The organism is Geodermatophilus sp. SYSU D01045 (assembly GCF_054050295.1).
The window spans coordinates 56,798-114,167 of record NZ_JBJGZB010000007.1 but is presented as its reverse complement, the minus strand read 5'-3'; the positions used below and the strand labels follow the sequence as shown (position 1 = coordinate 114,167).

The window sequence follows — 57,370 nt, the reverse complement described above, 5'->3', positions numbered from 1 at the left end:
ACCAACGTGGTCGGCCACGGTCTCGGGCCCGACGGTGAGTGGGTCATCACCACCGCCGCCGGCGAGCGGCGCCTGCCCAGCTACGGCCGTGGTGTCGACCAGCAGGACGAGGACGTCCTGATCGGTTCGACCGAGGGATCGTCGGCGACCGGCGCGTCCGCCGCGGTCTCCTCCCGTGACGCCCTGCGCCAGACGGCGGCCGACATCATGACGTTGGTCCGCTCGGTGGGCGGCACGGACGTCGACGGTGACGGGACGGCGGACCTCTCCGGCCGGGACGTGACGTACTTCGGCCAGAGCTTCGGCGGCATCTACGGCACCATGCTCACCGGGGCCGACCCGGCGGTGACCCGCTCGGTGCTCAACGTGCCCGGCGGACCGATCACCGAGATCTCGCGGCTCTCCCCGTCGTTCCGGGGCCTGACCGCGCAGGCGCTGGGTGCGGTCGGACTGCTCAACGGCGGCGTCGGCGGCTTCACCGAGCAGATGCCGCTGCGCGGCGAGGGCCCCGTGACCCTGACCGTGCAGGGTGCGGCGGCCATCCAGGAGTACCTGGCCCGGTCCACGTGGCTCGCCCGTCCGGGCAGCCCGGAGACCTTCGCGCCGCTCATCGACCCGCAGCGGGTGCTGGTCCAGGTCGCCTTCGGTGACCGGACGGTGCCCAACCCGACGTCGTACACGCTCGTCGACGCCGGGCACCTGTGGTCGCGGACCAGCCTCTACCGCAACGACCGGACGACCAACGCGGCGAACAACCCGCACTCGTTCCTGTTGCAGCCGAGCATCCCGGCGGCACTGCAGGGGCAGACGCAGGTAGCGGCCTTCCTGGGCCGGGGTGAGGTCGTCGATCCCGACGCTGCGGGCGACGTGTGGGAGGTCCCGGTCGCCGACCCGAGGGTCCTGCTCCCGCTCAACTCCTGACGGTCGGCTGACACACGAGGGGCCCGGGACGCCGTCGCGTCCCGGGCCCCTCTGCGTGCGCGGTGGATCAGGCGGCCGCGGCGGCCATCGCGGCCTGCTCGCGGAGCAGCGCCCGCCGGACCCGCGGCTTGCCGGTCGTCATCTTCCACAGCTTGCCGAGCTGCGAGGGCAGGTTGCGGGCGGTGGTGTTCTGCAGCCAGCCGTTCGGCAGCGACAGCCGGATGATCTTGTGCCAGGCCGAGCCGACCTGCTGCGGCAGCGGCGCGGTGTGGTAGTTGAGGCCGTAGCGGTCGAACAGGTCGCGGATCTTCGGGGCGATCTCGGCGTACCGGTTGCTCGGCAGGTCCGGGAACAGGTGGTGCTCGATCTGGTGGGACAGGTTCCCGGTCAGGATGTGCATCGCCTTGGAGCCGGAGATGTTGGCCGAGCCGAGCATCTGGCGCAGGTACCACTCGCCGCGGGTCTCGCCGTCGATCGACTTCTTCTCGAAGGTCTCGACGCCCTCGGGGAAGTGACCGCAGAGGATGACCGAGTTCGACCACAGGTTCCGCACGATGTTGGCGGTGAAGTTGGCCGCCAGCGTGGCGACGAAGTTCGGGCCCGACAGCAGCGGGTGGATCAGGTAGTCCTTGCGGACCTGCCGGCCGATCTTGACCAGCACCTGCTTGGCGCGCCGGCGGAAGTCCGGGTCGCCGGTCTGCTTCTTGGCGATGACCGCGCCGAGCTCGAGGTCGTAGGCGGCGATCCCGTACTCGAAGAAGCAGGCGTTGACGAAGCTCCACAGCGGCTGGCCGAGGTACATCGGCACCCACGGCTGGTCCTCGTCGACGCGCATGATGCCGTAGCCGAGGTCGTTGTCCTTGCCGATCACGTTCGTGTACGTGTGGTGCAGCTCGTTGTGCGAGTGCTTCCACTGCTCGGCCGGGCTGGCCATGTCCCACTCCCACGTCGTGGAGTGGATCTTCGGGTCGCGCATCCAGTCCCACTGCCCGTGGAGGATGTTGTGCCCGATCTCCATGTTCTCGAGGATCTTGGCGATCGACAGGCCGATGGTCCCGGCGATCCAGGCCGGCGGGAAGCCCGAGGCCAGCAGGACGGCGCGGCTGCCCAGCTCGATCTTGCGGTGCACGTCGATGACCTTGCGGATGTAGCGCGCGTCGGACTCGCCGCGGCTGTCCATCACGCCCTGGCGGATCTCGTCGAGCTCCTTGCCGATGAGCTCGATGTCCTCGGGGGTGAGGTGCTCGATGGGGTTGTCGGACTTCTTCTGCAGGACGGTCATGTGGTGCGGCTCCTCGGTCGGGAGGCGGTCAGTGGTCGATGTCGCAGGCGCCGGCGGCGGCGCTGATGCAGGTCTGGACGAGGACGCCGTCGCCGGGGGCGGCGGTGGTGACCTCGCCGGTGCGCAGGTCGCGGACGGCGCCCTCGCGCAGCGGGAGGACGCAGCCGTAGCAGATGCCCATGCGGCAGCCGCTGGGCATGAGGACGCCGGCCTCCTCGGCGGCGTCGAGGATCGGGGTGGCGCCGTCGGCCTCGAGCGACGTCCCGTTCCTCGTGAAGGTGACCGTGCCGCCCTCGCCGGTGACGAGCACCTTCGGGCGGAACCGCTCGGTGTAGAGCCGGTCGGCGATGCCGGCGGCGGCCCAGTGCTCCTCGAGCGCCTCGAGCATGCCGACCGGGCCGCAGGCCCAGGTGGCGCGCTCGGCGAGGTCGGGGACCAGGGCGGCGAGCGCGGCGGCGTCGAGCATCCCGGCGGTGTCGGTGTGCTGCTCGACCAGCCGGAGGCGGCCGTCGGCGGCCAGCTGCCGCAGCTCGGCGCCGAAGACGACGTCGTCGCGCGTGGGCGCGGAGTGCACCAGGACGACGTCGGTGAGCTCGGGGTGGTTGCGCAGGATCCCCATCACCGGGGTGATGCCGGAGCCGGCGGTGACGAACAGCGCCTTGGCCGGCCGCTGCTCGGGCAGGCAGAAGTCCCCGGTGGCCTGGTCGAGCTGCACGATCGTGCCCGGCCGGGTGCTGCGGACCAGGTGGTTGCTGACCCTGCCGCCGGGGATGGCCTTCACCGTGACGGTGAAGCAGCCGTCGGTGCGGCCGAGGTCGGAGGTGATCGAGTAGGCCCGCCACATCCGGACGCCGTCGACGTCGATGCCGATGCGCACGTACTGGCCGGGCCGGTGCGCCTGCCAGTCGGCGCCGGGCCGGATGACCACGGTGGCCGCGTCGCGGGTCTCGGGCACGACCGCCTCGATCCGTCCGCGCAGGTCGGCGCCGGCGCGCAGCGGGTCGACCAGGTCGAGGTAGTCGGCGGGCAGCAGCGGGGTGGTGACGAGCTCGGCGAGGCGCAGGGCGCGGTCGCGCAGCGCCTTCAGGGCCGGCCGGGCCGGGGAAGGGCGCGGAACGGTCGCGGTCATGTCCCTACAGTTCCCTGCGGAGCGCGTAATCACCTGTGCCCTCGACGTGAACGTGGGCGCGGATACTGTCCTCGGCGAACAAGTGAGGTCACGAGGAGGTCACGTGACGGTGCAGGAGACCTTCGCGGCCGACGTCGCGGCGGCGATGCGCACGGAGCTGCCGTCGGTCGCCGAGCGGACGGTCGCGGCGATCGTCGTCGAGGTGCCCAGCTACGCCGAGGCCTTCCGCGGGCCCATGGGCCGCAAGATCGAGAACGCCGTCCAGCTCGCCCTCGGCGGCTTCCTGGAGCTCGCGACCGGCGGGGCGGACGCCAGCCGGCCGGTGGACCCCGCGATCGAGAGCGCCTACGCACTCGGGCGCGGGGAGGCGCGCACCGGCCGGTCGATGGACGCCCTGCTGTCGGCCTACCGGGTCGGCGCCCGGGTGGCCTGGCGGCACCTGAGCGAGACGGCGGTGGCGGCCGGCATGCCCGCCGCGGCGCTGGCCCGCTTCGCCGAGCTGGTGTTCGCCTACATCGACCAGCTCTCGGCGGCGAGCGCCTCCGGGCACGCCGACCAGCTCGCGGCCAGCGGCCGGGTGCGGCGGCGGCACCTGGAGCGGCTGGCCGAGCTGCTGGTCACCGGCGCGCCCCCGTACGAGCTGATCACCGCAGCCGAGCGGGCGGACTGGACGCCGCCGCGCACGCTGACCGCCGTCCTGCTGTCCGAGGCCGGCGCCCGCGAGGCGACGGCGGTGCTCGACGCGCGCACGCTGCAGGCCGGCGAGGACCTGCCCGGGGCGGAGCCCTCGACCGAGCGGGCGGTGCTGCTGGTGCCCGACGCCGAGGGGTTCGCCCGCGCGGCGCTGCTGAAGGTGCTCTCCGGCCGCGACGCCGTCGTCGGGCCGGCGCGGCCGTGGCAGGAGGCGCGCTCGTCGTACTCGCGGGCGCTGCGGGCGCTGCAGGTGGGCCTGTCCCCGGACGGCGACGCGCCCGTGGACACCGAGCAGCGGCTGGCCGACCTGGTCCTGCGCGCCGACGGCGAGGCGCTGGCCGACCTGCGCGCGCAGGTGCTCGCCCCGCTCGACGGCCTCGGCCCCGGCCCGCGGGAGAAGCTGGTGGAGACGCTGCGCTCGTGGCTGCTGCACCACGGCCGGCGCGAGCAGGTGGCCGCGGAGCTGTTCGTCCACCCGCAGACGGTGCGCTACCGGATGGGGCAGCTGCGGGAGCTGTTCGGCAGGCACCTCGACGACCCGCAGACGGTCCTCGAGCTCACCCTCGCCCTCGGCTGCCGCTGAGTCGCCCGGGGGAACTCGTACGTCGTCCCCAGGGGGCTCCCAGGCGGGGGGCCGAGTCTCGGGGGCACGGCGGCACCCCCGCTGCCGGGACCCCGAGGAGGCCACCGTGGACCGCAGCACCGAGACCGTCGGCCGGCACGCCTGGGTGCGCACCCCGCGCCGCCCGCTGCCGCCGGAGCTGACCGCCGACGTCGCCGTCGAGGTGGCCGCCGCCGCGCTCGCCGAGGCGCCCGGCGCGACCATCGAGTGGCTGGAGGTCGACGCCGCGGGCCTGTTCGCGGCGCACCTGCGCGGCGCCGACGGCCGGACGCTGGTCGTCCACCTCGACGCCGGCCTGCGGGTGGTCGGCCGGCTCGCCGGGGTCAGCTGACCCGGAGGACGGCGACCAGGAAGTCCGACTGCGCGGTGAACGGGTGCAGGTGCCAGCTCGACAGGAGCAGGTCCGGCTCCAGCCCGGCGGCGCGGGCGTCGGCGAGGAACGCGTCGAAGGCGTAGTCCCGCCCGGCGCCGAAGCCGACGACGGCGCGCCCGCCGTCGGCCAGGTGCGCCCGGAACCGCCGCAGCACCTCGGTCCGGGTGGACGGCGCGAGGAACGTGACCACGTTGCCCGCGCACACGATCGCGTCGAACCGGTCGGGCAGGTCGAGCGTGGCCAGGTCGCCGACCAGCCAGCGCGCGCCCGGGTGGTCCTCCTCCGCCGCGGCGATCAGCACCGGGTCGACGTCGACCCCGACGACGTCGTGCCCGGCCGCGGCGAGGTGGCCGCCGACCCGGCCCGGGCCGCAGCCGGCGTCCAGGACCCGCGACCGCCGCGGCAGCATCGCGTCGACCAGCCGCGCCTCGCCGACGATGTCCATCCCACCGGCGGCCAGGTCCTTGAACCGCTTGACGTAGGCCGCCGAGTGCCCGGGGTCGGCCTCGGTCATCCGCAGCCAGAGGTTCTCGCTCACGGCTCCATCGTCGTGGGCCGCCAGTCCGGCGGGTCGCCCGGGTGCAGTGCGGGGTCGTCGGCGGTCAGGGTCCGCACCGGGCCGGGCGGGGTCAGCGGCCCCTCGAAGCGCACCGTCACCCGGCCCAGCCCGCGGCCCCACACCCAGCCCGGGCCGTGGTCGTCGTGCACGACGTCCTGCCCGGGCCACCACCGCCGGTCGGCCGGGCCGGCGGTCCGGGCGGCCTCCCGGAGGACGGCGTCGGCCTCCGACTCGTCGGGCGCGCCGGGGTCGTCGTCGGCGAACAGGTCGCCCTGGGCGTACTGGGACAGGCCCGAGACGCCGACGCCGATCAGCCGCAGGCCCCCGCCGGTGCCGGCCTCGACGAGCAGCCGCCGGGCGATCGAGGCCACCTGGCGGGCGTCGTCGGTGGGTTGCGGCAGCGTCTGCGAGCGGGTGAGCGTGGTGAAGTCGTAGCGGCGCAGCTTGAGCGTCACGGTGCGCCCGGACAGTGCCGAGGACCGCAGCCGCGCGCCCACCCGGGTGGCCATCGAGTCGATCAGCCGGTTCAGCTCGGCGAGGTCGGTGAGGTCCCGCTCGAAGGTCTCCTCGTGCGACACCGACTTGGCCTCGCGCTCGGCGACCACCGGCCGGTCGTCCTCGGCCCGCGCCAGCCGGTACAGCCCGCTGCCGTGCGCCTTCCCGGCCAGCGCGACGAGGTCGGGCAGGGACTTGGCGGCCAGCTGCGCCACCGTCGCGACGCCGACCTGCCGCAGCCGCTCCGCCGTCGCCGGGCCCACGCCGCCGAGCCGGGTGACCGGCAGCGGGTGCAGCACGTCCAGCTCCGTGCCGGGCGCGACGACGACGAGGCCGTCGGGCTTGTCCAGGTCGGAGCCGATCTTGGCCACGAGCTTGGAGCTGCCGACGCCCACCGAGCCGGTCACCCCGCCGGTGGCCTCGGCGATGCGGGCCTTGAGCCCGCGGGCGAGCGCGGTGACGCCCTCGACGGACAGGTCGTGCCCGGGGCCGGCGGCGAGGTCGACGTAGGCCTCGTCGATCGACACCGGCTCGACCAGCGGCGACAGCTCGCGCAGCAGCTCCATGACGACGTCGGAGGTCCGCCGGTAGGCGGCGAACCGGCCGCCGAGGAACGCCGTCCCGGGCGGGCAGCGGCGCCGCGCCTCCGCCGTCGACATCGCCGAGCGGGCGCCGTACGCGCGGGCCTCGTAGGACGCCGTCGCGACGACGCCGCGCCCGCCGGTGCCGCCGACGACCACCGGCCGGCCTCGCAGCGAGGGCTTGTCGCGCTGCTCGACGGCGGCGAAGAACGCGTCCAGGTCCAGGTGCAGGACGCTCGCCTCCTGCCGCACGCCCCCATCGTCCTACGCCGGGACGACAGACCCTGGACGCCGGTCCGGAGCCGCCGGACCCTGGCCGGCAGGCACCCGTCAGGAGGCCGCCATGACCGCTCCCGAGACCCCGACGACGACGCGGGCACGAGCCGGCGGACCGCGGCACGGCGCGCTGGTCGCCTACCGGCTGGCGCTGGCCCTGCTGCTGCTCGCCGTCGTCGTGCAGTTCTTCCTCGCCGGGCTCGGCACCTTCGGCGGGAGCTTCGACGCCCACGTGACCAACGGCTTCACCGTGATCCCCGCGCTGTCCGCCGTCGTGCTCGTCTTGGCGCTGGTCGCCCGCGCGGGCACCCGCGACGTCGTCCTCGCCCTGGTGCTGGCCCTGCTCACCTTCGTCGGCCAGAGCCTGCTGAGGGCACTGGCCGACGAGGGGGCCGTCTGGGGTGGCCTGCACGCCGTGAGCGGGCTGGCGGTCCTCGGGATCGCCGGCTTCCTCCACACCTCGGCGGCCCGCCGGCTCTCCTCCGGCCCGGGTGCGTAGCGCGGCTCGGGCGCCGGCCACCGCCTCGACGGTCGGGCCGAGCAGCGGCCGGAACCGCCGCCCGAGCACGGTCCGCCACAGGGCGCCGAGCGGACCCCGGAAGGTGACCGCGTGCTCCGGGCGCGCACCGGCCAGGCTGCGGGTCAGCATCATCGCCCCACCGGGCAGCGGCACGTCGACGACGATCCGCCGCCGCGGCTCCACCTCCCGGACGACGAACCGCGAGCGCCGGCCGTCGAGGCCGGTGAGCACCGCGCGGGTGCCCGGCCCGAACGGCCCGTCGAGCGCGGCGCCGCGCAGCCCGCGGTCCCACTCCCCCCACGTCCCGGGATCGGTCCAGCGGCGCCAGACGGCGTCCGGGTCGCTCGTCGTGGTGTCCGCGGCGAAGCCGCCGGGGACGTCCCGCACCTGTGCCATCGGTCCTCCCTCCCCCTCTCCTTCCGCGGTGGGGGACGGGCGGATGCGCCGCTCAGCCCAGCGCCAGCACCAGGCAGACGGCGGCCAGCGCGAGCGCCACGGGCGTCATCACCAGCCGCTCGGGCCGGCTCCGGGAGATCGCGTTGAGGACCACGCCCAGCCCGAAGTACCCGGTCAGGACCCACATGCCGACCTCGACGAGCCCGCGGGGCAGCAGGTCGACGGCCCCGGCCGCCTGCAGCACCAGCAGCGCCACGGCGGCGTAGACCCCGATCGACACCACGCTGCCCACCCGCAGCCGCGGCGGCAGGACGACGTGCTGCCCGCCCCACGCGAACCGCCCCAGCGGCGCGCCGCCGGCCAGCGCGAGCTGGAAGACGGCGAGGGCGGCGAGCAGGGCGGTACCGACGGCCGCGACCATGATCACGGGGTCGCAGGCTAGCGGCCGGACGGCGTGCCTCAGCCCTCCGTGAGCGCGGCCGGCGGCAGCCAGTCCGCGTCGAGCAGCTCGGCGATCTCCTGCAGCGAGGAGGTGTCCGCGCCCGCCGTCGACCCGCTGACCGCCAGCCGCTCCACCATCACCCGGGCCACCTGCTCCTCGACCGTGCCCTCCGCGAAGGCCACCCGCCACGGGGAGACCTGCCCGTCGCGGTGGGTGCGGCCGGTGACCTGACGGGCCTGGATGCCGGAGAAGCGCGGCTGGTGGAACAGCCCCACCCGCGGCGTCGTCGAGGCGGTCGTCCCGCCGGGCAGCAGCTCGCCGGCGTGGAGGCTGATCGAGGCGGTCACGGTGAACACGCAGACCGGGGCCTCGCCGGTCTGGAAGCGCAGCCGCTCGGCCTCGACGTCGAACCGGTCGCGCCCGTAGATCGACGCCACCGCGATGCCGGAGTCCAGCAGCGCCTCGCGGATCGGGTCGGCCGCGGTCTCCACGAACTCCACCGACACCGCGACCTGCCGCTCGGCCTCGACCTGGGCGCGCACCCAGTCGACGGTCGCCTGCGCGCGGATCAGCCCCGCCTTCTGCCGGAACCGCAGCAGCGCGGCGCGGCCGCGGGCGCTCTGCCGGGCCCGGCGCGCCAGCTGCATCTCGGCGCGGAACTCCTGCCACTCCGATTCGTAGGCGGCCTGCTCGGCGGGGGTGAGCGCCACCGGTGTCCCGGTCACCGACACCGGTCCCCACGGCGCCGGGCGGTGCAGCGTGGCCGGCGGGTCGGCGTCGGCCAGCCAGCCCTGGAGCCGGGCGAGGTCGGCGCGGCGGGCGTCGGCGTCCTCGGTCCACGCCCAGCCGTAGCGGCCGCGTTCCACGTGGAACCCGTGCTCGGCGAGCTTCGCCGGCAGGTCCGCCCAGGCGCGCAGCGGCTCACCGTGCACCTGGGCGAACTGCGGCGCCAGGTAGGGCAGCTCCAGCGGGGTGTGCGCCGGGGTGGCGGTGGCGGCGACGACGAACGGGGCGTCCTTCGCGCGGGCGCCGCCGGAGACCGCCTTCCAGTGCTTCCACCGCTGCGTCGTCGTGTGCCGGACCATGTGCGCCTCGTCGGCGATCACGACGTCGAACGACGTCTTCGACACCTTGGCCAGCCGGTCCCAGGTGGTGACGCACCAGCGCAGGCCGCCGTCGCCGAAGCCGGCGATCGAGCGGGTCCAGTGCGGGATGGTGATGGCCGCCGGGCGGTCGGCGACGACGAGCACCCGCTCCCCGCCGCGCAGCTCGCAGATCTCCCGGGCGGCCATGACCGCCGTGCCGGTCTTGCCGACGCCGGGGTCGTCGCCGAGCAGGAACACCCGGTGCCCGGCCGCGGCGGAGGTGACGACGGCCTCGGCACCGGTGCACTGCTCGTCGCGGGGGATCATCGGCCGGCCCTCGGGCAGCGGCCGCGGCGTCTCGTTGAGCTCGTCCTCGAGGAAGCGCTCGAGGGTGTACGGCGGCGGGTCGTAGGGCGCCAGCGCCGGCGGCAGTTGCGCGCCGACCCACACGTGCGCCTGCAGCCCGGCGTGCCAGGCGGCGCCGGGGGCCGGGGCGCGGAACGGGACGGCGAGCACCCACACCCGCTCGCCGGCGCCGGCGGTGGGCAGGTCGGGCACCGCCGGCCGGCGGGCCGTCGACCGCCGCTTCCTCGTCCGGCGCTCGGTGGTCGTGGCGGCGCGGCGCCGTCCGGGCATGCTGGGACCTCCCCCGTCGTCCCCGGCACGGTAGGTCGCCGTCGCCCGCGGATCTGGTGGAATCGCCGGATGGGGCCGCAGTCTGACGAGGGGTTGGCGGCGCGCACCGTCGGCGAGGCCGGCCCGCGGGTGGTGTTCGTCCACGGGCTGTTCGGCCAGGGCAAGAACTGGACGACGGCGGCCAAGGGGCTGGCCGACCGCCACCGGGTGACGCTGCTCGACCTGCCCAACCACGGGCACTCGCCGTGGACCGACCGCGTCGACTACGTGGACATGGCCGGGCTGGTGGCCGCGGAGCTGGAGTCGTTCGGCGAGCCGGTGACGCTGGTCGGGCACTCGATGGGCGGCAAGGTGGCGATGCAGCTGGCGCTGCGCCGGCCGGAGCTGCTGCGTGCGCTGGTCGTCGTCGACATCGCGCCGGTCGAGTACCCGGTGTCCGGCGGCCGCACCGACGACCCCGACGAGGAGGCCTCCCCGTTCGGCGCGTTCATCGCCGCGATGCGGGCGGTGGACCTCGGCGCGCTGCGCACCCGGGAGGACGCCGACCGGGCGCTGCGCGAGGCGGTGCCCAGCACGATGGTGCGGTCGTTCCTGCTGCAGAGCCTGGTCCGCGAGGGTGTGGGCTCGGGCCGGTGGCGGTGGCGGCTGAACCTGGAGACCCTCGAGCGCGACCTCGGCGAGCTGCGCGGCTTCCCCGATCCGCCGCCCGGCGCCACCTTCGACGGCCCGGTGCTCTGGATCGCCGGCGCGAACAGCCACTACGTGCTGCCGGAGGACCGGCCGCGCATGGAGGAGCTGTTCCCCCGCACACGGCTGGTCAAGGTGAAGAACGCCGGCCACTGGGTGCACTCCGAGCAGCCCGAGGTCTTCCTCGAGACGCTCCGCCGCTTCCTGGACGCCGTCGAGGGCTGAGGGGCGTCCCTCGGGAGCGCCCCTGCGGGGTGGTCGCCGGCACCTGCGGGGAAGACGTCGTCAGCGGCCCGTCCGGGGCGACGACTCCCCCGCAGTCGCGCGTGAGCCCGTCGCCGCCGTCGAGAGGGTGGGGATCATCGGGATCGCGCTCCTCGCGGGGATCGCGGCGAGCGCCTGAGCCGTCCCGTCGTGCCCGCCGGCGACTGGAGGCCGTCACCGGCCGCTGCGAGGCTGGGGGGATGACCGGGGGGCGGGCGTGACGGAGGAGCAGGTCCGCGCGCTGGCCCTGGCGCTGCCGGAGGTCACCGAGGCCGACCACCACGGCCGACCGTCGTTCCGGCTGGGGACCGCCGTGCTCGCCACGCTGTGGGCACCGGGCATCCTCAACGTCATGCTCGGGGAGTCGGAGGCGCGCGCGGCCGAGGGCGGCGCGGTCTCGCTGCTGTGGTGGGGGAAGCGGCTCTCGGGCGTGCGGGTCGACCTCGCCGCGGCCGACCCGGACGTCGTCGCCGACCTGCTCGACGATGCCTGGACCCGCCGGGCCCCCGCCCGGCTGCGGAGGCGGCACCCGTGACCTACCCGCGGCCGGTCCCGGTCATCGGCGACGCCACCTCGGCGGCCCAGCGGGCCGGCGACCCCGCCGGCTGGGCCATGCCCGACGACGCCGGGGGTCTCTACGCCGTCGTCGCCGCCCGCCGCGACGTCCGCCGCTACCGCCCCGACCCGGTGCCCGACGACGTCCTGCGCCGGGTGCTGGCCGCGGGGCACGCGGCGCCGTCGGTCGGGCACAGCCAGCCGTGGCGGTTCGTCGTCGTCCGGGACGCAGGCGTCCGGGACCGCGCCGCCGTCCTCACCGACCGCGAACGGCTGCGCCAGGCCGCGCAGATGGAGCCCGACGCCGCCCGCCGGCTGCTCGACCTGCAGCTCGAGGGCGTACGCGAGGCGCCGCTGGGGATCGTCGTCTGCTGCGACCGGCGCACGCCCGCGGCCGGCGTGCTGGGCCGCGCGACCTTCCCCGACGCCGACCTGTGGAGCTGCGCCGCTGCGATCCAGAACCTGTGGCTGGCCGCCCGCGCCGAGGGCCTGGGCATGGGCTGGGTGACGCTGTTCCGTCCCGAGGAGCTGGCCGGGCTGGTCGGCCTGCCCGACGGCGTGGCCACCCTCGGCTGGCTGTGCCTGGGCTGGCCCGACGAGCGCCCGCCTGCCCCCGGGCTGGAGCGGGCCGGCTGGTCGCGGCGGCTGCCGCTGGACGCCGTCGTCCTGGAGGACCGCTGGCCCGCCGACGACGGCGGCCCCACCGCTCCGCCGTCGCACCTGCGCGCGCCCGGGCGCGAGGACGTGGTCGGCGCCCGCGACGAGGCCGACCGCCTGCTCACTCCCCCGGGCTCGCTCGGCGTGCTCGACCGTGCGGTGGACCGCGTGGTGGCGCTCGGCCGCGGCGACGTCACCGGCGGCGCGCTCGTGCTGGCCGCCGCCGACCACCCGGTCGCCGCGCTCGGCGTCTCGGCCTACGGCGGGCACGTCACCCGCGACGTCGTCCGCGCCGCGCTGGCCGGCACCTCGGTCGGCGCCACCGCCGCGGCCGCGGCCGGGCTGACGACGGTCGTCGTCGACGCCGGGGTGGACGGCGACCCGCTGCCGGGCGCGGTGGACGCCCGCCCGGCCGGCCCGCGCGGCGACCTGGCCGCGGCCCCCGCCCTGACCGCCGCCGACGTCGAGCGGCTGCTGGCCGCCGGGCGGGACCTGGGCGCCCGCGACGGCCTGCTCGCGCTCGGCGAGGTGGGCGTGGGCAACACGACCGTCGCCGCCGCCCTGGCCGCCGGGCTGCTCGGCGCCGACCCCGCCGACGTCACCGGGCTGGGGTCCGGCGCCGACAGCGAGGTCCTCGAGCGCAAGCGCGCCGTGGTGGCCGCGGCAGTGGCCCGGGCCGGGAGCGGTCTGGATCCCGTGCGGGCGCTGGCCGAGCTGGGCGGGCCGGAGCTCACCGTGCTGGCCGGGGCGGTCCTCGGCGCCGCGGCGGCGCGCACCCCTGTCGTCCTGGACGGGTTCGCGGTCTCGGTGGCCGCACTGGCCGCCGTGCTGCTCGAACCCGGCGCGCAGGCCTGCCTGCTCGCCGGGCAGCGCAGCCGCGAGCGCGGGCACGAGCTGGTGCTGCACGCCCTCGGCCTGGAGCCGCTGCTGGACCTGCGGCTGCGCGCCGGGGAGGGCGCCGGCGCCTCGCTGGCCGCCGGCCTGCTGCTCGACGGCCTCCGGGTGCGGCGGACGACCGCCCGGGTGGGGTGACGCCGGGTCGCCAGCCGGGCCCCGGTCGGGCCAGGATCGGCGGCGTGACCGATCCCCGCGCCGGCCAGCCGGCCGCTCCGTCCGACCTGGTCGACGTCGCCTCGCTGGTGACCGCCTACTACACGCTGGTGCCCGACCCGGCCGATCCGGCGCAGCGGGTCTCGTTCGGGACCTCGGGGCACCGCGGGTCGGCGTTCGACACCGCGTTCAACGAGGCGCACATCCTGGCCACCACCCAGGCGATCTGCGAGTACCGGGCGGCGCAGGGCTTCGACGGGCCGCTGTTCCTCGGCCGCGACACCCACGCGCTGTCCGAGCCGGCGTGGGCCAGCGCGCTGGAGGTGCTCGTCGCCAACGACGTCACCGTGCTCGTCGACGCCGCCGGGCGGTACACGCCCACCCCGGCGGTGAGCCACGCGATCCTCGGCGCCAACCGGGGGAAGAGCAGCGGCCTGGCCGACGGCATCGTCGTCACCCCGTCGCACAACCCGCCCCGCGACGGCGGCTTCAAGTACAACCCGCCCTCGGGCGGCCCCGCCGACACCGACGCCACGAAGGTCATCGCCGACCGCGCCAACGAGCTGCTGGCCGCCGGGCTCGACGGCGTGCGGCGGGTGCCGTTCGCCCGGGCGCACGCGGCGGCGCAGCGGTACGACTACGTCGCCACCTACGTCGACGACCTGCCCGCGGTGCTCGACCTCGACGCCGTCCGCTCGGCCGGTGTCCGGATCGGCGCCGACCCGCTCGGCGGGGCGAGCGTCGACTACTGGGCGGCGATCGCCGAGCGGCACCGGCTCGACCTCACCGTGGTCAACCCGCTGGTCGACCCCACGTGGCGGTTCATGACGCTCGACTGGGACGGCAAGATCCGGATGGACTGCTCGTCGCCGTCGGCGATGGCCTCGCTCATCGGCAAGCGCGCCGACTACGCGATCGCCACCGGCAACGACGCCGACGCCGACCGGCACGGGATCGTCACCCCCGACGCCGGGCTGATGAACCCCAACCACTTCCTCGCCGTCGCGATCTCCTACCTGTTCGCGCACCGCCCGGAGTGGGGCGGGGACGTCGCCGTCGGCAAGACGCTGGTGTCGTCGTCGCTGATCGACCGCGTCGTCGGCGGGGTGGGGCGGCGGCTGGTCGAGGTGCCGGTCGGGTTCAAGTGGTTCGTGCCCGGCCTGCTCGACGGGTCGGTCGGGTTCGGCGGCGAGGAGTCCGCGGGGGCGTCGTTCCTGCGCCGCGACGGCGGGGTGTGGACCACGGACAAGGACGGCATCCTGCTCGCGCTGCTGGCCGGCGAGATCCAGGCGGTGACGGGCAGCTCGCCGTCGCAGCTGCACGCGGAGCTGACCGGGCGGTACGGCGAATCGGCCTACGCGCGGGTGGACGCCCCGGCCACCCGCGAGCAGAAGGCCGCCCTGGGGAAGCTGTCGCCGGAGGACGTCACCGCCACCGAGCTCGCCGGCGAGCCGATCACGGCCAAGCTCACGCGCGCGCCCGGCAACGACGCCGCGATCGGCGGGCTGAAGGTCGTCACCGAGAACGCCTGGTTCGCCGCCCGCCCGTCGGGGACCGAGGACGTCTACAAGGTCTACGCCGAGTCGTTCAAGGGCCCCGACCACCTCGCGCAGGTGCAGGAGGAGGCCCGCGCCGTCGTCGGTGCCGCCCTCGGCGCCTGACCCGAGCCCTGACCCCGGGCGGCGGGAATGGCCGTTCCTGCCGCCCGGGTCGCGGTCAGGGCCGCCAGGACGCGCCGGACAGCGGCGTCCAGGGCACGGAGGTCGGCCGCGCTGAGGCGGATGACCCGCCAGCCGGCCGCCCTCAGCCGTGCACGTCGCTCGTCGTCGCGGACGATCTGGACGCCGCCGACGTGGTGCTCCCCCTCGTACTCGACCGCGAGCCGCGCCTCGGGGAAGGCGAGGTCGACCCGGGCGATGAAAGCGGCCGGCGTGCCGGACCTCGACCTGCGGTTCGGGGCACGAGGCCGGCCCGTCACGAGCGCCACCCGCACGCGGGACTCCGGACCCGACTCGGCCCGCGGGTCGACCGGGGACACCGCCCGGCGCACCCGGGTCACACTCCACCGTCCCGAGCCGGCGCGCACGGTGGCCGACAGGTCCTCGCGGGAGACGGAGTCCGCCCTGACCATCGCGTCCGGGCCGGCGACCGCGGTCCCCAGCGGTTCCGACGCGGCGACGTCCCAGCACGTGGGCAGGGCAGTGCTGAGCGGGACACCGTCGCGCGCCTCGACCCCTCCCGGATCGACCGCGCTCCGGTGCACCCGCACCCCTCGGGGACCCTTCCACTCGAGGCCGGCGGGCCGCAGCACGGTGACGGGGTCGTCCGGCCCGGGCCACGGAGGCCGTGCCACCCCGCTGCCGAGCTGCCGCCCAGGACCGCGCCGGGAGGCAGCAGCAGAGCCACCGCCTCACAGCGCAGCCGGTGGTCGAACAGCAGCGCGGGATCGGCGTGGACGCCCTGGACGACGCGGCGGAACGACCGCAGGTGCCGCGACGTCAGGTCACCGGTGGACACGGCGTGACTCCCGACGAAGACGCCGGTGACGAACCGAGCAGGACCGGGCACCGGGAGAGGGTGGCCTGCGCGGCCCACATCCCGCCGTCGTCGTCCACAGGCGCGGTAGGAATGGCCATTTCTGCCACGGTCGGGTGTGGACACGGGGTCGGACCCCCGTCCCGGGAGGGCGGCGACCGCAGACTGGGCGCATGAGCGGTCAGCCGTACGAGCAGGAGTGGGACGTCGTCCCGCCCGGGTCCGTCCCCCCTCCCCCGCCGCCCGCGTACGGCAACCAGCCCACGTACGGCGCCCAGCACGTCCACGGCGTCCGGTACGGCCCCGTGCCGCCCTACGCGCAGGTCCCGCCCCACCCCCAGCCGGGTCCGTACGGTCCCGGCTGGGTGGCGGTGCCGCTCGCGCCTCCGGCGTGGCCGCACGGTCCCGGGCGGCCGGGGACGGCGACCACCGCGGCCGTGCTCGGTTTCGTCACCGGCGGCCTGACCGCGCTGGTGTCGCTGGCCTTCCTCGTCGCGGTGCTCACCGGCGCCGAGGACGACCCGATCACCGTCACGCTGCTGCTCGGCCTCCCCTGCGCGGCCGGGCTGGTCACCGGGGCGGCGCGGCTGCTGGGCCGGCACTCCCCGACGGTCCTGTTCGCCTCAGCGCTCGCCTCGGTCGTCGTCCTCTTCCTCGCCCTCGTCGTCGGCGCCGCGACGCAGGACGCCGACGACGTGGCCGGCTTCACCGCGTTCCTCGTGCTCGCGCTGCCGCTGCCGGTGCTCACCGCGGTGTTCGCCCGGCTGCCGCGCACGGTGGGCTGGGCCGGCCCGCGCGCCTGAGGGAGCTCAGCGGCGGCGGGCCTTGTCGGCGTACATCGCCGCGTCGGCCTCCCGGACCACGGCCTCCTGCGCGTCCTCGGGGTCCACTCCGCCGTCGACCGAGCCGATGCCGATGCTCAGGCCCACCCGCACGGTGGTCGAGCCGATGCTCAGCGAGCCGGGGAACGCCTCCCGCAGCCGTGTGGCCAGCACCTCGGCGTCCGCCCGCTCGGTGTTCTCGCAGACGACGGCGAACTCGTCGCCGCCCAGCCGGGCGGCGGTGTCGCTGGCCCGCAGCACCGACGCCAGGTGGCCGGCCACGGCCACGAGGACGGCGTCACCGACGGGGTGACCGAACTGGTCGTTGACCGCCTTGAACCCGTCGAGGTCGAGCACCAGCACGCAGGTCGGCGTGTGCTCGCGGTGGCCGCGTTCGAGCGCGTGCCGCAGCCGGTCGTGGAACAGCAGCCGGTTGGGCAGCCCGGTGAGCGGGTCGTGCGCCGACAGGTGCAGCAGCCGGGCCTCCATCGCCTTGCGCTCGGTGACGTCCTCGACCACCAGGACCAGGTGGGGCGGGGTGACGTCCGGGGTGCCGTCGACCCAGGACGACGTCACCTGGACCGGCACGACCTCCCCGTCGGACCGCACCATCCGGCACTCGTGCCGGGCCCGGCCGCGGCTCTCCCGCAGGCCGGTGAGGACGGCCTCCGCGCCGGCCACGTCCTCGGGGTGGGTGACGGCGGACAGCGTCGTGCCGCGCAACGACCCGGGGTCGCGGCCGAGCAGCTCGCCGAGCGCGGCGTTCGCCTCGATCAGCACGCCCTCCGGGGTGCTCAGCGCCACGCCCATCGGCGAGTTGGTGAACGCGCTGCCCAGATCGGGGGGCGGCAGGGTGCCCGTGGCACGCCCTCCGTCCACGGCGCCTCCTCCCGCACCTCGGCTCGGTGTACCGACCCCAGTCATTACCTCCTCCGTTCCACGTGGAACCCCCTCACGAGGCAGGATGGTCGGGTTCCCCCGTCCGGGCGAGCAGACAGGAGGGCAGCGGTGCCGTCGGACTTCGACCTGGTGCTGCCGACGGCGGTGGACGTCCGCGAGGTCGGCATGCGGGACGGGCTGCAGCTGGAGGCCCCCGTCCCGCTCGAGGGCAAGCTCGCGATGCTCGAGGCGCTGGTGGCCACCGGCGTGCGCCGCATCGAGGTGACGTCGTTCGTCTCGCCGAAGGCCGTCCCGGCGCTGGCCGACGCCGACCGGGTGGCCGCCGAGCTGTCCCGGTGGCCGGGTGTGCACTGGTCGGCGCTGGTCGCCAACCCCCGCGGCGCGGTGCGCGCGGTCGACGCCGGCATCGCCGACCTCGAGCTGGTCGTGTCCGCCTCCGACGGGCACAGCCGGGCCAACGCCGGCCGCTCCACCGCCGAGGCCCTGACCGGCGTCGGCGAGGTGGCCGCGCTGGCGCACGGCGCCGGCGGCTCGCTGGAGGTCGTCGTCGCCACCGCCTGGGACTGCCCGTTCGACGGGCGCACCCCGATCGCCCGCACCGTCGACGTCTGCCGCGCCGCGGTCACCGCCGGCGCCGACGCCCTGTGCCTGGGCGACACGATCGGGACGACGACGCCGGCGCGGGTGGTCAGCCTGCTGCACGCCGTCCGGCGCGCCTGCCCCGGCACCCCGGTCGCGGTCCACTTCCACGACACCCGCGGCACCGGCCAGGCCAACGCGCTGGCCGCCGTCCAGGCCGGGGTGACCCAGCTCGACGCCTCCGTCGGCGGGCTCGGCGGCTGCCCGTTCGCGCCCGGCGCGAGCGGCAACATCGCCACCGAGGAGCTCGTCCACTGGCTGGAGGAGTCCGACGTGCGCACCGGCATCGACCTGGACGCGCTGCTGGCCGCCGCGCGGGTCACCGAGTCCGCTGTCGGCCACGAGCTGCCCAGCTCCCTGTACCGCGCCGGCGGTCGCTCGGTCCCCCGGGCGGCGGCCGGGACGACGGCGTGAGCGGTCCGGCGGAGGTCGTCGACCCGCGGGTCATGCGGGACGTGCTCGGCCACTTCGCCTCCGGCGTCACCGTGGTCACCGCGGACACCGACGACGGCCCGATCGGCTTCACCTGCCAGTCGTTCAGCTCGCTGTCGCTGGACCCGCCGCTGGTGGCGCTCGCGCCGGCGCGCACGTCGAGCACCTGGCCGCGGCTGCGGGCCATCGGCCGGTTCTGCGTCAACGTCCTCGCCGAGGACCAGTCCGGGCTGTCGGCGGCGTTCGCGCGCTCGGGCGTCGACAAGTTCGCCGGCGTCCCGTGGCGGCCGAGCCGGCGCGGCTCCCCGGTGCTCGACGGCGTCGTCGCGTGGATCGACTGCACGCTGTGGGCGGAGTACGACGGCGGCGACCACACGATCGTCGCGGCCCGCGTGCTGGACCTCGGCGCCGACCCCGGCCGCCGTCCGTTGCTGTTCCACCGCGGCCGCTACGGGTTCGTGGAGGTCGACGGCGCCTGACGGGCCGGGACGGTCAGCCGAAGCGGACGGCGATCAGCGCGACGTCGTCGCGGCCGTCGAGGGTGCCGCTGACCGCAGCGTCGCACAGGTCGCGGGGCGAGGCGTCGACCGGGGTGGCCGACAGCCGCTCCACCAGCGCGGCGATGCCCTGGTCGAGGTCCGAGCCGGGGGTCTCCACCAGCCCGTCGGTGTAGGCGAGCACCGTGGAGCCCGGCGGCAGCCGCAGCGTCCGCGTCCGCCGCGTGGCGGTGGCGTCGACGCCGACCAGCAGGCCGGTGACGCCGTCGACCGGCTGCACGGAGCCGTCGGGTGAGCGCAGCAGCAGCGGCGGGTGGCCGGCGTTGGCCAGCTGCGCGGTCCAGGCGCCGCCGGGCCCGTCCGGCGGGAGGGCGCGCAGGTAGGCCATCGTCGCCAGCGAGGCGACCCGCAGGCCCTGCACCAGCCGGTCGACGCGGGTGAGCACCGTGCTCGGGTACGGGTCGGGGGCGTCCCAGAGGCAGGCGCGGATCAGCCCGCGCAGGTGGCCCATCGCGGCCGCCGCGGCGACGTCGTGGCCGACGACGTCGCCGACGACCATCCCGACCGACCCGTCGGGCAGCTGCAGCAGGTCGTAGAAGTCCCCGCCGACGTCGGCCGCGGTCGAGGCGCTGACGTAGTGCGCGGCCGCCTCGAGGCCGGCGATCTCCGGCAGGTCCGGCAGCAGGGACCGCTGGAGGGTGTCGGCGACGGCGTGCTCCTGCTGGTAGAGCCGCACGTTGTCCATGACCAGGGCCGCCCGGCGGGCGAGGTCCTCGACCAGCCCGACGTCGTGGGGGGTGAACGGGCGCTCCGGCGAGGTGCGCACCAGCGTGATCGCCCCACGGGTGCGGCGGCGGGCCACCATGGGCGCGCTCAACGCCGACGCCGCGCCCAGCCGCTGGGCGATCTCCTGGGCCACCGGGGAGGCGGTCTCCCCGTCCAGCCGCTCGGGCAGCCGCTCGACCAGCACCGCGCGCGAGGTGGCGATGCTGCGCTGGCTCGGCGAGTCCGGGGGCAGCCGCAGGGCGTGCCCGGCGTCGAACCGGCGAAGGTCGGTGCGCTGGTGCTCGCGGTCGCGGGAGACCAGCTCCCGGACCTCCCCGGACTCGTCGACGAGCGTGATGACCGCCCAGTCGGCCAGCTGCGGCACGCACAGGGTGGCCAGCCGGTCGAGCACGTCGGCGACGTCGAGGGTGGCGATCAGCGTGCTGGTCGCCTCGGCCATGAGCGCGAGCCGCGCCTGGGCGCTCTCGGCGTCCTCCTGTGCCCGCTCGGCGTCCGCCCGTGCCTGCTCGGCCACCGCGCGGGCGAGCTCGGCCTCCTGCCGGGCGGCCTGCTCGGCGGCGAAGGCGGCCTCCCGCTCGGCCTCGACCCGCACCCGCTCGGTGACGTCGGTCTGGACGCCGACGAAGCTGACCAGCTCGCCGTCGCCGTCGAACACCGGGCTGATCGCGAGCTGGTTCCAGAAGGCGGTGCCGTCGCGGCGGTGGTTGAGCAGCGTGACGGTGGTCGCCTCCCGCGCCTGCAGGGCCGCGCGGATCTGCTCGATGGTGCCCCGGTCCGTGCTGGGGCCCTGCAGGAAGCGGCAGTTGCGCCCCACCGACTCCTCGTAGGAGTACCCGGTGATCCGGGAGAACGACGGGTTGACCCAGACCAGCGGGTTGTCCGGCTGGCGGGGGTCGGTGATCGTGAACGCGATGTCGGTGGCCACCACGGCCCGCTCGCGCAGCGCCTGCAGCTCGGCGTCGGCGTCCTCGCCGCCCGCGTTCTCGACCTCCAGCAGCACCACCAGCGACAGCTGCTGCGTGCTGTCCGGCTGCGACAGCGGGAAGCCGGTCACCCAGAGCAGCCGGTCGGCGTCCCCGTCGTCCTCCCGGGCGCGGCCGGCGTCGGTGCTGCGGCCCGGCGAGAGCCGCACCGCCTCGCCGGTGACGGGCGCGCCCTGGGCCACCAGCGACAGCGGGCCGCTCGTCCGGGCCAGCGGGGCGCCGCCGAGGTCGGTGAGGCCGGCCGACGCGCCCCAGGTGTCGACGTCGACCGGCAGGCGGACGTTGCCGGCCATCTCGACCGCGGCGGTGTTCGCGTAGGTGACCGCGCCCGACTCCTGGTCGATGAGCAGGACCGCGACCGGGACGTCGGCCAGGACCGCGGGCAGGGCCGTGGAGGCGGAGCGGTCCCCGCGGTGCTCGGAGACGACGGCGGTGGCGGCGCTGACGATGCCGGCCTGCCGGTCCGAGGCGCCGTCCGCGGCGGGTGCCGTGGCCTCGGCCATGGCGGCGCGGGTGCGCGGGGGGATGCCGTCGCCGGGCGGGGAGTCGGTGGGCCCGCCGACACCGGGGAGCAGCCCGGGCGGCGGCCCCAGCTCCTCCCGCGGTCGGTTGCCGTCCGGTCGCACGCAACGAATCTACCGGCTGTCCCAGGCCGACCGCCTCCGACCGCCAGGTGACCTGCCCGGACAGGTGTGCGCGGCGCCCCGCCGGGCACCTTCCCGGGAGACCACTCGGGAGGGAGACGTCATGGGACTGCTCGACCGGCTCCTCGGCCGGCGCCGTGCGCCGGAACCCTCGGCCTACGGCGGCTACGACGGCTACGCCCCGCCGCCCGCACCGCCGCCCGCTCCCCCGGCCTCCGGGGACCGGCAGCTGACCGACCAGCAGGCCATCCAGCGCTACCGCTACCTGCTGAAGACCGCGCCGCCGGACCAGATCGAGCAGGCGCACGCGGAGGCCTTCGCCCAGCTCACCCCGGAGCAGCGGCAGGAGGTGCTGACCCAGCTCGCGGCCGGGGTGCCGGCGTCCGAACGCCCGCGCAGCGACGACGCCCAGACGCTGGCCCGGGTCGCCACCCGCGCCGAGCTGCGCCAGCCCGGGTTCCTCGAGCGGACCTTCGGCGGCTACGGCGGCGGTCCCGGCTACGGGCCCGGCTACGGGCCCGGCTACGGCGCCGGTTACGGGGGCGGGTACGGCTACGGGGGCGGCTACGGGCCCCGGATGGGCGGCTTCGCCGGCTCCATCGGCGGCAGCATGCTCGGCACCATCGGCGGCCTGGTCATCGGGACGGCGGTCGCCGACGCACTGTTCGACACCGGACTGGGCGACTCCGGGCTGTTCGGCGGCGGCGACGAGGAGGCCTACGCCGAGGGCTACCAGGACGGCGCCGGGGCCGGCGACGGCGGCGGGGGCGACCACGCGGCCTCCGACGGTGACTACGGCGGGGACCCGGGCGCCGACTTCGCGGGCGGGGCCGACAACGGCTTCGGCGGCGGTGACTACGGCGGCGGCGGGGACTTTGGGGGCGGGGACTTCGGCGGCGGGGACTTCGGCGGCGACTTCGGGGGCGGCGACTTCTGACCGCTCAGGCCCGGCCGGGGCCGTCCTCGGGGACGGTCCCGGCCGCCTCCTCCCCCGACGACCCCGCCGCCACCTCGGCCTGGTGGCGCAGCCACAGCAGGCCGAGCACCGGCAGCACCAGCGGCACGAACCCGTAGCCGCGGCCGAACGCCGACCACACGGTCTCGTCCGGGAAGGCCGCCCGGTCCACCAGCGACAGCACGCCCACCACCAGCACGCCGGCCAGCTCCACCGAGCAGGCGACGACGGCGGTCCGCCGGCCCGCCCGCCCGCCGCGGGCCAGCCCGACCGTGGCGATCGCGTAGACCACCGCGGCCAGGGCCGACAGCAGGTAGGCCACCGGCGCCTCGTCGAAGCGGGTGGCCAGCTGCACGCCGGCGCGCGCCCCCGCGGCCAGCGCGAAGACGGCGTAGACGGCCACCAGCACCCGGCCCGGCCCGGCGGCGGTCCCGCCCGGCGCGGTGCCGCGCGCGTCCCGCTCAGGCACCGGGGGCCTCCCAGAGCTGCACCAGCCGCCACACCATGACGGCGGTGACCAGCGACGCCACGGCCAGCACCGTCCCCGCCCAGCGGCTGGGCTCGGTGCGCGACCACAGCACCCCGGCCACCGGCAGCAGGACGACGCCGGCCAGGTAGCCGACGAACGTCGCCGTCTCCGGGGGCCGCTGCCCGCCCGCCAGCGCCGCCGCCGCCACCACCGCCTGGACGACGAGCAGCACCTCGAGCACCGCGGCGCCGGCCAGGTGCAGCAGGCCGATCCGCCGGCGCGCGAGGGTGGAGGCCAGGCCGGCGAGCGCGACCAGCACGGCCACCGCCGTGGCCGACCAGACGAGGAGGGCGTTCATCGCCTCCCATGATCGCGCGCCTCGCGGGGGAGCCGGGAGCGGGCGCGGGGTAGGCATGGACCATGACCGTCCGCGACCTGGTGGTGGACCTGTGCACCGAGCACCTGGACGCCGTCACCGGCGACCCGGTGCCGCTGCAGGCGCTGGTCGGCCTCCTCGCCGCGTGCGGGGTGGCCGAACCGAGCGCGCGGGTCGCCGCGGCGGCGCTGCGCCGCGCCGGCTGGCTGGCCGCGTCCCGGCGCGGGCGGGAGACGCTGCTGGCCCCGACCGCGGTGCTGCGCGCGGCGGTGGCCGCCCGCGACGACCGGGTCCAGCGGCGGCTGGGCCCGTGGGACGGCGAGTGGCGGATGGTCGTCTACGGCGTCCCGGAGACCGACCGCGCGGCCCGCGAGCGGGTGCGGCGCGCCCTCGCCCGCGCCGGCTTCGGCCCGCTGGCGCCGGCCACCTGGGTGTCCCCGCACGCCGTCGCGCTGGAGGAGGTGCGCGCCGAGCTGGCCGGCGAGCGCACCTCCCGGCTGGACCTGCTCGCCGCGCACGTGGCCGACCCGCGGCTGTCCGACGCCGACCTGGCCGCCCGGTGCTGGGACCTCACCCGGCTCGGTACCGCCTGGACCCGGGTGCTCGACCGGCTGCGCGCGGTCGCCGGTGAGGTGCCCCAGGGCGCGGCCGCGCTCGGCCGGCACCTGCGGCTGCGGGCGGACATGCGGGCGGTGCTCACCGGCGACCCGCTGCTGCCCCCGGCGCTGCAGCCGGAGGCGTGGCCGGCGCGCGAGGTCCGCGACACGTGGACCGACGTCGGTGCCCGGCTGGCCGCCGCCGCCCGCGCCCACGTCGCCGAGGTGCTGGGGGCCGTCGCCCCCCGGGCAGCCTGAGGAGCCCTCGTCGCGGAGATGGCTCCTCAGCGGTGGACGCCGGACATGTCCGGGTAGCGGTCGCCGACCGCGGCGCCGACCGGGGCGGCCTCGTCGAGCCGGCGCAGGTCGTCGTCGGTGAGCCCGACGTCGGCGGCCGCGGCGTTCTCCTCGAGGTAGCGCACCCGCTTGGTCCCGGGGATCGGCACCACGCCCGGGTTGCCCCCGCGGTCGCTCTGCGCCATCACCCAGGCCAGCGCGAGCTGCGACGGCGTCACGCCCTTCTCGTCGGCGATCTCCCGCACCCGGTCGACCAGGCGCAGGTTCTGCTGGAACGCCTCGCCCTGGAACCGCGGGTTGTCCCGGCGGAAGTCGTCGGGCGCGAGGTCGTCGACGCTGCGGATCTGCCCGGAGAGGAAGCCGCGGCCGATCGGGGAGTAGGCGACGAACCCGATGCCGAGCTCGGCGCAGGTGGCCAGGACGCCGTTCTCCTCGGGGTCGCGGCTCCACAGCGAGTACTCGGTCTGCACGGCGGTGACCGGCTGGACGGCGTGCGCCCGGCGGATGGTCTCCGGCGCGGCCTCGGAGATGCCGACGTGGCGCACCTTGCCCGCCTCGACCAGCTCCGCCAGCGCGCCCCAGGTGTCCTCGACCGGGACGGTGGTGTCCACCCGGTGCTGGTAGTAGAGGTCGACGACGTCGACGCCGAGCCGCTCGAGCGAGGCGTCGCAGGCCCGCCGCACGTAGTCCGGCCGGCCGTTGATCCCGCGGAACGAGCCGTCCTCGCCGCGCTCGTTGCCGAACTTGGTCGCGAGCACCACCTCGTCGCGGCGCCCGGCGATGGCCTTCCCGACCAGCCGCTCGTTGGTGAACGGGCCGTACATGTCCGCGGTGTCGAGGAAGGTGACGCCGAGGTCGAGGGCCCGCTGGATCGTGCGCTCGGCCTCGGCCTGGTCGCCGGTGCCGTAGAACTCGCTCATCCCCATGCAGCCCAGCCCCATGGCGGGGACGGACAGGGAGCCGAGGGTGCGTGTCTGCATGGGCCGCTCCTGCCCGCCCGGGAACGGGGACAACCGGCCGTGAGCGGACCCCGCCGTTCCGCTGCTCCACGGGCTGTGGCAGGTTAGGCCGTCCTCAGTTAGGGCAGCCTGACCTACTTCCGAGCAGGAGAACGATGCGCACCGCGATCCGGCCGATGGCGGCCACCTCCCTGTCCCTGGCCACGGTCCTCGCGCTCGGCGCGTGCTCGTCCGACGAGCCGGTGGCCGAGGCCGCGACCGACGCCGGGACCGTCACGTGGACGTGGGACCGGAACACCGCCGCCGAGGACCAGGAGCCGGAGTACGAGGAGACGACGGTCGAGGTCCCGGTGGACCCGGAGCGGATCGTCGTCCTCGACATGGCCAGCCTCGACACCATCGGCGCGCTGGGCGGCGAGGTCGCCGGCGCCCCGCTGGAGTCGGTGCCCGACTACCTCCAGCAGTACCTGGCCGACGACGCGTTCGACGCGGGCACGCTGTTCGAGGCGGACCTGGTCGAGATCGAGTCGCAGCAGCCCGACCTCATCGTCATCGGCGGCCGCTCCGCGGCGCTGTACGAGGACCTCAGCGAGATCGCGCCGACGGTCGACCTGAGCCTGCGCGGCACCTACACCGAGACCCTCGAGCGCAACGCCACCTTCCTCGGCGAGGTGCTCGGCGCGGAGGACGAGGCGGCCGCGGCCGTCGCCGACCTCGAGGCGGGCATCGAGGAGGCGCGGGCCGCCACCGCCGACGCGGGCACCGGCCTCGGTCTCATGGTCTCCGGCGGCGAGCTCAGCGCGATGGCCCCGGCCGGCGACGGCGCGGACGCCCGCGGTGCGCGCGGCGGGCTCATCTACGACGCGTTCGGCGTGCAGCCCGTCGTCGACGACGTCCAGGCCGCCACGCACGGCGAGCCGGTGTCCTTCGAGTTCCTGCTGGAGACCGACCCCGACCACCTGTGGGTCGTCGACCGCGACGCCGCCACCGGCGAGGAGGGCGCGCAGGCGGCCGCGGCGGTGCTCGACAACGACATCGTGGCGCAGACGACCGCCGCGCAGCAGGACCAGATCCACTACCTCGACCCGGTCGCCTGGTACGTCGTCTTCGGTGGCATCGACACCACCCGGATCATGATCGACGACGTCCTGCAGATCGCCGGCTGAGTCCCGCACCTCCTCCGTGACGGCACTCGACACGGGTCCCGCGAGCACCCCCGCCCCGGCGCGCACCCGGCGCACCGGCGTGGGGGTGCTCGTCGGCGTGCTGCTCGCGGTCCTCGCGGTCGCGAGCCTGTTCACCGGCGTCTCCGACGTCTCCCCGGTGTCGGTGCTCACCGGCGGGTCCGACGGCACCGCGGCCTTCCTGCTCGGGGCCAGCCGGATCCCGCGCACCGTGGCCCTGGTCCTCGCCGGGGCCTCGCTGGGCATCGCCGGGCTGATCATGCAGATGCTCGTGCGGAACAGGTTCGTGGAGCCGAGCACCACCGGCGTCACCGAGTTCGCGACGCTCGGCATGCTCGTGACGACGGTGTTCCTGCCGGGGCTGGCCGTCGTCGGCAAGACGGTCGTCGCCGCGGTGTTCGGCCTCGTCGGGACCTGGGTGTTCCTGCGGGTGGTGCGGGCGGTGCCGGTCCGCCAGCTCGTCCTCGTCCCGCTGGTCGGCATCATGCTCGGCGGCGTCGTCGGCGCGGTGACGACGTTCGTCGCCTACCGCCTGGACCTGCTGCAGTCCCTCGGGCAGTGGGCGCAGGGCAGCTTCGCCGGCGTCGTGCAGGGCCGGTACGAGCTCGTGTGGATCGCCGGCGCGATGGTCGTCGTCGCCTGGCTGGCCGCCGACCGGTTCAGCGTCATCGGCCTCGGCGAGGAGTTCGCGACCAACCTGGGCCTCGACTACCGCCGCGTGGTCGCCGTGGGCATGGTCGTCGTCGCGGTCATCACCGCGGCCGTGCTCGTCACGGCGGGGCTGGTCCCGTTCCTCGGCCTCGTCGTCCCGAACGTCGTCAGCCTGCTGATCGGCGACAACGTGCGCCGGGCGATCCCGTGGGTCGCCGCGCTCGGGGCCCTGTTCGTCGTCGCCTGCGACGTCCTCGCGCGGGTCGTGCGCTTCCCCTACGAGATCCCGCTGTCGGTCGTCGTCGGCGTCGTCGGGGCGGTGCTGTTCCTCTGGCTGCTGCTGCGGAGGGGGAGCCGTGCTCACTGACCCCGCGCCGACGGCGGTCCGCCCCCGCGTGGCGGTGCGGGTGCGCCGGACCGGGCCCGCGGCCCGCCTGGCCGCGCTCGGCGCCGTCGTCCTCGCCCTGACCGCCGTCTACCTGTTCACCGACGTCCCCGGCTCGCTGGCCTACGCGCTGGAGAAGCGCGGCCTGACGGTGGCCGCGATGGTCGTCGTCGCGGCGGCGGTCGGGGTCTCGACGGTCGTCTTCCACACGATCACCCAGAACCGCGTCCTCACCCCGTCGATCATGGGGTTCGACGCGTTCTACGTCCTGGTCTCGACCGTCGTCGTCTTCGCCGCCGGGTCCGCGGCGTTCCTGGCGGCCGACCCGCTCGTCCTGTGGGCGGTGCAGGTGGCGGTCATGGTCGCGTTCAGCGTCGTGCTGTTCACCTGGCTGTTCGGCGGGAAGCGGCGGTCGATCCACCTGATGCTGCTGGTCGGCATCGTGCTGGGCACGTTCTTCCGCGCCTTCACCGAGTGGATGCAGCGGATGCTCGACCCGCTGGACTTCCAGGTGCTCTCCGACGCGTTCTTCGCCTCCCTGACCCGGCCCGACGAGACGCTGCTCGCGCTCACCGCGGGCCTCGTCGTCCTCGGCTGCGGGGTGGTCGTGCCGCTGCTGCGCACCCTGGACGTGCTGACCCTCGGCGAGCCGGCCGCGGTGGGCCTGGGCGTCGACCACCGGCGCGTGGTGATGACGCTGTTCCTGGTCGTCTCGGTGATGGTCGCGGCGTCGACGGCGCTCGTCGGGCCGATCCTGTTCTTCGGCCTGGTCGTCGCCAACCTCGCCTACTCGTGGGCGGGCTCGTTCCGCCACGTGTGGACGGTGCCCACGGCGGTGCTGCTCGGCGTCGTCTGCCTGCTCGGCGGCCAGCTGGTCCTGGAGCGGGTGCTCGGCTTCGGCGGCACCCTCTCCACGGTCATCGACTTCGCCGGCGGGCTGTTCTTCCTGTACCTCGTCCTGCGGAAGGGGGCGCGGTGATCGCGCTCGAGGGCGTCACCAAGCGCTACGGCGGCCAGACGGTGGTCGACGACGTCACGATCCGCCTCGGCGGCGAGGGGGTGACGGCGCTCATCGGCCCGAACGGCACGGGCAAGTCGACGCTGTTCGGCCTGATCGGCCGCCTGGTCCGGCCCGACGCCGGGCGGGTCACGGTGGACGGCCGGGACGTCGCGACGACGCCGTCGCAGGAGCTGGCCCGGCGCCTGGCCGTGCTGCGCCAGGACAACCACGTCGCCGCGCGGCTGACCGTCTCCGACCTCGTGGGGTTCGGGCGCTTCCCGCACTCGCGGGGCCGGCTCACCGTCGCCGACCGCGAGCACGTCGACCGGGCGATCGCCTACCTGGAGCTGGACCCCCACCGGGACCGCTTCCTCGACGAGCTGTCGGGCGGTCAGCGCCAGCGCGCGTTCATCGCGATGGTCCTCGCCCAGGACACCGAGTACGTGCTGCTCGACGAGCCGCTCAACAACCTCGACCTGCGGCACATGGGCGAGATCATGCGGCTGGTCCGGACGATGGCCGACGAGCTCGGGAAGCGGGTCGTCACCGTGCTGCACGACGTCAACTCGGCGGCGGCCCACGCCGACCGCATCGTGGCGATGCGGGACGGCGCCGTCGTCGCGGACGCCCCCGCACGCGACGTCATGCGTCCCGAGGTGCTGGCGGCGATCTACGACACGGCCGTCGACGTCCGCGAGATCGACGGCCGCCCGGTCGCCCTGTACTACGGCTGAGCGCGCGCGGTGTCGACCTGCTGTCGTCTCCCCGCGCGGGAGGGGACAGCAGGTCGACACCCGGCTACGCCCAGCGGGCGAGGGCGGTGCTGGTCCCCGGGTCGACCACGGTGAACCCCGCGTCGACCACCTCGACGTCGGCGTGCGGGCGCAGCGCCCGCCACCGCGCGACGCCGGGGTGCTCGACCACCACGGCGAAGCCGGCGGCCGCCCAGGCGGCGAACCGCCCGTCGGGCATGCGCACCGCCGACAACTGCGCCGCGTGACCGCAGGCCGCCGCCGCCTTGCCCAGCGGCAGGAACGGCTCCGGGCAGACCGAGACGACGAGCGGGCCGCCCGGCACCGGGTCGACCACCGGCCGGGCGCCGGGGTCGTCGAGCTCGCTGCCGGTCAGCTGCAGCTTCGCGACCTCCGGGGGGATGGCGTCGGTCGGACCCGGCACCAGCGCGCGGACCTCGGCCCCGGCCACCGCGGCGGTCACCCCCGGGAGCCCCGCGACCCGCTCCCACGCGACCCCCCGCGCCCGCCGGCAGTGCTTGCGGATCGCCCCGTCGGTCCACCGGCGGACCAGCGGCTCCCACTCCCCGCCGGGCAGCGTCCGGTCGTCGGCGAGCAGCCGCACGACCGCCACCGCCGCGGCCTCGCAGACCGCCGTCCGGCCCGGCGGCCCGACCCGCTCCACGCGCGCCACCAGCTGCATCGCCCAGGGGGCCTCGCCCGGCGGGTCGTCGTACACGCCCCCACCCTGACGGACGGGCGCGGCTCCCCCGGTACCCGGAACCCGGCGACACGCCCGGCCGCCGCCGCGGCGTGACCGGCGTCGCAGCGGCTCGTTCGGGCAGGGCACACGTCAGCCCTCAACGAGGAGAGCCCATGACCCGGTCCACCCGTCGCGTGCTCGGAGGAGGGAGCCTGGCCGCGCTGCTCGCGGGCGCGCTGCTGGCCTCCCCCGCCCAGGCGGCTCCCGAGCCGCTCGCGCCCGTCCAGGACTTCCTGGCCGACCAGCTGGCCGGCCTGGCCGCCGCCGTCCCGACCACCGTCCTGGTGCACGGGGAGGACGCGGAGGCCGCCCGGGACGCCGTCGCCGCCACCGGGATGCGGACCGTCACCGAGTTCGAGCGGATCGGCGTCGTCGTCGCCCGCGGCACCGCCGCCCAGGTGCAGGCCGCGCGCGGCGAGCCCGGCGTCACCTACCTCGAGGGCAACACCCCGATCGAGTTCGCGCAGGAGACCTCCAACACCGCGACCGGCGGCGCGCGGGCCGTGCAGACGCTGACCGGGCCCGACGGCTCCCCGCTCGACGGCAGCGGCGTCTCGGTCGCCGTCATCGACTCCGGCGTCGACCCGACCCACCCCTACCTGCGCGACCCCGACGGCGGCAGCGCCGTGGTGGCCAACCTCAAGAGCCTGTGCCTGCTGGAGACCACGACGACGCCGGACTGCGTCGTCCGGGTGCCGACCGTGGTCGACACCGACACGCTGGCGGTCGGCGGCCACGGCACGCACGTCAGCGGGATCGTGGCCGGCCGGCCGACGACGCTCTCCGACGGCGGCCGGCTGCAGGGCGCGGCCCCCGGCGCGAGCCTGGTCTCCGTCTCCACCGGCGCGGTGCTGCTGATCGTCGGCGCCGACGCGGCGCTGAACTGGGTCCTGGAGAACCACGAGCAGCCGTGCGGGGCCGGCGTCCCCGCCGACGTCTGCCCGCCGATCAAGGTCACCAACAACTCCTACGGCCCCTCCGGCGGCGGCGAGTTCGACCCGGAGAGCGCCACCGTGAAGCTGCAGCGCGCCCTGGCGGAGGAGGGGGTGGTCACCGTGTGGGCGGCCGGCAACGACGGCGGCGACGGCTCGACGTCGCTCACCAACCCGCCCGGCCAGGACCCGACCGGCGGGATCATCAGCGTCGCGTCCTACTCCGACCAGGACACCGGCACCCGCGACGGCACGATCAGCGAGTTCTCCTCGCGCGGCGCCGCGGCCGACCCCTCCACCTGGCCGGACGTCTCCGCGCCGGGCGAGGCCATCACGTCGTCGTGCCGGCTGTACCTGCCGATCTGCGCCACCGGCCTCGACCCGCGCAACGGCCCCGGCCTGCTCGACCTCGGCACCTTCAACACGATCAGCGGGACCTCGATGGCCGCACCGCACGTCGCGGGCATCGTCGCCCAGCTGTTCGAGGCCGACCCGACGGCGACCCCGGCCGAGGTCGAGGAGGCGATCACCGCGACGGCGTACCGCTACGCCGACGGCGCCGCCTACACCCCCGTCGGCGGCCGGACGACGTCGTTCGACAAGGGCACCGGCCTGGTCGACGTCCCCGCCGCGGTGGCCGCCCTGCTCGCCTGAGGAAGGACCCCCTCGCCCCCCACCCCTCGCACGCCCGGGGCGGGCCCCCGCGAGGGGGCCACCGGCACACGGCCCGGTTCCACGTGGAACCGGGCCGTGTGACGTGTCTGTGAACTCCGCCGACCACGTCGCGGTGATCGACGGGCTGGGGTTGGATCGAACCCATGTGCGGCCTCTCCGGCGAGATCAGGTTCGACGGCTCCCTGGCCGACACCACCGCGGTGGCGCGGATGGTCGAGGCGCTGGTCCCCCGCGGGCCGGACGGCCAGGGTCAGTGGAGCGCCGGCCGGGTGGCGTTCGGCCACCGCCGGCTGTCGGTCATCGACCTCTCCCCCAGCGGCTCCCAGCCGATGGTGGACAGCGAGCTGGGCCTCGAGGCGGTCTTCAACGGCTGCATCTACGACTACAAGGAGCTGCGCGCCGAGCTCGAGGGCCACGGCTACCGCTTCTTCTCCACCAGCGACACCGAGGTCCTGCTCAAGGGCTACCACCACTGGGGCCTGGACTTCGTCGACCACCTGCACGGCATGTTCGTCGTGGTCATCCACGAGCGGGACACCGGCCGCGTCGTCATGGCCCGCGACCGGCTGGGCATCAAGCCGCTGTACCTCGCCGAGACGCCGGGCCGGCTGCGGTTCGCCTCCTCCCTGCCGGCCCTGCTGCGCGCCGGCGACGTCGACACCTCCATCGACCCGGTCGCGCTGCACCACTACCTGACCTGGCACGCCGTCGTCCCGGCGCCGCGCACCCTGCTCAACGGGGTGCGCAAGCTGCCGCCGGCCACCGTCCGCGTCGTCGAGGCCGACGGCACCAGCCGCGAGCACCGCTACTGGGAGCCCACCTACGAGCGGCGCCCCGAGCACTCCGGCTGGTCGAACCGCGACTGGGAGGACGCGATCGAGGAGGCGCTGCGGGTCGCCGTCCGCCGCCGCCTGGTCTCCGACATCCCGGTCGGCGTGCTGCTGTCCGGCGGGCTGGACTCCAGCCTGATCGTCGGCCTGCTCGCGCAGGAGGGGCAGAGCGGCCTGGCCACCTACTCGATCGGCTTCGAGACCGTCGGCGGGCACGCGGGCGACGAGTTCCGCTACTCCGACGTCATCGCCGAGCGGTTCGGGACCAACCACCACCGCATCCGGGTGTCCTCCGACGAGCTCGCCGCCGCGCTCGGCCACGCCATCGGCGCGATGGCCGAGCCGATGGTCAGCCACGACGTCGTCGCCTTCGACCTGCTGTCCGAGCGGGTCAGCCAGTCGATCCGGGTGGTGCAGTCCGGGCAGGGCGCCGACGAGGTCTTCGCCGGCTACCACTGGTACCCGCCGCTGGCCGACGTCGGCCGCGAGGAGGCCGTCGAGCGCTACGCGAAGGCGTTCTTCGACCGCGGCGCGGAGGACGTGCGCGCGCTGGTCGGCGAGCGGTACGCCCTCGACGGCGACCCCAGCCTGGAGTTCGTCCGCGACCACATGTCCCGCGCCGGCGCGCAGACCGCCGTCGACGCCGCCCTGCGGCTGGACAGCGAGGTGATGCTCGTCGACGACCCGGTCAAGCGGGTGGACAACATGTCCATGGCGTGGGGCCTGGAGGCCCGGGTGCCCTTCCTCGACCACGACCTGGTGGAGCTCGCGGCCCAGTGCCCGCCCGAACTCAAGCTCGCCGACGGCGGCAAGGGCGTGCTCAAGGCGATCGGCCGCCGGATCATCCCGCCGGAGGTCATCGACCGGCCCAAGGGCTACTTCCCGGTGCCGGCGATCACCCACCTCGAGGGCAAGGTGCTCGGCCTGGTGAAGGACGCGCTGTCCAGTGAGGCGGCGCGGGAGCGGGCGCTGTTCCGCCCGGAGTACGTGTCCCGGCTGCTCCAGGACCCCAACGGGGAGCTCACGCCGCTGCGCGGCAACAAGCTCTGGCAGCTGGGGCTGCTGGAGCTGTGGCTGCAGAACCACGGGGTCTGAGGAGGCGCACCGTGGCACCCCGGCTCGCCGGGCACCGCCGCCGCTCCGCGGTGGCCGGCCCCCCCGACCTCACCGGACGCAACTGGACGAGGCCCTCCGAGCACCAGCTCGAGGGCATGGCCACCGACGTCGTGCTGGACCTGGCGTGGGGGCGCCTGGTCTTCGGCCAGACCTTCACCGAGATGCGCGACATCCTCGCCGCGCTGCGCGCCGAGGAGAGCGGGCAGCGCGACATCTGCATCTACGCGCGCGACCCGCACGTCCTCGTCGGCCTCGCGCCCGACGAGCTGTTCATCGACCCCAGCTACACCTACCGGCTGGACCTCTACCGCTACCGGCCCCGGCCCGAGCTCATCCGCGGCGTCTTCGTCCGCACCGTGACCTCGCTGGAGGACATGGTGGCGATCAACGAGATCTACGCCCGCAACGGCATGGTCACCGGCGACCCGGAGACCATGTGGGCCAACCACCGGACCCGCGCCTTCACCTACCTCGTCGCCGAGGACACCCGGACCCACCGGGTCGTCGGCACGGTCACCGGCGTCGACCACGTGCTGGCCTTCGGCGACCCGGAGGGCGGCACCAGCCTGTGGTGCCTCGCCGTCGACGGGCAGAGCGCGCCGCCCGGCACCGGCGAGGCGCTGGTGCGGGTGCTGGCCGAGCGGTACGTCGGCCGCGGCCGCTCCTACGTCGACCTCTCGGTCATGCACGACAACAAGGGCGCGATCGCGCTCTACCGCAAGCTCGGCTTCGTCCGCGCGCCCGCGGTGTGCGTCAAGCGGAAGAACCCGATCAACACGCCGCTGTTCGCCGCCCGCCCACCGGGGCTGGTGGAGCTGAACCCCTACGCGCGGATCATCGCCGACGAGGCGCTGCGGCGCGGGATCCGCGTGCAGGTGACCGACGCCGAGTTCGGCGAGATGCAGCTGTCCCTCGGCGGCCGCCGGGTGCTGACCCGCGAGTCGCTGTCGGAGTTCACCACCGCCGTCGCGATGAGCCGCTGCGACGACAAGCGGGTCACCCGTCGCATCGTCGAGGCCGCCGGGGTGCGCGTGCCCCGCGGCGTGACCGTGCCCGGCGACGACCTCGGCCCCGCCCGCGAGCTGCTGGCCGACCGCGGGGAGCTGGTGGTCAAGCCCGCCCGCGGCGAGCAGGGCAAGGGCATCACCGTGGGCGTGACGAGCGAGGAGGAGCTCGGCCGGGCCGTCGACGCCGCGCGGCTGTTCTGCCCGGACGTGCTGGTCGAGGAGCTGGTCGACGGCGAGGACGTGCGCGTCGTCGTCATCGACCACGAGGTCGTCGCCGCGGCGGTGCGCAAGCCCGCGGAGGTCGTCGGCGACGGCCGCAGCACCGTGGCCCAGCTGGTGCGCGAGACCAGCCGGCGGCGGGAGCGGGCCACCGGCGGGGAGTCGCGGATCCCGCTCGACGACGTCACCACCGAGGTCGTCCGGGCGGCCGGGTACGCGATGGACGACGTCCTGGCCAACGGGCAGCGGCTACGCGTGCGGCGGACGGCGAACCTGCACACCGGCGGCACCATCGAGGACGTCACCGCCCGGCTGCACCCGGCGATCGCGCAGGCGGCGGTGCGGGCCAGCCGGGCGATCGGCATCCCGGTGACCGGCGTCGACTTCCTCGTGCCCGACGTCGAGGGCCCCGACGCGGTGTTCGTCGAGGCCAACGAACGCCCGGGACTGGCCAACCACGAGCCGCAGCCGACCGCGGCCCGCTTCGTCGACCTGCTGTTCCCCGAGACCCGCCGCCGGTGAGAGCGCCGGCGGCGTACTCCCTGGCGGCGGTCGGCGGGGCGCTGGGGGCGCTGGCGCGGTGGGGCGTCGCCGAGGCGCTCCCCTCCCCCGCCGCCGGGTGGCCCTGGGCGACGCTGCTGGTCAACCTCACCGGCTGCCTGCTGATGGGCGTCCTCCTCGGCCTGCTCACCACGGGGCCGGAGCCGCCGTGGGTGCGGCCCCTCCTCGCCGTCGGCGTGCTCGGCGGCTACACGACCTACTCCGCGTTCGCCGTCGAGGTCGCCCTGCTGACCGACGCCGGCCGGGTCCTGCTCGCCGCGGCCTACGTGCTCGCCTCGGTCCTCGGCGGGGTGCTCGCCACGGCCGCGGGCCTGGTCGCGGTGCGGCGGCGGACGCCGTGACGCCACTGCTGGTCGCGGCCGGCGCGCTGGCCGGCGCGCCGCTGCGGCTGCTGGCCGTGCGCCTCGCGGGGCGGGCGGGCCGGGACCCCGCGGTCGGCACGCTGGCGGTCAACGTCGCGGGCTCGGCCGTGCTCGGCGTGCTGCTGGGCCTCGGCCACGCGTCCGCGGCGGTGGTCGCGCTGGTCGGCACGGGCTTCTGCGGGACGCTGACCACCTTCTCCAGCTTCGGCGCTGACGTCGTCCGGCTGGTCGAGGAGCGCGCCGTCGGCCGGGCGGCCGGGTACCTCGCGGCCACGCTGGTGCTCGGCCTCGCGGCCGCGGCCGCCGGGTACCTGCTGGTGCGCTGACCGGCCCTGCGGGTGACGCGGCCGCGGCGTCTCAGTAGGGTCGACGGCGTATGGCCAGGACAGGCGCGGGAGACGTGGGGGCGGACAGTCCCGTCGTCGTGGTGGCCAACCGGCTGCCCGTCGACCAGGTGACCGACCCCGACGGGACGACGCGCTGGCAGCGCAGCCCCGGCGGCCTGGTGACCGCGCTCGAGCCCTTCGTCGCCGGCCGCGGCGGCGCGTGGGTGGGCTGGTCCGGCTCGGCCGGCGAGGCGCCCGAGCCCTTCGAGTCCGGCGGGATGTCGCTGATCCCCGTCGAGCTCTCGGAGGAGGAGGTCGACCGCTACTACGAGGGCATGTCCAACGCCTCGCTGTGGCCGCTGTACCACGACGTGGTCGAGAAGCCGGAGTACCACCGCACCTGGTGGGACACCTACGTGCAGGTCAACAAGCGCTTCGCCGAGCGGACCGCGGAGGTGGCCGCCGAGGACGCGATCGTCTGGGTGCACGACTACCAGCTGCAGCTGGTGCCCGCGATGCTGCGGCAGCGCCGGCCCGACCTCACGATCGGCTTCTTCCTGCACATCCCGTTCCCGCCCTACGAGCTGTTCACCCAGCTGCCGTGGCGGTCGGCGATCGTCGAGGGGCTGCTGGGCGCGGACCTGGTCGGCTTCCAGCGGCCGAGCGCCGCGGTCAACTTCGTCCAGCTGGCCCGCCGGCTGCACGAGCTGCCCACCCGCGGCGCGACGGTCGAGTACGACGGGCGCACGGTGACCGCACGGGCGTTCCCGATCTCCATCGACGTCGCCGCCTTCGACGAGCTGGCCTCCTCGCCGGAGGTGGTCAAGCGGGCCGCGGAGATCCGCGCGGAGCTCGGCGAGCCGGACAAGATCATCCTGGGTGTCGACCGGCTGGACTACACCAAGGGCATCAGCGTCCGGCTCAACGCCTTCCAGGAGCTGCTCGAGGACGGCGCGGTCGAGGCGCCCGGGACGGTCATGGTCCAGGTGGCGACGCCCAGCCGCGAGCGGGTCGAGCACTACGTGCACATGCGGGAGACCATCGAGCAGCAGGTCGGTCACATCAACGGCGTCTTCGGCTCCATCGGCGGCCCGGCGGTGCACTACTTCAACCAGTCGATGCCCCGCGAGGAGCTCGCCGCCCTCTACCGCGCCGCCGACGTCATGCTCGTGACGCCCTACCGCGACGGCATGAACCTGGTGGCCAAGGAGTACGTGGCCGCCCGCGGCGACCTCGGCGGCACGCTCGTCCTGTCCGAGTTCGCCGGCGCCGCCGCCGAGCTCAAGCAGGCGTTCCTGGTCAACCCGCACGACATCGCCGGCGTGAAGAACCAGCTGCTGCGCGCGCTGCGTATCGAGCCCGCCGAGGGCGCCCGCCGGATGCGCGCCATGCGCCGGTACCTGGCCAAGCACGACCTCGACCACTGGGCGTCGTCCTTCTTCGACGCCCTGCGCGCCCAGGCGTGAGCGTCCCGGACGGCACGGCGGCCGCGCTGGCGGCGGTCGCCGCCCGCCGTCCCCTGCTGGTCGCCTCCGACTACGACGGCGTGCTGGCCCCGCTGGTCGGCGACCCGAGCGCGGCGGTCCCCTCCCCCGGCACCGCCGAGGCCCTCGCCCGGATCGCCGCCGCCGACGGCGTGACCGTGGCGCTGGTCAGCGGCCGCGGGCTCGAGGACCTGCGCACGGTCAGCGGCCTCACCGGCCCCTACCGCTGGGTGGGCAGCCACGGCGCCGAGTACGACGGCCCGCTCACCGGCGAGCTGGCCGGCCGCCGGGACGCCCTCGCCGGGCAGCTCGCGCCGCTGGTGGCCGCCGTCCCCGGTGCGCGGCTGGAGGTCAAGCCCGCCAGCGTCGCCGTCCACGTCCGGCAGGTGACCGACCCGGCCGCGGCCACCGCGCTGCTCGCGTCCGCTGATGCGGTCGCGGATCCGTCACTGACGAAGAAGCCGGGCAAGGCGGTGCTCGAGCTCGTCCTCGTGGATGCCGACAAGGGCAGCGCCGTGCGCCGGCTGCGCACTGAGCTCGGCGCCGCCGCGGTCGTCTACCTCGGGGACGACCGCACCGACGAGGACGTCTTCCGCTCCCTCGGCCCGGACGACCTCGGGATCAAGGTCGGCGAGGGTGAGACGGCCGCGACCCGGCGCGTGGCCGACCCGGCCGCCGCCCTCGCCGTCCTCCGGCTGCTCGGCGACCTGCTCGCCTGACCCCCGCCGCGGCGCGTCGCGCCCCGGCCGGGGACGACCGCCGCCCGGCCGAGCGGTCACCGCCCGCGACGGGTCGACACGGCGCCCCTCCCCCGGCTCCGCCCTGCGCGGACGCCCGCGGGCGCGGCCGGTCACCGCCGGGCGCCGTCGACTCGGCGACGGCGCGGCGGGCGGTCACCGCCTCCTCCGCAACGATCCGTCCCGGGGTGTTTCCCGTTCCGGGGCGCGGGCAGCGGCCGCCGCCACCATTCCTGCTGCACGCCCGTCACACCCGTCGCAGCGTGCACAGGAAGCCCAGGAGGCTCTCGTGAACGCCGCACCCCGCCCGCGCGCCGGCTGGTTCGCCGACCGCCCGCTGTCCGTCAAGTTCGGCGCGCTGGTCGCCGTCGGCACGCTGTCGCTCGGGGGGCTGCTCGGCGCGACGGTGCTCGGCAACGCCGCCGTCCGCGACGCCGAGCACCGCTCGGCCGCGCTGCACGAGGCGCGGCAGCTGGTGCTCCAGCTCGACACCCGGGCCAGCGAGCTCAAGGTGGACGGGTTCAAGGCGATCGTCCGCGAGGACCCGGCCGAGCAGCTGGCCGAGCTCGCCGACGATGTCGCCACCCCGCGGGAGCTGCTCGCCGAGCTCGGCGGGATCGAGCTGACCGGCGACAGCGCCACCGCGGTCGCCGCGCTGGAGGACACCTACGGCGAGTACACCGACGCGATCACCGCCTTCGTGGACGGCGCCGTGGCCGACCAGGCCGGCGCGCGCGTGCGGTGGGAGGACATCCAGGCCGCCAACGACCTCACCGACGCCGCCGTCGGCACCGCGAAGGACACGCTGGAGACCGAGGCGGGAGCCGCCCAGGAGGAACTGCAGGACACCGTCACCCGCTTCGAGACGGTCTCGTTCGTCGTCGCCGGGCTGGGCTTCCTGCTGCTGGTCCTGCTCAGCTGGCTGACCGCCCGCTCGGTGATCCGGCCGGTGCGCACGGTGCAGGCCTCCCTCGAGGCGCTGGCGGAGGGCGACCTGACCCGCACCACCGGCATCCGGTCCCGCGACGAGGTCGGCCGGATGGCCGACGCGCTCGACCGCGCCCAGGAGAACCTGCGCGAGGTGCTCGACGCCGTCGCCGCCTCGGCGGACGCGGTCGCGGCTTCCAGCGAGCAGCTGTCGGCGTCCTCGGCGCAGATCTCGGCCTCGGCGGAGGAGACCTCGGCCCAGTCCGGCGTGGTCGCGGCGGCCGCGGAGGAGGTGTCGCGGTCGGTGCAGACGGTCGCCGCGGGCGCGGAGCAGATGGGGGCGTCGATCCGGGAGATCGCCACCAACGCCGCCGAGGCCAGCGCCGTCGCAGCCCGGGCGGTGACGGCCGCGGAGACGACGACGGCGACGGTGGCGAAGCTGGGCGACTCCTCGGCCGAGATCGGCAACGTGGTCAAGGTGATCACCTCGATCGCGGAGCAGACCAACCTGCTGGCGCTCAATGCCACGATCGAGGCCGCCCGGGCCGGCGAGGCGGGCAAGGGCTTCGCGGTGGTGGCCAACGAGGTCAAGGAGCTGGCCCAGGAGACGGCCAAGGCGACCGAGGACATCGCCCGCCGGGTGCAGGCCATCCAGGGCGACACCACCGCCGCGGTGGCGGCCATCGGCGAGATCAGCCAGATCGTCGCGCAGATCTCCGACCGGCAGACCACCATCGCCTCCGCGGTGGAGGAGCAGACCGCCACCACCAACGAGATGAGCCGGTCGGTGTCCGAGGCCGCGCAGGGCTCCGGTCAGATCGCGGACAACATCTCCGGGGTGTCGACCGCGGCCGACTCCACCACCCAGGCGCTGACCCAGACCCGCACCGCCGTCGACGAGCTGTCCCGGATGGCCACCGAGCTCCGGACGAGCGTCGGCCGCTTCACGCACTGACCTGGGTGATCCGGCCGCCGGGAATGGTCGTCCGTCCCGGTGGCCGGTGATCACGGTCCTCCCCGGGAGCCATTTCCGCGACAATGGCTCCGGGCGCGCTCGTCCACCCCCGCCCCGAGCGGCAGAAATGGCCATTCCTGCCGCTCCGAGGGCCGGCCACCTCGGCGGATGCCCTTGTCGACATGGGCATATGCGCCGGTCGGCGGGTGCGCGCTGCTTGTCGACTTGGTGCCGGGAATGGTCCCGGCGTTGCCTCTGGCCACGCATTACGGCCGTGCTCGGATCGTTACCGACACGCCATTTCCGGACGACCCCAGTTCCTTTTCCGATCCGTCACTCTCCTACCCCGAGAGCGCCCGCTTCACCACCCCGGCCACCCCGAGAAACCAGGAGCAGTCCCCATGAGCACGCAACGCGCCGGCCGCACCGGCGGCTGGTTCGCCGACCGCCCCGTCGGCGTCAAGATCGGCGCCGCCGTCGCCGTCCTCGCGCTGGTCGCCGTCGCGATGACCGTCCTCGCCGTCAACCGGCTGTCGGCGGTCCAGGACGCGGCCGCCCGGATCAACGACAACGTCGTCCGGCTGTCCGACCTGGCGAACATCCAGCGCTCCTGGCAGGGCGACCGGTCGCGGTACAACACGTACCCCATCGCGGACGCGCAGCAGCGCGCCGCCCTGCGGGCCGACCTGACCGAGCGCCGCGAGACCATCGACGGCCAGCTCGACGCCTACGCCGAGGTGACGGTCAACAAGGAGGCCTTCGAGGAGTTCCGCGGCACCGTCGAGGACTACTACACGATCGCCGACACCCAGCTGCTGCCCGCGGCCGACGCCGGGAACCTCGCCGCGGCGGCCGCCGTCATCACCGGCCCGCTGCAGGACCGCTCCGACGTCCTCATGGACCAGTACAACGCCATGCAGGAGCGCCGGGTCGGCGCCGGCCAGGCCGACACCGACGACGCCGTGGGCATCGTCTCCTCGGCCACCACCACCCTCTGGGTCTCCCTGGCCCTGGGCACGCTGGTCGCCGGCGGGCTGACCGTGCTCGTCGTCCGGCGGCTCGTGGGCACCGTCCGCTCGGTGCAGCACTCGGTCGAGGCCCTGGCCGCCGGCGACCTCACCGTCACCCCCGAGGTGCGCGGTCGGGACGAGCTCGGCCGGATGGCCGCCGCCCTCGGCGAGGCCCAGGAGAGCCTGCGCTCGGTGATGGCCTCCGTGGCCGCCTCGGCCGACGCCGTGGCCGCCTCCAGCGAGGAGCTGTCGGCGTCCTCGGCGCAGATCTCGGCCTCGGCGGAGGAGACCTCGGCCCAGTCCGGCGTGGTCGCCGGCGCGGCCGAGGAGGTCAGCCGGAACGTGCAGACCGTCGCGGCCGGCGCGGAGCAGATGGGCGCCTCGATCCGGGAGATCGCCACCAACGCCGCCGAGGCCAGCGCCGTCGCAGCCCGGGCGGTGACGGCCGCGGAGACGACGACGGCGACGGTGGCGAAGCTGGGCGACTCCTCGGCCGAGATCGGCAACGTGGTCAAGGTGATCACCTCGATCGCGGAGCAGACCAACCTGCTGGCGCTCAATGCCACGATCGAGGCCGCCCGGGCCGGCGAGGCGGGCAAGGGCTTCGCGGTGGTGGCCAACGAGGTCAAGGAGCTGGCCCAGGAGACGGCCAAGGCGACCGAGGACATCGCCCGCCGGGTGCAGGCCATCCAGGGCGACACCACCGCCGCGGTGGCGGCCATCGGCGAGATCAGCCAGATCGTCGCGCAGATCTCCGACCGGCAGACCACCATCGCCTCCGCGGTGGAGGAGCAGACCGCCACCACCAACGAGATGAGCCGGTCGGTGTCCGAGGCCGCGCAGGGCTCCGGTCAGATCGCCGACAACATCTCCGGGGTGTCGACCGCGGCCGACTCCACCACCCAGGCGCTGACCCAGACCCGCACCGCCGTCGACGAGCTGTCCCGGATGGCCACCGACCTGCGCACCAGCGTCGCCCGCTTCACCTACTGAACCGCACTCCCGCGGCCGGCCCCTGGGGCCGGCCGCGGGAGGCGCCCGAGCACCCCGCGGCCGCCCGGGGCTCACCTTGAGTCCGACGGCGGGCCGCCGAAGACCATCCGGGGACGGATCCGTTCCCGTACGCGAGAGAGAAGGCAACGGTGGACGGTCTGGACGACATCGTCGAGGAGTTCCTCGTCGAGAGCCACGAGAACCTCGACCAGCTCGACACGGACCTGGTCGCCCTCGAGCAGGAGCCCGACTCGCGCGAGCGGCTCTCGAGCATCTTCCGCACCATCCACACGATCAAGGGCACCAGCGGCTTCCTCGCCTTCGGCCGGCTCGAGGAGGTCACCCACGTCGGGGAGAACATGCTCTCCCGGCTGCGGGACGGCGTCCTCGCCCTGACTCCCGAGCGCACCAGCGTGCTGCTGCGGATGGTCGACACCGTGCGCTCGCTGCTCGCCTCCATCGAGGCCACCGGCGGCGAGGGCGGCGTGGACGTCTCCGCCGTCGTCGCCGAGATCAGCGCCGCCATGGAGGACTCCCCCGCGTCTGCCGAGGCGCCGGCCGAGGTCGCCGCCGAGGTCGTCGCGGCCGCCGAGGCCGTGGTCGAGGCCGCCGCCGGGACGGCGCCCGAGCCCGAGCCCGCTCCCCTGCTCGACGAGGTGCACGACGAGCACCCCGATGAGGCGCACGACGACCACGCCGACGGCGGCCTGCCGGCCGGCGCCGCCCGCCCCGAGGGTCAGGCCGCGCAGCAGCGCCGCGCCGTCGCCGACTCGACCATCCGCGTCGACGTCGACCTGCTCGACTCCCTGATGCTGCTGGTCGGCGAGCTGGTGCTGACCCGCAACCAGATCGTCCAGTACGTGGGCCGCTCCACCGACACCGACCTGGTGCGCGCCTCGCAGCGGCTCAACCTCATCGCCAGCGAGCTGCAGGAGGGCGTCATGAAGACGCGCATGCAGCCGATCGACCACATCTGGTCCAAGCTGCCGCGCGTCGTCCGTGACCTCGGCATCCAGTGCGGCAAGAACGTCCGCCTGGAGATGGAGGGCCGGGACACCGAGCTGGACAAGACGCTGCTCGAGGCGGTCAAGGACCCGCTGACCCACCTGGTCCGCAACTCCGTCGACCACGGCATCGAGGCCCCCGACCGCCGCCGTGCCGCGGGCAAGCCCGCCGAGGGCGTGCTCACCCTGCGCGCGAGGCACGAGAGCGGGCAGGTCGTCGTCGAGGTCGCCGACGACGGCGCCGGCATCGACCCGGGCAGGATCGGCGCCAAGGCGCTCGAGCGGGGGCTGGTCTCCGCCGACCAGCTCAACCGGATGGGCCCGCAGGACGTCCTGCAGCTGATCTTCCTGCCCGGGTTCTCCACGGCGGCCGCGGTCACCAACGTCTCCGGCCGCGGCGTCGGCATGGACGTCGTCAAGACCAACATCGAGGCCATCGGCGGCACGATCGAGGTCGAGTCCGAGCCCGGCCGCGGCACCGTCTGCCGGCTGCGCATCCCGCTGACCCTGGCGATCGTCCCCGCGCTCACCGTCGAGTGCGCCGGCGACCGCTACGCCATCCCGCAGATCAGCCTGCAGGAGCTGGTCAGCCTCGACGCCGAGAAGGCCGCCAACGCCGTCGAGGAGGTCGGCGGCGCGCCGGTCTACCGGCTGCGCGGCGAGCTGCTCCCCCTCGTGCGGCTCACCGACGTCCTCGGCCTGGCCTCCGACCGCCACGACGGCCACGTCGTCATCGCGGTGCTGCGGTCGGAGGGCCGGCGCTTCGGCCTCGTCGTCGACCGGGTGATCAACACCGAGGAGATCGTCGTCAAGGCCGTCGGCGGCCAGCTCAAGGCGATCGGCCTCTACTCCGGCGCGACCGTCCTCGGCGACGGCGCCGTGGCGCTCATCCTCGACGTCCAGGCCCTGGCCCGCCGCGCGCTGCGCACCGAGAGCGGCGAGCGGCAGGAGGCCCGCGAGGCCGCCGCGGCCGGCACCGGTGGCGGCGAGACCGAGCGCCAGCGGATGCTGCTGGCCGCGATCGGCGAGGGCCGCCGCGTGGCGATCCCGCTGGACACCGTCACCCGCCTGGAGCAGGTGCGGGCCGAGGCCGTCGAGCGGGTCGGCAACCGGGAGGTCGTGCAGTACCGCGGCGCGATCCTGCCGATCGTCCGGCTCGACCGGCACCTGGGCGCCTACGGCACCGCCGAGCGCGAGGTGCTCGAGGTCATCGTCTACAGCGACCACGGCCGCAGCGTCGCGATCGTCGTCGAGGAGATCCTCGACATCGTCGACGGCGGAGCGGCCGTCCGCAGCGACATCGACGACCTGGGCCTGCTCGGCTCCGCCGTCCTCGGCGACAAGGTGACCGAGCTGCTCGACGTCCGCGCCGCCATCCTCGCGGCCGACCCGGCCTTCTACACGACCACCGACCACTCCCCTGCGTCCGCTCTGCTGGAGGTCTGACGTGACGACCGCGACCGAGACCACCACCCGCGCCACCAGCGGGCAGCTGGCCACCTTCCGGCTCGACGGCGACCTGTACGGCGTCGAGGTCGAGCACGTGCAGGAGGTGCTGCGCAGCCAGAAGCTGACCCGGGTGCCGCTGGCGCCGCCGGCCGTCGCCGGGCTGATCAACCTGCGCGGTCAGGTGGTCACCGCCATCGAGCTGCGCGAGCGGCTGGGCCGCCCGCCGCGGCCGGCCGGCACCGACGCCGTCGTCATCGTGGTGCGGCTGCACGGCGAGGCGGTGAGCCTGCTGGTCGACTCGATCGCCGACGTCGTCGACGTCGACGCCGCCGACTTCGAGGCCCCGCCGGACACCCTCGACGGGCAGGCCCGCGAGCTCATCCGCGGCGCCTACAAGCTCGACGGGAAGCTCCTGCTCGCTCTCGACGTGCAGAAGGCCGTCGGCGCCTGACCCCTTCGCGCCCCGTCACCGGGGGCGCAGGCGGGCGACGAGCAGGGCGGCGTCGTCGTCGGCCGGGCCGGCGCGGAACCGGTCGGTGGCGGCCAGGACGAGGTCGGCGAGGTCGTCGGCGGTGCGCGGAGGGACGGCGGCCGGCCGCGGGCCGGGCGGCCCGGCGAGGGCCGCGACGAGCCGTTCCTCGCCGAACAGGCCGTCGCGTCCCCGGGTCTCGGTGATGCCGTCGGTGTACATCACGAGGGCGTCGCCGGGCCCGAGGACGAGCTCCCGGGTCTCCACGATCACCTCGGGGAGGACGCCGAGGAGCTGCCCCGCCGGGGCCAGCAGCGTGGCGCTCCCGTCGGCCCGCACCAGCACCGGGGGCTCGTGGCCGGCGCGGGCGAGCTGCACGGCTGCGGTGCCGTCGGGGTGCGGGGTGATCCGGGCGCAGGCGGCGGTGAGGAACCGGTCCGGGGCGGTCTCCGCGAGCAGGGCCTCGTTGAGCCGCACCAGCGCGGCCGCCGGGGGCAGGTCCCGCGCGATGGCCCGCAGGGTGTGCCGGGCCAGCCCGGTGGTGCTCGCGGCGTCGATCCCGCGCCCGCAGACGTCGCCGATCGCGAGCACGAACGCGCCGCCGTCGAGCGGGACGACGTCGTAGAAGTCGCCGCCGACCTCGACCGACTCATCCGCCGTGGCGTAGCGGGTGGCCAGCTCCACGCCGGGGACCTCGGGCAGGCGGGCCGGCAGGAGGCCGTCCTGCAGGCGGCGGGCGATCCGGGTCTGCCGGCCGTAGAGGTGGGCGTTGTCCAGCGCGACCGCCACGCGTGAGGCGAGGTCGCCGACGAGCTCCTGCTGGTCGGTGAGCGGCCTGCCGCCGGCGGAGGCGCCGACCAGCGACAGCACGCCGGTGCTCCGGCCGCGGACCACCAACGGGGTGAGCAGGCCCGGGCCGGGGCCGAGGAGCCGGGCGAACCGGGCCACCTCGGGCGGGCCGCCGTCCTCGGTCAGGTAGGGCAGCGCGTCCTCCACCACGAGGGGCCGCTGGGTGCGGAAGACCCGCGCGGCCGCGCTGTGTCCGTCGACGCGCAGCGGCCGCGCCGCCAGCAGCTCCTGCGCGGCCGCGTGGACCCGGGGGTCGGCGTGCACCGAACAGCGGGGCACCAGCTGTCCCGGCCGGCCGGCGAGCAGCACGACCAGCCAGTCGGCGTGGTCGGGCACCAGCAGGGCGGCCAGCTCGTCGAGCACGGCCGACTCGTCGAGGGAGCGGCTGAGCGCGTAGCCGGCCCGGGCCAGCAGGTCCAGCCGCTGCTGCGCCGCCTCGGCGCGCCGCCGGGCGTCCTGCTCGGCCCGGTAGAGGCGGGCGCGGTCCATCGCGGTGGCGCACTGGTCGGCCAGCGCGGTGAGCAGCTCCACGTCCTCGTCGGCGAAGGTGCGGGGGTCGTCCCAGCCGAACGCCACGATCCCGGCCGGCCGGCCGTGACTGCACAGCGCCAGGTTGGCCCAGGCCTGCTGTCGCACCCCCGAGCCCGCCATGTCGGGGTACCGCCGGTCGCGCTCGGCGGTGCTGGCCACCAGCACCGGGCCGTCCCCCCGGAGGACGTCGCGCACCAGCGGCGGGAGGGGGGCCGGGATCACCTGGCCCGGTCGGGCCACCTCGGGCGGCAGGCCGCTCACGGCGAGGACGGACAGCCCGGTGCCCGGCTCGTACTCGTTGAGGGTGGCGGCGCTGGCCCCCAGGATCCCGGGCGCGAGGTCCACCATCGTGGCGGCCACGTCGCGCACCGTGGTCGCGCGCGCCAGGGCCGACGTCAGCCGGTGCAGCCGCTCCTGCCGTTGCAGCGCGTGCCGCACCCGGGCCGCCGCCGTCCGTTCTGCCTCCAGCAGCCGGCGGCGCTCCTCCTGCCCCTCGTGCCGGCCGGTCTCGTCGGTCACGACCAGGCCCAGACCCTCGGGCGGCCCCGCCCCCGGTGTCGCCCGCACCGGGTAGTAGCTGACCCGCCAGTGGCGGCGGCGACCGGGCTGGCCCGGGGTCGGTCCGCTGTCCAGTTCCAGGTCGGTGATCGGCTCCCCGGTGGACAGCACCCGGCGCAGCAGGGGCTCGACCTCCGGGGCCACGTCGGGGAGCACCTCGGCCACCGACCGGCCCAGGTGCTCGGCCACCGGCACGCCGTTGACGGCGGCCAGCGTCTGGTTGATCCGCACGTAGCGCAGCTCGGTGTCGAGCACCGCGTAGCCGACCGGGGCACCGGCGAGCAGCATGCCCACGGCGGCCTCGACGAGGTCCGAGCCGCCGGCGTCCGCCGAGCCGGCCCGCCCGTCCGGTCGCCGTCCTCCTGGAGTGGGGGCATCGGCCTGCATGGCGGGGCCAGTATGGGCACGGTGCCCGTCCCCGGGTAGGGCTCGCGCCGTCCCGGGACCCCGGGCCTCCGGCGGGTGCGCGCAGGCGGCGGGCGGTCACCCGGCGTGATCGTCACGTCGCTCGACAGCCCCCGACACGCGGCCGTTCCCCCGTGCCCCTCCGGCGATCGGGTGACGGCCGCGTGGCGTCACGGGGTGATCACCGCGAGCATGGGCGGACCGCCTGCTCCACGGCGGTGCCGTCGGAGGGGGAGACGTGCCGTACTCGCTGGTCAGTGCCGCGACGCTCGGGTTCGACCTGGTGCGGCTGCCCGCCGGCCGCGCCGTCGCCGGCGTGCTGCTCACCGGGCTCACCGCCGGCCCCGCCGAGCTCACCGCGCTGGCCGCCGGCGCCCGCTCCCGTGGCGCCGACCACGACCAGCGCACCGTCCTCGCCGTGCGCGCCCGCCGCGCCCGCGAGCTCGCCGCCGCGGTGCCCCAGCTGCGGACGGTGTCGCCGGAGCCGGGGGAGGACCGCGCCGCCGTCCTGGTCGCCCAGCTCGAGCGCGGCACCATCGGCAACGCCGCGGCGCTGGAGCGGCTGCTGCGCGAGGACGTCCTCGGCCCCGAGCACGGCGCCTTCGCCCAGGCCGACGACGACGTCCGCGAGCAGGCCGCCGAGGTCCTCGCCGACGCCGCGGTGGGGGAGTGGGCCGCCGACGTGCTGCCGCGCCTGGTGCGCCGCGAGCTGGTGGCGCCCTTCGACGCCGTCGTCCCGGACGCCGCCACCCGTGGCGCCGACGCCGACCTCGGCCCCGCCACGCCCGAGCTGGACTCGCTGCTGGCCACGTTCGCCGGCCTGGACGCCCGCGGCCGTGAGCGCTGGCGGGCCGCCGTCGACGAGGGCCGCGCCACCCAGCGCCCGTGGGCGGCCGCCATGCACGAGGCCGCGTGGGCTGCGCACGTCTCCGGCCGCACCCGGACCCTCGCCGCCGCCCAGCTGCTCGCCGTCCGCGCGTTCGCCGACGGCGGCCTCGACGCCCACGACGGCGCCACGGGCTCGTGGAACGCCCTCGCCGGCGTCGTCCAGGCGCTCACGATGGGCGACCTGCTCGACTCGAGCGCCCTGGGCGTGCTGCTCGCGCCCTGGCACCGCGCCGCCGGCCGCTGACCTCACGCGGGCGCCCGCCCGCGTCCGCCACGGGTGCCTCCCCGTCGATCATCGGGTCGTTGCCGCCGACACGCGCGGGCGCGCCGGGACGAGCGGCAACGAGACGCATCCCGGGCCTCCGACGTGCACGCATCCGGTGATCGGCCCGCGTCACCGCAGGTCAGTGCGGTGCACCTCCGGGGGGTCACCGCGCGAGCGGGTCGACATGTACCCGCGGTCCCCGTGGTCACCGCATCCCCCGTAACGGTTGCGCCGGACCGGTCAACACCACGGGTGGGGCGGCCGACAACTCCTGGGACAGGCGATGCGGGTGGTGCGCCCGAGGACGTTCCGGAACAGCACCGGGACTGACCTTGAGGCCCCCCGCCGCGCTGCCGAGACCCCGACGACGGCCCCGCCGGCCGTCGCCGCCGGAGCAGGAGGACGTGTGGACCCGATCCGCGTGCTGGTGGTCGACGACTCGGTCGTCGTCCGCAAGATCGTGACCGACGTGCTGTCCTCCGACCCGGCCATCGAGGTCGTCGGCACGGCGGTCAACGGCAAGCTCGCGCTGGCCAAGCTCGACACGCTCAAGCCCGACCTGGTCACGATGGACATCGAGATGCCGGAGATGAACGGCATCGAGGCGGTCCGCGCCGTCCGCGCGCGCCGCAACCGCGTCCCGATCGTCATGTTCAGCACGCTCACCGAGCGCGGCGCCTCGGCGACCCTGGACGCCCTGTCCGCCGGCGCCAACGACTACGTGACCAAGCCGGCCAACGTCGGCAGCGTCGCGCAGTCGATGGAGAGCGTCCGCGAGCAGCTCATCCCGAAGATCAAGGCCCTCACCGGGCGCCCGGTCGGCCTCGGCGCGCCCCGCACCGCCGCCGCGCCGGTCGCCGCCCGCCCCCCGGCCCCGCGCAGCACGCCGCACAAGGCCCCCGCGGTGCTGGTCATCGGCTCCTCCACCGGCGGCCCCGAGGCGCTGGCCCGGGTCCTCCCCGCGCTGCCGGCCACCCTCCCGGTGCCGGTCCTGCTCGTGCAGCACATGCCGCCGGTCTTCACCCGCCAGTTCGCCCAGCGGCTGGACCGCCTCTCCGCGCTGCGCGTCGTCGAGGCCTCCGACGGCTCGCCGCTGCTGCCGGGCACCGTCCACCTGGCCCCCGGCGACCACCACCTCACCGTGCGCGGCACCGGCCGCGGCGCGACGACGGTGCTGTCGCAGGGCCCGCCGGAGAACTTCTGCCGCCCCGCCGTCGACCCGCTGTTCCGCTCGGCGGTGACCGCCTACGACGGCGCCGTCCTCGCCGTGGTGCTGACCGGCATGGGCTCCGACGGCCGCAGCGGGGCGAGCGCCGTCCGCGACGCCGGCGGCACCGTCGTCGTCCAGGACCAGGCCACCTCGGTCGTGTGGGGCATGCCCGGCGCCGTCGCCTCCGCCGGCCTCGCCGACGAGGTCCTCCCGCTCGACCGCGTCGCCGAGGCGATCACCCGCCACCTCGGCCGCGCCGCCCCCGGCATCCCGCCGCAGCCCGCCCCCCTGATCCACGCGACGGGAGCACCACGATGACCCTCACCGCGACCCGCTTCGACTGGGTGCGCCAGCTGGTGCACCGGGAGAGCGCGATCGTCCTCGCGCCGGGCAAGGAGTACCTCGTCGAGGCCCGGCTGCTGCCCCTGGCCCGCAAGATGGGCATGACCGACGTCGACGCGTTCGTCGACTCGGTCCGTAGCCGCCCGCGGCCGGACGACACCCGCTCGATCGTCGAGGCGCTGACCACCAACGAGACCTCGTGGTTCCGCGACGGCGACCCGTTCACCGCGCTCACCTCGACCGTGCTGCCCTCGTTGCTGTCCGCCCGCGGCCCCGCCGAGCGGCTGCAGATCTGGTCGGCGGCCTGCTCCAGCGGTCAGGAGCCCTACACGGTGGCGATGCTGCTCGAGGACGCGCTGCCCAACGCCTCGACGCGGGTCTCGATCACCGCCACGGACATCTCCCGCGAGATGGTCGAGCGCACCCGGGCGGGCCGGTTCAGCCAGCTCGAGGTCAACCGCGGCCTGCCCGCGCCGATGCTGGTCCGCCACTTCCAGCGGGCCGGCAGCGAGTGGGAGGTCGCCCCGGGCCTCCGCCGCATGGTCACCGCCCGCGAGTGCAACCTGGCCGCCCCGCTGCCGCGGATGGGCCCGTTCGACGTCGTCTACCTGCGCAACGTCCTCATCTACTTCGACCTGCCCACCAAGCAGGCGATCCTCCGCCGGGTGCGGGAGCTCATGCGCCCCGACGGCTGGCTGTTCCTCGGTGCCGCCGAGACCACCCTCGGCGTCGACGACTCCTGGAGCCGCGTCGTGCTCGGCCGCAGCTCCGCCTACCGCCCGCTGAAGGGGGCCTGACCGTGCGCGCTCTGGTGATCGACGACTCCCGCGCCATGCGGCGCATCGTGACCGGCATCCTCGAGGGGTTCGGCTACGAGACCCGGCAGGCCGGCCACGGCCAGGAGGCACTCGACGTCCTCCACGAGGGCTGGGTGCCCGACCTGTGCACGATCGACTGGAACATGCCGGTGATGGACGGCCTGCAGTTCGTCAACGCCGTCCGCGCCAACCCGGCCTGGCGCGCGGTGACGCTGGTGATGGTCACCTCCGAGAGCGAGCACGGCCAGATCGTGCGCGCCCTGGCCGCCGGCGCCCATGAGTACGTCATCAAGCCGTTCACCGCCGACGCCATCCGCGACAAGCTCGCGCTGCTCGGCCTCCTCCCGCAGGAGGTCCCGCTGTGACCGAGCTCGCGAGGTCACCAAGGAACACAGCACCCCTGGGCGCGAGCCCGACGAGCGCCAGCGAGGAGAGGCACGTGACCCGTCCGGACACCGGGCTGCGCCGCCGCGCGTCCGACCGACCGCCCGCCGTGGCCGACCTGGTCGACGAGGCCACGGTCCAGCAGATCACCGAGCAGGCGTGGCTCGCGCTCGTCGGCGAGGACGAGGTGCTCGTCCCGCTGCCGGCGCCGCTGCCCGCGGACACGCTGAGCGCCTGGGTCGAGGTCGTCGGGCCGTGGACCGGCGCCGTCGTGCTCACCTGCGGTCGCGGGACGGCGCTGGAGCTGACCCGGGCCCTGCTCCGCGAGCACGCCCCCGCGGTGCTCGAGGACGAGGACGTCGACGACGCGCTGGGCGAGCTCGCCAACGTCGTCGGCGGGAACGTCAAGGCCGTCCTCCCCGGCCCGTCGGTGCTCGGCCTGCCCGAGACCGGCACCACCCCGCCCGCCGGCCGCGAGGCCGACACCTGCCGCGTCGCCGTCCTGTGGCGCGGCGAGCCGCTGACCGTCTCCGTGCAGTCGCACGCCGAGGAAGAGAACGAGGTGCCCCTGTGAAGATCCTGGTCGCCGACGACAGCCGCGTCATGCGGCAGATCGTCATCCGCACCCTGCGGCAGGCCGGTTACGACGACCACGACATCGTCGAGGCCGAGGACGGCCGCGACGCCTACGACAAGGTGCGGAGCGAGAGCCCGGACCTGGTGCTGTCGGACTGGAACATGCCCAACATGACCGGCCTGGAGTGCCTGCAGGCGCTGCGCGGCTCGGGCTCCACCGTCCCGTTCGGCTTCGTCACCTCGGAGGGCTCGCCGGAGATGCGGGAGAAGGCCGCCGACGCCGGCGCGCTGTTCCTCATCGCCAAGCCGTTCACCGCGGACACCTTCACCGAGCACCTCGACGGGGTGCTCGCGTGACCGCGCCGCTGACCGTCGTCCTGCCCGACGCCAAGGCCGTCAAGGACATGCTGTCCGGCCTCGTCGGCAAGCCCGTCGCGGTGACGCCGGGCGCCCCGGTGACGCCGACCGAGAAGGACCCCGTCTCGGTGGCGGTCTACGTCAGCCCGACGATGGCCGTCAACGCGCTGTGCGTCATGGACCTGCCGCTGTCGGCCTGGACCGGCGGCGCGCTGGCGCTGCTGCCCCCCGGCGGCGTCCAGGACGTCGTCGAGGAGGACGGCGAGCTCACCGCGATGCTCACCGAGGCCCTGCACGAGGTCGTCAACGTCCTCTCGGCGCTGTTCAACGTGCCCGGTGCCCCGCACTCGAAGCTCTACCGGCTGTACGCGCCGGGCGACGACCTGCCGGGCGACGTCGCCGGCATGCTCGCCGCCTTCAACCGGCTCGACCTCGCCGTCGAGGTCCCCGGCTACGGCAAGGGCCGGCTGTCGCTGGTCGTCCCCTCCTGATCCACGGACGCTCCCGGCCGCAACCCGGCCGGCGAGCCCCGCACCGACCGCCCCGGGGCGGCGCAGGGACCACCGTCCCCGCCGCCCCGGGCGCGCTCACGTCTCAGGACGCGGTGACCGCGCACTCCTCGAAGGTCGTCGGCAGGCAGGCCCACACGTGCTTGCAGCCGTCGTCGACGTACCAGCCGTGGGCCACCGACAGCCGCGCCACCAGGTACAGGCCCAGCCCGCCGTGCGCGGGGTCCCGGCCGACCGCGGGCGCCGGCATCGTGTCGGGGTCGCGGTCGCTCACGTCGAGCAGCCAGCCCCCGGACCCGGCCACCACCGTCGCGACGACCGGCGAGACGCCGTGCCGCAGCGCGTTGGAGGCCAGCTCGTCGAAGGCCAGGATCATCCGGTCGGCCGCGGGGTCGTCGGGGTCGCGCGGGAAGCCGATGGTGCTCAGGTGGTCGCGGAGCCCGGCGCGCGCCGCGGGCAGCTCGGCGAGGCCCCCGAGGTCCCGGCGCCACAGCTCGCCGCGCCCGTTGGGCAGCGGGCGCAGCGGCCAGGTCAGTCGGCCCATGACCTCTTCTCCGTCGTCGTCCTGGTTCTCGGACGGGGATTCCGTGCCCAGTCGGCCAGCGGCCCAATCCTGGCGGTGCCCACCCGCCTCCGCGGGGTGAGCCGGATCGCGGCTCAGCCCGCGACGGTCACCGCGAGCAGCGCGACGTCGTCCTCGGGCGGGCCCGGCACCAGGCGCGCGAGCAGCTCGTCGCACAGCCGGGGCAGGGGCCGGCCGGCGAGCCCGGCCAGCACGCGGTGCAGCCGGGCGGTGTCCGCGTCCAGCGTGCTGCCGCGCCGCTCGACCAGCCCGTCGGTGTGCAGCAGCACCGTCGTCCCCGGCGCGAGGCGGACCGCCGACTCGCGCCGCTCGGCCGTCGCGTCCACGCCCAGCGCCAGGTCGCCGATCGGGTCGCCGTGGTCGAGCGCGACCACCCGGCCGCCGGGCAGGAGCAGCACCGGGGGCGGGTGCCCGGCGTTGGCCCACCGCAGCCGCCGGCCGCCGTCCTCCAGCCGGGCGACCGCGGCCGTGGCCAGCGTGTCCGGGTGCACGTCCGCCATGGCCTCGTCCAGGCCGCGCAGCACCCCGGCGGGGCCGGCGCGACGGGCGTGCGCGATCCCCCGCAGCAGGCCGCGCAGCTGCCCCATCGTCGCCGCGGCCGCGGTGTCGTGGCCGACGACGTCGCCGATCACCAGGATCGGGTCGCCGGTGGGGGAGGAGAAGGCGTCGTACCAGTCCCCGCCCACCCGCGCCGCCTCGGCCGCCGGCACGTACCGCACCGCGACCTCCAGGCCGGGGAACGCGGGCGGGTCGGTGAGCAGGCTGCGCTGCAGCGCCTCGGCCAGCTGGATCTGCCGGCTCTGCCGCCCGACCCGGTCCACCGCGCGGCCGGCCTGCACCGCGACCGCCCGCGCGGTGGCGAGGTCGGCCTCGCCCAGCTCGCGGCCGGCGTCGAGGTAGAGGGTGAGCACCCCGACGGTCCGCGACTCGGCGGGCAGGGGGAGGACCACCACCGACTCCGCGCGCAGGCCGCGCAGCATCTCCCGCGTCGCCTCGTCGGTCATCTCCGCGAGGACGTCGGCGACGGAGGTGGTCAGCGGCGTGCCCGCGCGCAGCGCCCGGGCGACGGGGGAGGACGGCGGCATGCGCTCCAGCCGCACCCGGGTGTAGCGGGCCAGCAGCTCGCGGCGCTCGGGGTCGGCGTGCCAGGAGCCGACGTCGCGGGCGCGGCCCTCCCGGTCGACGACGGTGACCACGCAGCCGTCGGTGAGCACCGGCACCACCAGCCGCGCCAGCCGGCCCAGCGCCGAGACGCCGTCGAGCGCGCCCGAGAGCTCCCCGCTGACCCGCACCAGCAGCGTCGCGCGGGCCGCGGCGCGGTCGGCCCGCTCCTGCACCGCGCGCCGGGCGGAGACGTCGGTGACCGTCACCGCGAGCCCCTCCGGCCCGGGCAGGGCCCGCACCTCGTACCAGCCGTCCCCGCCGGCGGCGACGGTCACCGAGTCGCCGGTGGCGGCGGCCTCCGAGCAGGCCTGGGCCAGGACGTGGCCGGTGCTGCCCGGCGTGCCGTCGTCCAGCGGCCGGCCGGTCAGCGCGGCGGCGGTGCCGCCCAGCAGGCGTGCCGCGGCGGCGTTGAGCCAGGTCAGCCGCCCCGCCGGGTCGAGCGCGAGGACGGCGGCCGGCAGCCGGTCCACCAGGGCGGCGAGGGCCGTGGGATCGGGCACGCGGCGGGCGAGGGGGACGGTCGGCTGGGGACCCGGCAGGGGACCGGCCTCCCGCCGCCACCCCGCTCCCGGACCGGCGGGCGGGTCCGGCAGCGGATCGGCCATGCCCGCACCTCCTCCTCGCCGGCCGCCCGCACCGGCGCACGACGCCGGACGCCACGGGCCCGTCCTGATCGTTCCGCGACCCGGTCGCGCTGCCAACCGGCCCGCTCCGGACCCGTCCCCACGACGGGGGACCGCAGGCGGGCCGGCCCCCCGGATGCGGCAGCATGGGCGCATGACCCCGGACGGCGCCGCCCCGCCGCCCCGTGACCTGCTCGTCCAGGCCGTGGAGGGCATGGACCGGCCGCTGTTCGTCCTCGACGCCGGCTGGCGGTTCCGCTACGTCAACCCCGCCGGGGCCGGGGTGCTCGAGCGCACCGCAGCGGGGCTGCAGGGCCGGGGCATCTGGGAGGAGTTCCCGGAGGCGGTGGGGGGCCCGTTCGAGGAGCTGTACCGGCACGTCCGGGCGACCGGCGAGTCCGGCTCCACCGAGGCCTTCTTCGCCCCGCTGGGCCGGTGGTTCCGCGCCGACGCGTTCCTCACCGAGGCGGGCCTGGTGGTCACCTACGACGACGTGACGCAGCGCCGGCGCGCCGAGGAGGAGCGTGCCGCGGCCGTCGCGGCCCGCGAGACCGCCGCCGCGGAGGCGGCCGCGGCGGCGGCGCGGGCCGAGGTCTCGGCCCGGCACCTGGTGCTGCTCGGCGACATCAGCCAGGCGATGACGTCGACCACCGACGTCGACGAGGCCGTCGCCCGGTTCGCGGACCTGGTCGTGCCGCTGCTGGCCGACTGGTGCCTGGTCAGCGTCGTCGACCCCGACGGCACCCGCCGCGACGTCGGCCGCGCGCACAGCGACCCGGCGATGGTCCCGGCCATGCACCGCTACGCCGACCTGCGGGTGCGCAGCAACCGGCCCACCGCACCGGTGCCCACGGCGCTGGCCAGCGGCCGGCCGGTGGTCATCCCGCACCTCACCGACGACGACGTCCGCGTCATGGTCGCCGACGAGGCCAGCCGCGACGCCCTGGCGCCGCTGCGGGTGTCCGCCGTCGCCACCTTCCCGCTGCTCGCCCGCGGCGAGGTGTTCGGCGCGTTCACGCTGGTCAACGGGTTCGAGCGGGGGCCGCACACCGACGCCGAGCTGCGCACCGCCGAGATCGCCTCCCGGCGGGCCGCCCTGGCGCTGGACAACGCCCGGCTGGCCAGCGCCGCCCAGCAGGTGGCCGAGCGGATGCAGCACAGCCTGCTGTCCCCGCCGGTGCAGCCCGACCACCTCGAGCTCGCCGTCCGCTACCGGCCGGCCACCCGCGGGGTGTCCATCGGCGGCGACTGGTACGACGCCTTCCTGCAGCCCGACGGCGACACCGTGCTGGTGATCGGCGACGTCATGGGCCACGACATCGAGGCCGCCGCGGCCATGGGGCAGGTCAAGACGCTGGTCCGCGCGATCGCCTTCGACCGGCTGGAGGAGCCCGCCGGGGTGCTGCGGCGGGTCGACCACGCCCTGGTCGGCCTCGCCGTGCCCGCGATGGCCACCGCGCTGGTGTGCCGGGTCGAGCAGACCCCGGCCGAGGCGGCCGTGGGGCTGCGCCGGCTGCGCTGGGCCACCGCGGGCCACCCCGAGCCGATGCTGCTGCTGCCCGACGGGACCGTCCGCGACCTGTCCGCGCCGGTCGGCCCGCCGCTGGGGATCGGCTGGCGCGGCCCGCGCGCCGACGGGCACGAGGTCATCCCGCCGGACAGCACGCTGCTGCTGTTCACCGACGGGCTGTTCGAGCGGCGCGGCGTCCCGCTCGACGAGAGCCGCGAGGAGCTCCGCCGGCTGGTCGGGGCCGCGGCCGGCTCCTCGCTCGCCGGCCTGTGCGACGGGCTGCTGGCCAGCATGCTCGGCGAGGGCGCCGAGGACGACGTCGCGGTGCTCGCCGTCCGGGCGCACCCGGTGGGCGGGGAGCGCCCGGACGAGGCCGGCCCCGAGGTGCTGCCGCCGCTGCTCGGCCGCCCGGCCTAGACGCGGGCGGCGGCCGCCCGGACCTCGTCCGCGATCGCCGCGACGCCCTCGTCGGCCCACAGCAGCGAGTAGTGGTTGGTGCCGGGCACCTCGCGCGCGGTGATCCCGGCCGGCTCCAGCCCGAGCGAGGCCAGGCGCACCTCGTCGTAGAGGCCGGGGGTCTGGTCGAGCAGGCCGCGCGTGGCCCACAGCAGCGTGGCGGGCACCGGCAGGGCGGTGGTCGCCTCGAGCACGCGCTCGTTGAGCAGCACGTCCCCGCCGTCGACGCGGACCGCCTCGGGCACGCAGGCGCTGCGCAGCGGCGGCCCGCCGGGGGCGAGGTCGCGGGCGAGGTAGGCGGCCACCGACGGCACGTCCACCCACGGGCCGACGGCGGGGTGCCGCGCCCAGAACGCGCGCACGGCGGCGAGGTCGGGGAACGACATCGACAGCCGGTCCAGCGACGGGCCGAGGACGGCGGAGAGCATCGCGTCGACGTCGGCGCCCGGGGGCTGGGCGA

At 75.8% G+C, this 57,370-nt stretch carries 53 protein-coding genes (2 of these 53 cut by a window edge); 36 read left to right on the top strand and 17 right to left on the bottom strand.

The genetic code is table 11. The annotated features are described in order from the left end of the window. A protein-coding gene (locus ACI798_RS07945) for an Ig-like domain-containing protein (RefSeq protein ID WP_456940476.1) crosses the window boundary here: on the top strand, positions 1-921 show its final stretch. It extends 960 nt beyond the left edge of the window; the window shows 921 of its 1,881 coding nt (coding positions 961-1,881); its start codon lies off the left edge, out of view; it ends in the stop codon at positions 919-921. A gap of 67 nt (positions 922-988) precedes the next feature. On the opposite strand, the gene ACI798_RS07940 is transcribed toward ACI798_RS07945, so the two are convergent. Together ACI798_RS07940 and ACI798_RS07935 are read right to left on the bottom strand one after the other, a co-directional pair. Then, positions 989-2,203 carry a fatty acid desaturase family protein gene (locus ACI798_RS07940; RefSeq protein ID WP_457047643.1) on the bottom strand — a complete coding sequence of 405 codons (1,215 nt, stop codon included), beginning with the start codon at positions 2,201-2,203 and terminating at the stop codon, positions 989-991. Between the two features lie 28 nt (positions 2,204-2,231). Beyond that, entirely contained in the window at positions 2,232-3,332 is a 1,101-nt protein-coding gene (locus ACI798_RS07935; RefSeq protein ID WP_457047642.1) for a ferredoxin reductase, read from the bottom strand. Between the two features lie 103 nt (positions 3,333-3,435). Between ACI798_RS07935 and ACI798_RS07930 the strand changes: the two genes are divergently transcribed. Together ACI798_RS07930 and ACI798_RS07925 are read left to right on the top strand one after the other, a co-directional pair. Then, on the top strand, positions 3,436-4,608 hold the full coding sequence (locus tag ACI798_RS07930) for a PucR family transcriptional regulator (RefSeq protein ID WP_457047641.1): 1,173 nt from the start codon (positions 3,436-3,438) through the stop codon (positions 4,606-4,608). Between the two features lie 106 nt (positions 4,609-4,714). After that, positions 4,715-4,978 (top strand): hypothetical protein, encoded by a 264-nt coding sequence (locus ACI798_RS07925; RefSeq protein ID WP_457047640.1) that lies wholly within the window; start codon positions 4,715-4,717, stop codon positions 4,976-4,978. Here the strand turns inward: ACI798_RS07925 and ACI798_RS07920 are convergent. After that, on the bottom strand, positions 4,971-5,558 hold the full coding sequence (locus ACI798_RS07920) for a class I SAM-dependent methyltransferase (protein ID WP_457047639.1): 588 nt from the start codon (positions 5,556-5,558) through the stop codon (positions 4,971-4,973). The genes ACI798_RS07925 and ACI798_RS07920 overlap by 8 nt on opposite strands. Next, positions 5,555-6,907 (bottom strand): DNA polymerase IV, encoded by a 1,353-nt coding sequence (locus ACI798_RS07915; RefSeq protein WP_457047638.1) that lies wholly within the window; start codon positions 6,905-6,907, stop codon positions 5,555-5,557. The genes ACI798_RS07920 and ACI798_RS07915 overlap by 4 nt, the downstream gene beginning before the upstream one ends. A gap of 91 nt (positions 6,908-6,998) precedes the next feature. Here ACI798_RS07915 and ACI798_RS07910 point away from each other — a divergent pair, with 91 nt between their 5' ends. Continuing rightward, positions 6,999-7,430 carry a DUF6220 domain-containing protein gene (locus ACI798_RS07910; protein WP_456940483.1) on the top strand — a complete coding sequence of 144 codons (432 nt, stop codon included), beginning with the start codon at positions 6,999-7,001 and terminating at the stop codon, positions 7,428-7,430. Between the two features lie 469 nt (positions 7,431-7,899). Here ACI798_RS07910 and ACI798_RS07905 read toward each other — a convergent pair whose 3' ends face one another. Together ACI798_RS07905 and ACI798_RS07900 are read right to left on the bottom strand one after the other, a co-directional pair. Continuing rightward, positions 7,900-8,268: a hypothetical protein gene (locus ACI798_RS07905; RefSeq protein WP_456940504.1), complete on the bottom strand. Its 369-nt coding sequence runs from the start codon at positions 8,266-8,268 to the stop codon at positions 7,900-7,902. A gap of 38 nt (positions 8,269-8,306) precedes the next feature. Further along, positions 8,307-10,010 (bottom strand): helicase, encoded by a 1,704-nt coding sequence (locus ACI798_RS07900; RefSeq protein ID WP_456940484.1) that lies wholly within the window; start codon positions 10,008-10,010, stop codon positions 8,307-8,309. Between the two features lie 69 nt (positions 10,011-10,079). Here ACI798_RS07900 and ACI798_RS07895 point away from each other — a divergent pair, with 69 nt between their 5' ends. The 4 genes from ACI798_RS07895 to pgm all read left to right on the top strand — a co-directional run bounded on the left by ACI798_RS07895 (position 10,080) and on the right by pgm (position 14,884). After that, on the top strand, positions 10,080-10,922 hold the full coding sequence (locus ACI798_RS07895) for an alpha/beta fold hydrolase (protein WP_457047637.1): 843 nt from the start codon (positions 10,080-10,082) through the stop codon (positions 10,920-10,922). Between the two features lie 256 nt (positions 10,923-11,178). Then, complete coding sequence (locus tag ACI798_RS07890; protein ID WP_457047636.1) at positions 11,179-11,496, top strand: hypothetical protein; 318 nt, start codon at positions 11,179-11,181, stop codon at positions 11,494-11,496. Then, positions 11,493-13,205 (top strand): 5,6-dimethylbenzimidazole synthase, encoded by a 1,713-nt coding sequence (gene bluB / locus ACI798_RS07885; protein ID WP_456940487.1) that lies wholly within the window; start codon positions 11,493-11,495, stop codon positions 13,203-13,205. Before ACI798_RS07890 ends, bluB begins: the two co-directional genes overlap by 4 nt. Positions 13,206-13,249: 44 nt before the next feature. After that, complete coding sequence (gene pgm, locus ACI798_RS07880) at positions 13,250-14,884, top strand: phosphoglucomutase (alpha-D-glucose-1,6-bisphosphate-dependent) (protein ID WP_457047635.1); 1,635 nt, start codon at positions 13,250-13,252, stop codon at positions 14,882-14,884. On the opposite strand, the gene ACI798_RS07875 is transcribed toward pgm, so the two are convergent. Further along, a complete protein-coding gene (locus ACI798_RS07875) occupies positions 14,797-15,354 on the bottom strand; it encodes an endonuclease domain-containing protein (protein WP_457047663.1) in 558 nt (185 codons plus the stop codon). The genes pgm and ACI798_RS07875 overlap by 88 nt on opposite strands. 577 nt (positions 15,355-15,931) lie before the next feature. On the opposite strand from ACI798_RS07875, the gene ACI798_RS07870 reads away from it, so the two are divergent. Continuing rightward, positions 15,932-16,561, top strand: a complete 630-nt coding sequence (locus ACI798_RS07870) for a hypothetical protein (protein ID WP_456940489.1) — start codon at positions 15,932-15,934, stop codon at positions 16,559-16,561. Between the two features lie 6 nt (positions 16,562-16,567). Here the strand turns inward: ACI798_RS07870 and ACI798_RS07865 are convergent, their stop codons facing one another. After that, positions 16,568-17,458 (bottom strand): diguanylate cyclase domain-containing protein, encoded by an 891-nt coding sequence (locus tag ACI798_RS07865; protein ID WP_456940490.1) that lies wholly within the window; start codon positions 17,456-17,458, stop codon positions 16,568-16,570. A 129-nt stretch (positions 17,459-17,587) separates the two neighbouring features. Between ACI798_RS07865 and ACI798_RS07860 the strand changes: the two genes are divergently transcribed. Both ACI798_RS07860 and ACI798_RS07855 read left to right on the top strand, forming a co-directional pair. After that, on the top strand, positions 17,588-18,532 hold the full coding sequence (locus ACI798_RS07860) for a hydroxymethylglutaryl-CoA lyase (RefSeq protein ID WP_457047634.1): 945 nt from the start codon (positions 17,588-17,590) through the stop codon (positions 18,530-18,532). Beyond that, complete coding sequence (locus ACI798_RS07855; RefSeq protein ID WP_456940492.1) at positions 18,529-19,029, top strand: flavin reductase family protein; 501 nt, start codon at positions 18,529-18,531, stop codon at positions 19,027-19,029. Before ACI798_RS07860 ends, ACI798_RS07855 begins: the two co-directional genes overlap by 4 nt. 13 nt (positions 19,030-19,042) lie before the next feature. On the opposite strand, the gene ACI798_RS07850 is transcribed toward ACI798_RS07855, so the two are convergent. Continuing rightward, positions 19,043-21,442 (bottom strand): SpoIIE family protein phosphatase, encoded by a 2,400-nt coding sequence (locus ACI798_RS07850; RefSeq protein ID WP_456940493.1) that lies wholly within the window; start codon positions 21,440-21,442, stop codon positions 19,043-19,045. Between the two features lie 121 nt (positions 21,443-21,563). On the opposite strand from ACI798_RS07850, the gene ACI798_RS07845 reads away from it, so the two are divergent. Continuing rightward, positions 21,564-22,397, top strand: a complete 834-nt coding sequence (locus ACI798_RS07845) for a hypothetical protein (protein WP_457047633.1) — start codon at positions 21,564-21,566, stop codon at positions 22,395-22,397. Positions 22,398-22,401: 4 nt separating this feature from the next. On the opposite strand, the gene ACI798_RS07840 is transcribed toward ACI798_RS07845, so the two are convergent. Both ACI798_RS07840 and ACI798_RS07835 read right to left on the bottom strand, forming a co-directional pair. Further along, positions 22,402-22,884, bottom strand: a complete 483-nt coding sequence (locus tag ACI798_RS07840) for a hypothetical protein (protein WP_457047632.1) — start codon at positions 22,882-22,884, stop codon at positions 22,402-22,404. Then, positions 22,877-23,242, bottom strand: coding sequence for a hypothetical protein (locus ACI798_RS07835; RefSeq protein ID WP_456940496.1), 366 nt, complete (start codon positions 23,240-23,242; stop codon positions 22,877-22,879). The genes ACI798_RS07840 and ACI798_RS07835 overlap by 8 nt, the downstream gene beginning before the upstream one ends. 62 nt (positions 23,243-23,304) lie before the next feature. On the opposite strand from ACI798_RS07835, the gene ACI798_RS07830 reads away from it, so the two are divergent. Next, complete coding sequence (locus ACI798_RS07830) at positions 23,305-24,114, top strand: PaaX family transcriptional regulator C-terminal domain-containing protein (RefSeq protein WP_457047631.1); 810 nt, start codon at positions 23,305-23,307, stop codon at positions 24,112-24,114. A gap of 26 nt (positions 24,115-24,140) precedes the next feature. On the opposite strand, the gene ACI798_RS07825 is transcribed toward ACI798_RS07830, so the two are convergent. Then, a complete protein-coding gene (locus ACI798_RS07825; RefSeq protein WP_457047630.1) occupies positions 24,141-25,133 on the bottom strand; it encodes an aldo/keto reductase in 993 nt (330 codons plus the stop codon). Between the two features lie 134 nt (positions 25,134-25,267). Between ACI798_RS07825 and ACI798_RS07820 the strand changes: the two genes are divergently transcribed. The 4 genes from ACI798_RS07820 to ACI798_RS07805 are packed head-to-tail and all read left to right on the top strand — an operon-like array spanning position 25,268 to position 29,066. Next, positions 25,268-26,278 (top strand): siderophore ABC transporter substrate-binding protein, encoded by a 1,011-nt coding sequence (locus ACI798_RS07820; protein ID WP_456940499.1) that lies wholly within the window; start codon positions 25,268-25,270, stop codon positions 26,276-26,278. A 16-nt stretch (positions 26,279-26,294) separates the two neighbouring features. Then, positions 26,295-27,314, top strand: coding sequence for an ABC transporter permease (locus ACI798_RS07815; RefSeq protein WP_456940500.1), 1,020 nt, complete (start codon positions 26,295-26,297; stop codon positions 27,312-27,314). Beyond that, complete coding sequence (locus ACI798_RS07810) at positions 27,304-28,311, top strand: iron chelate uptake ABC transporter family permease subunit (RefSeq protein ID WP_456940501.1); 1,008 nt, start codon at positions 27,304-27,306, stop codon at positions 28,309-28,311. The genes ACI798_RS07815 and ACI798_RS07810 overlap by 11 nt, the downstream gene beginning before the upstream one ends. Next, complete coding sequence (locus ACI798_RS07805; protein WP_457047629.1) at positions 28,308-29,066, top strand: iron ABC transporter ATP-binding protein; 759 nt, start codon at positions 28,308-28,310, stop codon at positions 29,064-29,066. The genes ACI798_RS07810 and ACI798_RS07805 overlap by 4 nt, the downstream gene beginning before the upstream one ends. 64 nt (positions 29,067-29,130) lie before the next feature. Here the strand turns inward: ACI798_RS07805 and ACI798_RS07800 are convergent, their stop codons facing one another. Further along, the gene (locus ACI798_RS07800; protein WP_457047628.1) at positions 29,131-29,802 is read right to left on the bottom strand and encodes a hypothetical protein; all 672 of its coding nucleotides are present in this window, start codon (positions 29,800-29,802) and stop codon (positions 29,131-29,133) included. Positions 29,803-29,939: 137 nt separating this feature from the next. On the opposite strand from ACI798_RS07800, the gene ACI798_RS07795 reads away from it, so the two are divergent. The 11 genes from ACI798_RS07795 (at position 29,940) to ACI798_RS07745 (ending at position 44,864) form a co-directional block, all read left to right on the top strand. After that, positions 29,940-31,412 carry a S8 family serine peptidase gene (locus ACI798_RS07795; RefSeq protein ID WP_457047627.1) on the top strand — a complete coding sequence of 491 codons (1,473 nt, stop codon included), beginning with the start codon at positions 29,940-29,942 and terminating at the stop codon, positions 31,410-31,412. A gap of 164 nt (positions 31,413-31,576) precedes the next feature. Further along, a complete protein-coding gene (locus ACI798_RS07790; RefSeq protein WP_456942006.1) occupies positions 31,577-33,358 on the top strand; it encodes an N-acetylglutaminylglutamine amidotransferase in 1,782 nt (593 codons plus the stop codon). Positions 33,359-33,369: 11 nt separating this feature from the next. Further along, positions 33,370-35,127: an N-acetylglutaminylglutamine synthetase gene (gene ngg / locus ACI798_RS07785; RefSeq protein ID WP_456942007.1), complete on the top strand. Its 1,758-nt coding sequence runs from the start codon at positions 33,370-33,372 to the stop codon at positions 35,125-35,127. Then, a complete protein-coding gene (gene crcB / locus ACI798_RS07780) occupies positions 35,124-35,507 on the top strand; it encodes a fluoride efflux transporter CrcB (protein WP_456942008.1) in 384 nt (127 codons plus the stop codon). The genes ngg and crcB overlap by 4 nt, the downstream gene beginning before the upstream one ends. After that, the gene (locus ACI798_RS07775) at positions 35,504-35,854 is read left to right on the top strand and encodes a fluoride efflux transporter FluC (RefSeq protein ID WP_457047626.1); all 351 of its coding nucleotides are present in this window, start codon (positions 35,504-35,506) and stop codon (positions 35,852-35,854) included. Before crcB ends, ACI798_RS07775 begins: the two co-directional genes overlap by 4 nt. Positions 35,855-35,928: 74 nt before the next feature. Beyond that, entirely contained in the window at positions 35,929-37,320 is a 1,392-nt protein-coding gene (locus tag ACI798_RS07770; RefSeq protein ID WP_456942010.1) for an alpha,alpha-trehalose-phosphate synthase (UDP-forming), read from the top strand. Further along, a complete protein-coding gene (gene otsB / locus ACI798_RS07765; RefSeq protein WP_457047625.1) occupies positions 37,317-38,057 on the top strand; it encodes a trehalose-phosphatase in 741 nt (246 codons plus the stop codon). The genes ACI798_RS07770 and otsB overlap by 4 nt, the downstream gene beginning before the upstream one ends. Before the next feature lie 307 nt (positions 38,058-38,364). Continuing rightward, the gene (locus tag ACI798_RS07760; RefSeq protein ID WP_457047624.1) at positions 38,365-39,957 is read left to right on the top strand and encodes a methyl-accepting chemotaxis protein; all 1,593 of its coding nucleotides are present in this window, start codon (positions 38,365-38,367) and stop codon (positions 39,955-39,957) included. 401 nt (positions 39,958-40,358) lie between these two features. Continuing rightward, a complete protein-coding gene (locus ACI798_RS07755; RefSeq protein ID WP_457047623.1) occupies positions 40,359-41,960 on the top strand; it encodes a methyl-accepting chemotaxis protein in 1,602 nt (533 codons plus the stop codon). Between the two features lie 149 nt (positions 41,961-42,109). Beyond that, a complete protein-coding gene (locus tag ACI798_RS07750) occupies positions 42,110-44,410 on the top strand; it encodes a chemotaxis protein CheA (RefSeq protein WP_457047622.1) in 2,301 nt (766 codons plus the stop codon). 1 nt (position 44,411) lies between these two features. Continuing rightward, positions 44,412-44,864, top strand: a complete 453-nt coding sequence (locus ACI798_RS07745; RefSeq protein WP_456942015.1) for a chemotaxis protein CheW — start codon at positions 44,412-44,414, stop codon at positions 44,862-44,864. Positions 44,865-44,879: 15 nt separating this feature from the next. On the opposite strand, the gene ACI798_RS07740 is transcribed toward ACI798_RS07745, so the two are convergent. Beyond that, positions 44,880-47,207, bottom strand: coding sequence for a SpoIIE family protein phosphatase (locus ACI798_RS07740; RefSeq protein WP_457047621.1), 2,328 nt, complete (start codon positions 47,205-47,207; stop codon positions 44,880-44,882). A gap of 256 nt (positions 47,208-47,463) precedes the next feature. On the opposite strand from ACI798_RS07740, the gene ACI798_RS07735 reads away from it, so the two are divergent. From ACI798_RS07735 to ACI798_RS07705, 7 genes are all read left to right on the top strand, one after another. Further along, positions 47,464-48,357 carry a hypothetical protein gene (locus tag ACI798_RS07735; protein WP_457047620.1) on the top strand — a complete coding sequence of 298 codons (894 nt, stop codon included), beginning with the start codon at positions 47,464-47,466 and terminating at the stop codon, positions 48,355-48,357. Positions 48,358-48,784: 427 nt separating this feature from the next. Continuing rightward, positions 48,785-49,906: a protein-glutamate methylesterase/protein-glutamine glutaminase gene (locus ACI798_RS07730; protein ID WP_457047619.1), complete on the top strand. Its 1,122-nt coding sequence runs from the start codon at positions 48,785-48,787 to the stop codon at positions 49,904-49,906. Beyond that, entirely contained in the window at positions 49,903-50,727 is an 825-nt protein-coding gene (locus ACI798_RS07725) for a CheR family methyltransferase (RefSeq protein ID WP_456942019.1), read from the top strand. Before ACI798_RS07730 ends, ACI798_RS07725 begins: the two co-directional genes overlap by 4 nt. Positions 50,728-50,729: 2 nt before the next feature. Then, the gene (locus ACI798_RS07720; RefSeq protein WP_457047618.1) at positions 50,730-51,113 is read left to right on the top strand and encodes a response regulator; all 384 of its coding nucleotides are present in this window, start codon (positions 50,730-50,732) and stop codon (positions 51,111-51,113) included. A gap of 74 nt (positions 51,114-51,187) precedes the next feature. Then, complete coding sequence (locus ACI798_RS07715) at positions 51,188-51,706, top strand: chemotaxis protein CheX (protein ID WP_456942021.1); 519 nt, start codon at positions 51,188-51,190, stop codon at positions 51,704-51,706. Next, complete coding sequence (locus ACI798_RS07710) at positions 51,703-52,065, top strand: response regulator (protein ID WP_456942022.1); 363 nt, start codon at positions 51,703-51,705, stop codon at positions 52,063-52,065. The genes ACI798_RS07715 and ACI798_RS07710 overlap by 4 nt, the downstream gene beginning before the upstream one ends. Then, a complete protein-coding gene (locus tag ACI798_RS07705; protein WP_456942023.1) occupies positions 52,062-52,556 on the top strand; it encodes a hypothetical protein in 495 nt (164 codons plus the stop codon). The genes ACI798_RS07710 and ACI798_RS07705 overlap by 4 nt, the downstream gene beginning before the upstream one ends. 103 nt (positions 52,557-52,659) lie before the next feature. On the opposite strand, the gene ACI798_RS07700 is transcribed toward ACI798_RS07705, so the two are convergent. Further along, positions 52,660-53,118, bottom strand: a complete 459-nt coding sequence (locus ACI798_RS07700; protein ID WP_456942024.1) for an ATP-binding protein — start codon at positions 53,116-53,118, stop codon at positions 52,660-52,662. A gap of 113 nt (positions 53,119-53,231) precedes the next feature. Then, positions 53,232-54,926, bottom strand: coding sequence for a SpoIIE family protein phosphatase (locus ACI798_RS07695; RefSeq protein WP_457047617.1), 1,695 nt, complete (start codon positions 54,924-54,926; stop codon positions 53,232-53,234). A gap of 172 nt (positions 54,927-55,098) precedes the next feature. Between ACI798_RS07695 and ACI798_RS07690 the strand changes: the two genes are divergently transcribed. Beyond that, the gene (locus tag ACI798_RS07690; protein ID WP_456942026.1) at positions 55,099-56,871 is read left to right on the top strand and encodes a SpoIIE family protein phosphatase; all 1,773 of its coding nucleotides are present in this window, start codon (positions 55,099-55,101) and stop codon (positions 56,869-56,871) included. Here the strand turns inward: ACI798_RS07690 and ACI798_RS07685 are convergent. Further along, positions 56,868-57,370, bottom strand: the 3' portion of a protein-coding gene (locus ACI798_RS07685; protein WP_457047616.1) for an alpha/beta fold hydrolase. The gene runs 421 nt beyond the window's last position; the window shows 503 of its 924 coding nt (coding positions 422-924); the start codon falls outside the window, past its right edge — the gene reads right to left on this strand; the stop codon is at positions 56,868-56,870. The two genes, ACI798_RS07690 and ACI798_RS07685, sit on opposite strands and share 4 nt — an antisense overlap.

Bases quoted from the DNA above. Each gene is read 5' to 3' on its own strand.
- ACI798_RS07940 (WP_457047643.1), bottom strand. From the start codon at position 2,203: ATGACCGTCCTGCAGAAGAAGTCCGACAACCCCATCGAGCACCTCACC.
- ACI798_RS07935 (WP_457047642.1), bottom strand. From the start codon at position 3,332: ATGACCGCGACCGTTCCGCGCCCTTCCCCGGCCCGGCCGGCCCTGAAG.
- ACI798_RS07910 (WP_456940483.1), top strand. From the start codon at position 6,999: ATGACCGCTCCCGAGACCCCGACGACGACGCGGGCACGAGCCGGCGGA.
- ACI798_RS07905 (WP_456940504.1), bottom strand. From the start codon at position 8,268: ATGGTCGCGGCCGTCGGTACCGCCCTGCTCGCCGCCCTCGCCGTCTTC.
- ACI798_RS07900 (WP_456940484.1), bottom strand. From the start codon at position 10,010: ATGCCCGGACGGCGCCGCGCCGCCACGACCACCGAGCGCCGGACGAGG.
- ACI798_RS07895 (WP_457047637.1), top strand. From the start codon at position 10,080: ATGGGGCCGCAGTCTGACGAGGGGTTGGCGGCGCGCACCGTCGGCGAG.
- ACI798_RS07875 (WP_457047663.1), bottom strand. From the start codon at position 15,354: ATGGTCAGGGCGGACTCCGTCTCCCGCGAGGACCTGTCGGCCACCGTG.
- ACI798_RS07870 (WP_456940489.1), top strand. From the start codon at position 15,932: ATGAGCGGTCAGCCGTACGAGCAGGAGTGGGACGTCGTCCCGCCCGGG.
- ACI798_RS07845 (WP_457047633.1), top strand. From the start codon at position 21,564: ATGGGACTGCTCGACCGGCTCCTCGGCCGGCGCCGTGCGCCGGAACCC.
- ACI798_RS07835 (WP_456940496.1), bottom strand. From the start codon at position 23,242: ATGAACGCCCTCCTCGTCTGGTCGGCCACGGCGGTGGCCGTGCTGGTC.
- ACI798_RS07830 (WP_457047631.1), top strand. From the start codon at position 23,305: ATGACCGTCCGCGACCTGGTGGTGGACCTGTGCACCGAGCACCTGGAC.
- ACI798_RS07825 (WP_457047630.1), bottom strand. From the start codon at position 25,133: ATGCAGACACGCACCCTCGGCTCCCTGTCCGTCCCCGCCATGGGGCTG.
- ACI798_RS07820 (WP_456940499.1), top strand. From the start codon at position 25,268: ATGCGCACCGCGATCCGGCCGATGGCGGCCACCTCCCTGTCCCTGGCC.
- ACI798_RS07795 (WP_457047627.1), top strand. From the start codon at position 29,940: ATGACCCGGTCCACCCGTCGCGTGCTCGGAGGAGGGAGCCTGGCCGCG.
- ACI798_RS07790 (WP_456942006.1), top strand. From the start codon at position 31,577: ATGTGCGGCCTCTCCGGCGAGATCAGGTTCGACGGCTCCCTGGCCGAC.
- ACI798_RS07755 (WP_457047623.1), top strand. From the start codon at position 40,359: ATGAGCACGCAACGCGCCGGCCGCACCGGCGGCTGGTTCGCCGACCGC.
- ACI798_RS07740 (WP_457047621.1), bottom strand. From the start codon at position 47,207: ATGCAGGCCGATGCCCCCACTCCAGGAGGACGGCGACCGGACGGGCGG.
- ACI798_RS07725 (WP_456942019.1), top strand. From the start codon at position 49,903: ATGACCCTCACCGCGACCCGCTTCGACTGGGTGCGCCAGCTGGTGCAC.
- ACI798_RS07700 (WP_456942024.1), bottom strand. From the start codon at position 53,118: ATGGGCCGACTGACCTGGCCGCTGCGCCCGCTGCCCAACGGGCGCGGC.
- ACI798_RS07695 (WP_457047617.1), bottom strand. From the start codon at position 54,926: ATGGCCGATCCGCTGCCGGACCCGCCCGCCGGTCCGGGAGCGGGGTGG.
- ACI798_RS07690 (WP_456942026.1), top strand. From the start codon at position 55,099: ATGACCCCGGACGGCGCCGCCCCGCCGCCCCGTGACCTGCTCGTCCAG.